This window comes from Pseudoduganella umbonata, assembly GCF_014192225.1.
Lineage (GTDB): Bacteria > Pseudomonadota > Gammaproteobacteria > Burkholderiales > Burkholderiaceae_D > Rugamonas > Rugamonas umbonata.
Genome location: NZ_JACHXS010000002.1, coordinates 344,868 through 402,538 on the forward strand (window position 1 = coordinate 344,868; position 57,671 = coordinate 402,538).

Consider the following 57,671-nt stretch of genomic DNA (forward strand, 5'->3'; position numbering starts at 1 on the left):
AAGATCGGCACGTTCGATGCCGGCCGCCGGCGAAATCCAGTGGACCGCCGCGTGCACGATGGCTGCCCTGATCGTGTCTTTGCGTCTGCAGATGCCTTCGTACTTGCTCATCGATAGCACTCGGTTGTTGACCGTTGGCACATCGACGGCACAACGATCTTACGCTTGACCGATTGCTTTACTGTTGTTCGTGAATCGTTTATTTCACAGGCGATACATATTTGATATGCATGAACTTCGTACCACGAACGTTTCCAGTGTCAACAATTCTCCGCAATCGAGCCGCACGGCCAGCGCAAGTACGAAGATTCGCCATCCGCGCCATCTCATATCCGGTACCTTTCCACCCTCCTTTTCAGGCAGCATGAATTTGGAAGCAGCCTGGTCATAATCGTTCCCGAGCGCCAGGCGTGGTCCGGGGCATTCAGCACCAGCAGCCGAATGACCCGCAAGACAGACCTTGCCCAGTTACCCGTTGCCCGGATCCGATGCCAGGCAGACCTGCTGCGTCGGTACTGCGGGATCGAACGGGCGTAACGACCACGTGAGGCTGGCGGTCGTCCATTGCATACGCTTCAACGCCGCGTGTCGTGGACCGCTCACCCAACCATCAGGAGATCCCGAATGACGAAAACCAGGACGGCCGGTCGAGTACCGGTCGCGAGGAACAGGCGGGGCAGGGCGATGGCCCTGATCGCGCTCTGTTTCGCCGGCAGCACCTACGCGCACGACGCGCATCAGCACAGCCACGGAAGCCAAGGCGACCGGCAGGATTTGCCTGCTGCGTTCATCGCCAGCAGTGACAGACCGTTTGCGCATTTGATGGACGAGGCGATGGCGATCATGGAACGCGACATGCAGGCGGCGCCGATGAATGGCCAGCCGGAACACGACTTCGTCACCATGATGCTGCCCCATCACCAGGGAGCGATCGACATGGCCAAGGCGGTGCTGCTCAAGACGCGCGACCCGGCACTGCGCAATCTCGCGCTCGGTATCGTCGCCGAGCAGCAGAACGAAATCAATGTGATGCGGGCCTGGCTGGCGCGTCACCCCGACGACAAGGAAAAACGATGAAGATCCCGCGCTCGCTTATCCTGGCAGGCCTTCTTGGCGCGAACCAGCTTGCACTGGCGCTTCCGTCTGCGACCGACAGGGTCTATACCGCGGACCAGAACAGCAATACGGTGTCGGTGTTCGATCCGTCGACCAACCAGCTGCTCGGCCAGATTGTTCTCGGCAATCCGCGCCCGGATGTGCTGTCGCCGCTGTATCGCGGCGAAATCAATGTGCACGGCATGGGCTTTTCCCCGGACCACAAGACGCTGGCGGTCATCTCGAACGGCTCGAATTCGGTCACGTTCATCGATACCGCGACCAACAAGGTGAAAGGTAAAACCTATGTCGGACGATCGCCTCACGAAGGATTCTTTACCGCCGACGGCAAGGAAGTGTGGGTCGTGGTCCGTGGCGAGGATTACATTTCCGTCATCGATCCTGCCACCTTCCGGGAGACACGCCGCATTCCGACGTCGGTCGGGCCGGGCATGGTGCAATTCATGCCGGACGGGAAGCTCGCTTTTGCGGTGTCCAGTTTCACGCCCCAGGTGGACGTGATCGACGTCAAGGCGCACAAGGTCGTCAAGTCCATCCCGGTGGCCAGTCCATTTTCTCCGTTCCTGCAGTTCACGCCGGATTTCAAGGAAGTCTGGATGACGCACAAGGATGTCGGCAAGGTCACCCGTATCGATACGCGCACGCTGGCGGTGACCGGTGTCATCGACACCGGCTTCATCACGAACCACCTGGCGTTCGCCCAGGTGAATGGCAAGCCCCTGGCGTACGTCACCGTCGGTGGAGAGAATGCCGTCAAGGTGTACTCGACAGGACCGGCCGCCACGCTGGTGGCCACGATTCCGACGGGCGCTTTGCCGCACGGGATCTGGGCATCCGACGACGGCACCCGGCTGTACGTGGGACTGGAAAACGGCGATGGCGTCGAAGTGATCGACACGGCGTCGAATCGCGTGATTGCCCGCATGGGCGGAGGGCAGGCGCCGCAAGCCCTGGTCTACCTGTCGGACGTCGCCCTGCCGGGCAGTGCCGACAACCTGGCGAAACGGGTCAACCAGGATTCCACGCCACTGAGCCTGAAGGCGCCGAAGGGGCAGGGGCGCGGGCTGGTCGTGGCGCGCCAGCTTGGTGTGCTCGACGCACTGGAGGTGTCGCTGTTCAAACTGAAACCGGATACCCGGTACAGCGTGTATCTGGGCACGACACAGGCCGGTGCCCTGCGTACGGATGCAAAAGGTGCGGCGAACGGCACGATGATCGGACCGTTGCGGACATTTGCCCAGGTCGAGGCGGCACAGGCCGCTCCCGCCACGGCACGCATCCTGGTCATGGAGGGAGACAAGGGCCCGGATGAAGCCACGGCGGTCCTGGTGAACTGAGCAACGGCATGTGCAACGGCGAAGCGCCGCGATGGCGCTTTGCTATCTGGTCGTCATGCACCCAGCGAGTTGGCCCACGCCGCGGCATGGCCGTCGGCCAGGGCAGGCGCTTGCAGGAATTCAAGGGTGACCCCGTCCTGGCCACGGACATACACGATCCGCAGGCCATCCCGCGAACCGCCCCGAACCGTCTGTGGTTCGCCAAGCCGCAACCAGCCGGCTGCCTCCACCTTCGCGAGCACGCTGTCGAGATTGTCCACCATGTATGCCAGGTGCACCGAGCCGACATCGCAGGAGCGCGGCTTCAGCACCTGGCGGCCGGACGGCGCGTGATACTCCAGAAGCTCGATCAGGGAGCCGTCCGGCCCCTCGACCATCGCCAGGGTCAGGTCGGCGCCGTCAACGCCAACGACCTGCTCGAGGAAATCCGAGGTCTCGTAATGCGTCTGCGCGACGAAACGAAAACCCAGTACGTCCACCCAGAAGTGCAATGCTTCCGTGAGCGACGGAACCGTGATCCCGACGTGATCCGCGCGACGGAACGCTGCCATGGGCGGCGTCGGTCCGGATCGGCCAGGCGGCATCACTGCACCGCTCCGTGCCTGGCCCAGAACGCCGTCAATTGCTCGCGGATGAAGTCGGTCTTTTCCTCGAACACCCAGTGGCCGCACTCGTCGATGACGCCGCCTTCCGCCGACTCGGCGATGGCTTTCGCGCTCAGGTAGCAATGATCGCCGAACGAGGCACGGCCGGCCCACGCCAGCATCGGCACCTTCAGCTTCTGCCTGGCCAGTTCGGCGGTCTGCTCCGCCATCTGCGGTATGTAGCCGTAATGATTCAGGCTGGCGCGCAGGTTGCCGGGCTGGCGCATCTGCATGGCATATCCCTGCACGTCCTCCTCGGGAATCGCGGCCGGGTTGTAGGCGAAGTCGCGGAAGAAGTGCCGCAGGTACTGCTCTTCCTTTCCTTCGACCAGGAAGCGGGTGACATCCATGTTCATGTGCATGCCCAGGTGCCAGTAGGCGACCCGTGGATCGACATAGCCCGGGTAGTCGAGGCCGAAAAACGGTGTCTCGATCGTGGCAAGCGACAGCGCCCGGCCCTGCGCCAGGTAGGCCAGTGCGACGGAGGGCGGGCCGCCGAGATCATGGCTGAGGATGTGGAAACGGTCGACGCCCTCGACGGCCAGCAGGTCGAGCATGTCCCGGGCGATGGTGCGGGGTTCGTACCCGTCGTACGGCTTGTCGCTGTCGGCGAACCCGCGCAGGTCCGGGGCGATGAAGCTATATCGATCGAGCAGGCCTTCCATTACCGGCAGGAACTCGCGGTGATTCTGCGGCCACCCATGCATGCATAATATCGCCGGGCCTTTACCGGCCGTGACATAGTGCAGTGAAATGCCATTCACGGTTGCGCGTTTGTGATGTAGTTCGATCATGACGTTCCTTGGTGGACGATAGAAGTAGGAATGAATGGCAGAGCGGTCTGATGTGCCTGCTATTTCCAACTTACTGCGTCCCGATGATCGAAACAATGCGCCTGGCGTTCCTTTTAGTTATGCCCTGGCGGAATGAATGCGGCTGTCCATTCCGGGCTCTGCCAAAGGAGATAATCCCCATTCCACCTTGGGGCGGAGAATATCCACTGCGCTGTCGATAAATAGCCTGTCCAGGCCGGCATGCCTGAACGATGCTGCGAAAGTCACCTGCTGCGCTGGCGCAAGTCGATTATCCCGCGCTCGACTGCAAGCATTACCGCATGGGTCCTGTCATTTGCATCCATCTTTGCAAGGATGCTCTTCATATGGACCTTGACGGTCGACTCGGAAATGCCCAGTTGAATCCCGATCAGCTTGTTTGTCTTGCCAAATGCCGCCAGTTCGAGCACTTGAACTTCGCGTTGTGACAGCGCATCGGCGTGCATATGATCGGCCATCGCAACCGCGACCAGGGGAGCGATACAGCGCCCTCCGCCATGGACTGTGCGAATGGCATTGGCAAGGTCTTCGCTGACTTTACTCTTCAGCATGTAGCCGGCAGCGCCTGCCTTGATCGCGCGCATGGCATGAACATCGCCTTCGAACGTGGTCAGCACGATGACGCGGGTAGCGGGGCAGTCACGCCGGATCAGGGCAGTCGCTTCGATGCCGTTCATCTCCGGCATCTGGATGTCCATGATGACGACATCGGGCTTCAGCAGGTGGCAACGGGCCAATGCCTCTCTCCCGGTGTTGGCTTCAGCCACGATGCTGATGCCTTCTTCGCCCTCGAGGATAGACGTGAGTCCCTGCCTGAACAACGGGTGGTCGTCGACAACCAGGACCGAAATTAAGTTTGTTGACATCTCGCCTGTCGGAATAAATAGAAAGTTCGATCTGAACCATTATACGGTGCAATAGATAGCGCTCCCACTTTGCATGCCTCTATTTGGGTATTTTGAACCTGCTGCTGATAGTGATTCGAAATTATTGACTCGAAGATACGATTGAAGCTCTGGATCGAGTTATCAAAGGGGTAAACGGATGAGTATTTTCACTATCGAAGGCAGCGTCGAGGCCAGCCAAGGCGCGGGGGACAGGGACCCTGCCGGATCGAACGGCTGGCCAGACGCTCGAAGCATATCCAGCGAAATGATGAATTTCCTTTTTGAAGAGCGCACCTGTTCGGCACGCGACCTGCAGCGCATGCTGCGGGATCGTCATCCCAACCGCTCGCAAATGCTGGCCGACATGTTTGCGATGGGATGCCTGCTGCATTTCCAGGGAGAGCGGTCCGCGGCATCCATGCTGATCGGGCAGGTTTTCGAATCAGTCAGGGGGGACGGCGAACCCGAGTACCTTTCGGCGCTGTTGAACGGTATTTCCGGGAATGAATTGCGGCTGGCTTGCGAGATCGCACCGAGCACGGAACTCAGGGAGCTGTGCGACCGGGCGCGGCAGGGGCCCGCCAGGGAAGCTGCGTGCGCCCGTTAATTTTGGCCGGCCTGGCTGCGCTGGGCCTGCGAGACGATGAGATCCCATGGCGCCGGAGACGGGAAGATCTCCAGCAGGAACTCGACGAAGGCCTTGACATTCGGGCTGCCCCGGCGGCTTTCCGGCCACATGGCGGTGACGACGAAACGCTCCACGGCCAGTTCGGGCAGGATCGGAACGAGGAGCTGGCGTTCGACGTAATGCGCCGCCGCGTAGGTCGGTGCGATGCCGATACCGCCCCCTGCGGCCAGCGCAGCCAGGACGCCATCGGTCGCGTCGATGATGATGCCGGATTCGGGCGTCATCTCGACAATCCGCCCACCGATGTGGAAGGGCCAGCGCAACGTCTGTCCGGTACTTTGATAACGGAAGTTGACACATTCGTGCGTGAGCAGGTCTTCGATCACTTTCGGCGTGCCGCGCCGTGCCAGGTAGCCCGGCGCAGCGAAAGCACACAGGCGATGCGGCGTCAGCGGCCTGGAGACCAGGCGGGAATCGCCGAGTTCTCCCACTCTCAGCGCAACGTCGATACCTTCCTCGATCAGGTCGGTGTAGCGATCGCCCATGCGCAGGTCGATGGTGACCTTCGGGTAGCGCTCGCGAAACCGCGGTAATGCTGGTGCCAGTATGTGCGTACCGATCGGCAGCGGCGCGGTCACACGCATCAACCCGGCAGGTTCGGCACGGGCTGTCGCCGCGGCCTGCTCGATCTGTTCCACCTCCTGCAGGAGGCGGGTGGTCCGTTCCTGCAAATCACGGCCCTCGGGCGTCAGCGCCAACGACCGGGTCGTGCGCGTGAAGAGCCTGACCTTCAAATGCTCCTCGAGCCGCTGCACGCTTTTGCTGACGGCGGACGGCGAAACGCCCAGCGATCTGGCTGCTGCCGTATAGCTGCCCAGCGATGCTGTGCGGGCGAATGCAATGAGCCCCGTAAGGCTTTCCAATCCGATTTGTGCCGTCATGGAATTATTAAATCAATTTCCACACGGATTGTCAACGTATTCGCATGAGCGGAAGATCGCTTCATCGGCACCGCTGCGGTGCTACCAACCAAAGGAACAGATTATGAACACCCCAGTTGCTGCGCAAACGTCCTTCTCCAACCTGCAGGCAGGTTCCCTGACCGGCAAGGTTGTCGTCGTCTTCGGCGGTACGTCCGGCATCGGCCTGGCCGCTGCCGTCCAGGCCAAGGCGGCCGGCGCGAAAGTCATTGTCATCGGTAACGATCGCACCCGCGCCCAGCAGGCTGCGCAAGCGCATGGCTTCGAATGGCGAACCGCCGACGTCACGCAAAGTGACGCCGTACACGAAGCATTGAAGGAGATTCCAAAGGTCGATCACCTGGTGCTCCTGGCTGGCACCTTCGTGGCGGCGAAGGTACTGGACGGCGATGTCGATTACATGCGCCGCGCCTTCGAAGAGCGTGTCTGGGCGTCGGTGCATGCGATTCGCGCGCTGAACGGGCGCATGTCCAGCGATGGCTCGATCACCTTCATCTCGGGCGTCCTGGCCGACCGTCCGAATGCGCAGGGTACCGCCGTGCTGGCTGCGGCGTCGGCTGCCATGGAAGCGCTTGCGCGCGGACTGGCGCTGGAACTCGCGCCGATCCGCGTCAATACGCTGTCGCCGGGCCACGTCGAAACACCGCTGCTGCATAAAGTACTGGGCGATGCGCGCGATACGGTGCTTCCCGCAATGCGCGCCTCCACGCCGCTGAAGCGCCTCGGCACGGCAGAGGAAGCCGGTGCCGCGACGGTGTTCCTGATGGCGAATGGCTGGATGAACGGCACCACGCTGCATATCGACGGCGGCGTCAGCCTCATCTAAGGAGAACATCATGTCGACCGTTCTTGAACAGGTTTCCAGCATGAACCCTCCAGTTATCCCATCGCTGTTCGATCCGATCCGCATGGGTTCGTTGCTGCTGCCGAACCGCATCTTCATGGCACCGATGACGCGGGCACGCGGGACGCGCGAACACGTTCCTACCGACATGATGGCCCGCTACTACGCGGCCAGGGCGGGCGCCGGCGTCATCTTCAGCGAAGCCATCGGCATTTCGCAGGAAGGCCTGGGCTGGCCCTACGCCACCGGTATCTGGTCGGTGGAACAGGCGGCTGGCTGGCGCCGGGTCACCGAGGCCGTACACGCGGCTGGTGGCCAGATCATCGCCCAGCTGTGGCACATGGGCCGGGTGGTGCATCCCTCTTTCCTGGGCGGTGCCCAGCCGGTGTCCGCGTCCGCGACGGCCGCGCCGGGACTCGCCCATACGTACCAGGGCCGGCTTGACTATGAAGCCGCCCGGCCATTGCAGGTCGCGGAAATCCCCCGCTTGCTGGAAGACTTCCGCCACGCCACGCGCAGCGCGCTGGCAGCGGGGTTCGACGGCGTGCAGATCCATGCCGCCAACGGCTACCTGATCGACCAGTTCCTGCGCGATAACAGCAACTTCCGCGACGACGACTACGGCGGTTCGATCGAGAACCGCATCCGCCTGCTGCGCGAAGTGACTGCCGCCGTCGTGGACGTGGCGGGGCGGGGCAAGACAGGCGTGCGGCTGTCGCCGAACACGCATGACCAGGGCGTGATCGACAGTGCGCCAGGGCTGCTGTTCCCTGCTGCGGCGGCAGCGCTGTCGGACATCGGTATCGCGCACCTGGAATTGCGTGAACCACCGACGGATGGCGACTTCGGCAAAGCCGAGGGAGCGCCCGTTGCACCGCTGATCCGGCAAGCCTTCCAGGGAACGCTGATCCTGAACTCGGATTATCCGTTTCATCGGGCGGAAACGGTGCTGCAAGCCGGCGGTGCGGATGCGATCACGTTCGGCCGGCCCTTCATCGCCAACCCCGACCTGCCGCGCCGCTTCGCGGAAGGTATTGCGCTGGCCAAGGACGACAGGGAGACCTGGTTCACCCAGGGCAAGGAAGGCTACGTTACCTATCCCCCTGCCGCACGCTGAGACCCGGCGGCCGTGGAGGCCGCCGGATAGCGTCGCTTCACATAACGGGCGGCCTTGATGCCGGTCGGGCAGACAGCCGTCGCGAGGGCGCTGTTCGGTGAAGCACCCCTTCCGGGTAGGGACCTTAACACTACTATCGTGTGATTCTGGCCCGCTGGCCTACCCCTACACTCCCGCAAAGTCCCCAGTGCAGGCAGGCTGCAGCCCGGCCTGCCGGCGGGACTTCATGCGATTGCGCGAGTTCGCCGCCGGTGGACGAGTTCTACGTTACGTAATGTCACCAAGAGGTCAAATCATGAATAGCCAACAACGGGGCAGGCCGGGCCTGAAAAAGATGCTGGGTGCGCTGGCAGCGGCCGGCATGTGCGCGGCAGCCGTTTCAGGATGCACGGACGCGAACAGCAAGACCGAGCCGCCTGCCGCGAGTGCAGGTCCGCCCGTGTCGGCGGCCGTTGTCGTCGAGCGGCCGGTCGCGGAAACCCAGGAGTTCTCGGGACGCCTGGAGGCGATCGAGGTGGTGCAGATCCGGCCGCGCGTCAGCGGCTACATTACCGCGGTCAACTTCACGCCGGGCGCGGAAGTGAAGAAGGGCACCCTGCTGTTCGTGATCGATCCGCGCCCTTACCAGGCGGAAGCCGACCGTGCGCAGGCCGCGGCGAACTCCGCCCGTGCGCGCGCCGACCTGGCCCGCATCGAGCTGCAACGCGCGGAGCGGCTGCTGGCGGACAAGGCGATCGCGCAGCGCGAGTTCGACGAACGGGCCGCCGGTCAAAAGGAGCTCGAAGCGAACGCCCGCGCGGCGCAGGCGCAGCTCGACGCTGCCAGGCTGAACCTGTCCTACACGCGGGTGACCGCACCGATCGACGGGCGCATTTCGAAAGCGGAAATCACGCTGGGCAACCTGGTCGATGCCACTGCGGTGCTGACGTCGGTCGTGTCCCTCGACCGCATGTATGCCAGTTTCGACGGCGATGAACAGACCTACCTGCGCGTCGGCTCGCGTGCGCAACGGGGACAGCCGACGGTCGTCAAGGTAGGACTGAACAACGAGGACGGCTACCCGCACGAAGGCGTACTCGAATTCGTCGACAACCAGCTCGACACGCAGACCGGCAGCGTGCGCATGCGTGCAACGCTGAACAACGCGGACCGGGTGCTGGCTCCTGGGCTGTTTGCCCGCATCCAGGTCGGCAGCGGTGTCGCGCAGAACGCGATCCTCATCAGGGACAAGGCCGTCGGTACGGACCAGAGCCGCAAGTTCGTCGTCGTCGTCGGCCCGGACAACAAGACTGCCGTTCGCCAGGTCACGCTGGGCCCTCTGGCAGACGGCATGCGCGTGGTGCGCAGCGGCCTGAAGCCCGGCGAGAAAATTATCGTCGACGGCCTCCAGCGGGTAACTCCTGGCGCTGCTGTTTCGGCGCAGCTCGTGCCCATGGACGAAGCCGCAGCCCGCGCCGCGAAACTAGCCGGCGCGAGCCGGGATATGCCGCTGGCCTCCGCAAACGGAAACGAGGAATAACGATGAATATCTCGCGCTTCTTTGTCGACAAGCCGATCTTTGCGGCGGTCCTGTCGATCATGGTGTTCGTCGCAGGCCTGATCGCGATCTTCGCTTTGCCCATCTCGGAATACCCCGATGTCGTGCCGCCTTCGGTCGTCGTCCGTGCCCAGTATCCGGGTGCGAACCCGAAAATCATCGCCGAGACCGTGGCGGCGCCGCTCGAGGAGCAGATCAACGGCGTCGAGAACATGCTGTACATGTCGTCGCAGAACACCAGCGACGGCGCACTGCAGCTGACCGTGACGTTTGCCATCGGCACCAATGTCGACCAGGCCGAGACGGCGGTACAGAACCGCGTCCAGCGCGCCTTGCCGCGCCTGCCCGAGGAAGTGCGCCAGATCGGCGTGACGACGGTCAAGAGCTCGCCGAACCTGACGATGGTGGTGCACCTGAAGTCGCCGGACGGCCGCTATGACGATCTGTACCTGCGCAATTACGCCGTGCTGAACATCAAGGATCAGCTCGCGCGGCTGCACGGCATGGGCGAGGTGCAGCTGTTCGGTTCCGGCGACTATGCGATGCGCGTGTGGCTCGACCCGCAAAAGGTCGCCACGCGCGGGCTGACGGCAGGCGACGTGGTCGATGCGATCCGCGAGCAGAACGTGCAGGTCGCGGCCGGGGTGATCGGCCAGGGCCCGTCGAAGGATGCGGACTTCCAGCTCACCGTCAATACACAGGGGCGCCTGTCGACCGTCGAGGAGTTCGGCAATATCGTCGTCAAGACCAACCCGGACGGCGCGACCACGCTGCTGAAGGATGTCGCGCGGCTCGAGATGGGCTCCAACTCGTACGCATTGCGCTCGCTGCTGAACAATAAATCGGCGGTCGCGATCCCCATCTTCGAAGCGCCGAACGCGAACGCGCTGCAGCTCTCGTCGGATGTCCGCGCAACCATGACGACGCTGTCGAAGAACTTCCCGCAGGGCGTCGAGTACGACATCGTCTATGACCCGACACAGTTCGTGCGCGAGTCGATCAGTTCGGTCGTCCATACGCTGGGCGAAGCCGTGATCCTGGTCGCCATCGTCGTCATCGTGTTCCTGCAGACCTGGCGCGCCTCGATCATTCCGCTGCTGGCGGTGCCCGTTTCCATCGTCGGTACGTTTGCCGTCATGCTGATGTTCGGCTTTTCCATCAATACGCTGTCGCTGTTCGGACTGGTGCTGGCGATCGGCATCGTGGTCGACGATGCCATCGTGGTGGTGGAAAACGTCGAGCGCTACATCGAGCAGGGCATGACGCCCCATGACGCGACGATCCAGGCCATGAAGGAAGTGTCCGGGCCGATCATCGCCATTGCACTGGTGCTGTGCGCGGTATTCGTCCCCATCGCTTTCGTATCCGGCCTGACTGGACAGTTCTACCGCCAGTTCGCATTGACCATCGCCATCTCCACGGTGATTTCGGCCTTCTCGTCGCTGACGCTGGCGCCGGCCCTGTCGGCCGCATTGCTGAAGGGGCACGGCGAACCGAAGGATGGGCTGACACGGGGCATGGACAAGGTGCTGGGCGGCTTCTTCCGGATGTTCAACAAGTTCTTCAACCGCTCCGCACAAAAATACGAGGGAGGCGTGCGCGGGGTGTTGCGCCACAAAGGGATCTCGCTGGTGGTCTATGCGCTGCTGGGCGCCGCCGGTCTCTTCATGTTCAAGGCGGTGCCGCCGGGTTTCGTACCCGGCCAGGACAAGCAATACCTGATCGGCTTCGCGCAACTGCCGGATGCCGCCTCGCTGGACCGGACGGACCAGGTCATCCGGCAGATGTCCGATATCGCCAAGGATATCCCCGGCGTGCAGGATTCGATCGCCTTCCCGGGGCTGTCCATCAATGGCTTCACCAACGCGCCCAATGCGGGGATCGTGTTCCTCGGCCTGAAGCCGTTCGACGAGCGCAAGGGCAAGGCTCTCTCCGCCCAGGCGATCGCCGCGGAGATCAACAAGCGGATGGGAGCTGTCCAGGGCGCATTCGTGATGGTGTTGCCGCCACCACCGGTGAACGGGCTCGGTACCACCGGCGGTTTCAAGCTGATGATCGAAGACCGTGGCAACCTCGGGTATGACGAGTTGTTCAAGGCTGTCCAGGCGGTGCAGCAGAAAGCCTGGCAGGAACCGCGGCTGCAGGGGGTGTTCTCCGGCTACCAGATCAACGTGCCGCAGCTCTACGCGGATGTCGACAGGGTGAAGGCGAAGCAGCTCGGCGTGCCGCTGCAAACGATCTACCAGACCTTGCAGATCAACCTCGGATCGCTGTATGTGAACGACTTCAACCAGTTCGGCCGCACCTACCAGGTGCGTGTACAGGCGGACGCGCAGTTCCGCTCGCACGTGGAACAGATGACGCAACTGAAGGTCCGCAACGACAAGGGCGAGATGATTCCCCTGTCGTCGCTGATGCGCGTGAAGGACACCTATGGTCCGGATCGCGTGCAGCGCTACAACAACTACGTCGCTGCGGACTTGAACGGCGGTGCCGCACCTGGCATATCGTCCGGGCAGGCGCAGGAAATCATGGAGGGGATCCTCCGCGACACGCTGCCGCAAGGGATTACCTACGAGTGGACGGACCTGACGTACCAGGACATCCTGGCCGGTAATACGATGATTTATGTCTTCCCGCTGTGCGTGCTGCTGGTGTTCCTGGTCCTCGCTGCGCAGTACGAGAGCTGGACGCTGCCGCTGGCCGTGATCCTGATCGTGCCGATGTCGATCCTGTGCGCACTGATCGGCGTGAAGCTGACCGGCGGCGACAACAATGTCTTTACGCAGATCGCCCTGTTCGTGCTGGTCGGGCTGGCGTCGAAGAACGCCATCCTGATCGTGGAGTTCGCCCGCGAACTGGAGGAGCAGGGCCGGTCGATCGTCGATGCCGCACTGGAAGCGTGCCGCCTGCGCCTGCGGCCCATCCTGATGACGTCGATCGCCTTCATCATGGGCGTGCTGCCGCTGGTGTTTTCCAGTGGGGCTGGTGCCGAGATGCGTCACGCGATGGGGGTTGCCGTGTTCGCGGGGATGCTCGGCGTTACGCTGTTCGGCCTGTTCCTGACGCCGGTGTTCTACGTCTTGCTGCGCACCTTCGCGAAACGGTTCGAGAAAAAGGTACTTGCGCCGGAAGTGTCGCTCGTCAAAATGGAAGGAACCCACGGATGAACAAGCTCATTGCCAGGGGGCGCACCCCCGCTCTTTCGCTGATTGCCGCGCTGGTACTGACCGCCTGCGCCGCGCCTGAATTCAGGCAACCCGCGGTCGAGGTGCCGGCGGCCTTCAAGGAGACCGCTGGCGACGTGAAGGTGGCCGCCGACGGCACGCGCTGGAAGGAAGGGCAGCCGGCCGAACAGCAGCCGCGCGGCGAATGGTGGCTGGCGTTCAACGACCCGGCCCTGGACGAACTGATGGCCGAGGCGATCCGCAGCAACGCCAACCTCACCGTCGCCGCCGCGCGCGTGAAACAGGCACGCGCCATCGCCGGCATCGCCGAAGCGGACCGCATTCCGCAGGTCGGCGTCGGCGTCGGTGCCGGCCGCTCGCAGCAGTCCCCGCAGGAAGCGGGCCTGCCGCAAGGCACGCGGATGGCGCCGGGCACTAGCTACAACGCCCGGCTGACGGCCAGTTATGAAGTGGACCTGTTCGGCCGCGTGTCGTCGAACGTGGCGGCGGCACGCAACGACGCGGCGACGGTGGAAGCGAATTACCGCTCCGTGCTGCTGTCGCTGCAGGCCGACGTGGCCCAGACCTGGTTCCGCCTGCGGGCCACGGACGCCGAACTGGCGACCGTGGCGCAGACGGTCCGCCTGCGCGAGGAAAACGTCAAGGTCAACCAGCGGCGCTTCGACCTGGGAGACATCGGCGAGTTCGACCTGTCGCGCGCGAAGACGGAACTGGCGACGGCGCGCGCCGAGGCGATCGGCCTGCAGCGGCAGCGCACGAATGCCGAGCACGCGCTGGCGGTGCTGCTGGGAAAACCGGCAGCATCCTTCGGCGCCAACGAGAACCCGCTGGCCGAGGATGATGCACTGCCCGTGATCCCGGCCGGCCTGCCGTCGTCGCTGCTGGAGCGCCGGCCCGACATCGCTGCCGCCCAGCGCGCGATGGAGGCGTCGAACGCCCGCATCGGCGTGGCCCGTTCGGCGATGTTCCCAGCGCTGACGATCAGCGCCGACGGTGGCGGCGTGGGACCGGCGTTCTCCGACGTGTTCCGCTGGAGCAGCCGCTCCTGGCTGCTGGGCGCGCTGCTGTCGATGCCCGTCATCGACGGCGGCCGCAACCGCGCCAACATCACGCGCAGCGAAGCGGTGCTGGAAGAATCGGTGGGCACGTACCGGCAAGCCGTCCTGAGCGCATTCGCCGAAGTCGAGGACAACCTGGCCGGCTTGCGCATCCTGTCCGGCCAGGCCGCGCAGATCGACGACGCGGTGGTCTCCGCCCGCCGGTCGGCCGACCTGGCGCAGAGGCTGTATGACGCCGGCCGCTCCAGCTACCTGGAACTGCTGGACGCGCAGCGCAACCTGGCCACCGTCGAACGCACCGCCGTGCAGCTGCGCGGCGACCGGGCCGTCACCACCGTCGCGCTGATCCGCGCTTTGGGCGGCGGCTGGGACCCTGTCGCCAGCACCGAACGCAGCGCTTCGGTCGCAGGCGGCGGTGAAGCGGCACGCCTTGTTGGACAATAGCCGAGGCCGCCCCGTCGGGCGGCACCTGGCAGATCCGGCCACGGTCGACCGCTCCTTGCACCGTTGATTTGTTCCATGCCGGCATAACTGAATCAACTTAATGATGAGCCATCAAACCTGCCGGCGTCGTTTAGACTACGCCACGCGGCAGGGCTGCAACAGGCGTTGCGTTCGATCGATCCTGTCCGGAAGGCCGGGCTTCGCGGCCCGCAACCGAGTCCACAGCCGGCTCTCCGCACGCGGCCACGAGCCCCGCCAGGTGACCTCGGCTACGGCATGACAATCCAGCTGTCGAATCGCTGCGCCTGATTGTTGACAATTCCCTGGCAGTGCCTGCGATCGGCTACGGCTCGGTGATGCCGGTCTCGATCTTCCGGGTCTCGATCTTCCGGGTCTCGATCTTCCGGGTCTCGATCTTCCGGGTCTCGATCTTCCCGGTCTCGATCTTCCGTTAACGCGACCGGACTGCTATCGTACGGCAGCCCTGGTCAACGGAGCCTGGCGCAGTCCGATCGACTTCTTTACCCATGGGATGAGACAAGCACGAATGTGCATTCAACAGCTGCTTGCCACCGGTTCATGGCCGAACCGGCTCGTGCGTTGCCTGGGCGCCGCGCTGGCCGGGCTGATCTTCAGCCAGGGCGCCCTGGCGGTGGGCCCCGCCCTGGAACACTATAACCACACTGTCTGGACCGCCAAGGAAGGCGTGCCGGGACCCATCGAGGTGATGGCGCAGACGCCCGATGGCTGGCTCTGGATAGGCACGCCGAATGGCCTGTATCGCTTCGACGGCGTGCGCTTCCATCCGCTGGCCACGACCAATGGCGAACGCCTGCTGAGCAACCGGCTGGATTTGCTGACGGCCGAGCCGAATGGCGACCTGTATATCGGCTATGAGGATCATGGCCTGAGCGTGCTGCATGCCGACGGGCGGCTGGAACACCTGGCGCCGGCGACCAGGAACAGCCCGGTCGCCGGCAGCAACGCGCTGGTGCGCGACATCGACGGCGCGCTCTGGGTCGGCACGGTGAGGGGGCTGATGCGCCTGGAGCAGGGACGCTGGTCCCGGATCGGTGCTGCACATGGCTACCCCGACGAGTTCACACCCCTCGTGACACTGGACGGCAATGGCCGATTGTGGGCCGCCACGCTCACCCGGCTGTTCCGCTACGACCGCGAGGCACGCCGCTTCGTCCCGGTCGACCTGCCCCCACCGAACCCTGGCGAGCCAACCGAGCGGTTCCTGGCATTGGCGATGTCGCCCGACGGCAGGCTGTGGAGTGCCGAAGACGGCCGCTTCATCCCTGTACCGGCGGCGCCACCGGCGAACGGGCGGCCGGCGGATGCCAACTCACGCGACGCGAGCTACTACGGCTTGTTCGACCGGGACGGCCATTTATGGTCGCTGCGCTGCCCGGTCGGGGTCTGCCTGGCCGCCGGGGCCGGAGCCGGCCGCGCCGAACGGATCGATGTGGCAGCCGTCACGACCAGCCGCCTCGACCAGCCGTGGCAACTCAACTCGGTCGCTCCCAACCTCATCCTGGAAGATCGCGAGGGCAACATCTGGATCAGCTCCGCGAATGGCCTGGAGCGCTTTCGCAAGAATGCGCTGACGCCGGTAGCGCTGCCGCCGACCAATGGCAACTACCATCTCGCCCCCGACACCGACGGCAGTGTCTGGGTCGTGGCACCGCGGAACAAGCGCGGCTGGCACTATGATCCGGCCAGCCGTCGCCTGACGGAATTGCCCGGCAATTATCGCGGCGCCGCCCGCAGCGCCGACGGCTCCGTGGTACTGCTGAAAGAAGATGGCATCCGCCGCCGCCGCGCCGGTGTCGAAGACCAGATCGCCTTGCCCACGCTGCCGCCCGGCGCGTGGCTGCGTACCGATGGCGACCGTCTGTGGCTCGGCGGCAGGAATACGCCCGTGCGCATCTGGGACGGGCACAACTGGGACACCCTGGAGTATCCGAAACCTGACGAATTCACCTTCAGCGCCGCGGGAGCGCACGGCCAGATGTGGCGCGGACTGGTCGACGGCCGCTTGCTGCTGTACGAACGCGGACGCCGCACCAGGGAATTCGACCAGGCAGCACTGGGCGGAATCGGCCAGGCAACCTGCCTGGCGGCACTGCCGGCGATGGTGGTTTGTGGCGAAGCCGGCGTGTCAGCCTGGGACGGACGGCGCTTCCGCCGGCTGCAGGCATCGCGTCCGGAAGTGCTGCGCAATGTCACCGGCGTGATGGCCACGGCCGATGGCACGCGCTGGCTGAATGGCAGCGTCGGCCTGCTGCGGGTCGCGCCGGCCGACTGGCGCCGGTCGGTCGAGAGCGGGGCGCTGCTGCGCTTCACCTTGCTGGACGCGCTCGACGGCTACCCGGGCTCGGCGGCCCACCAGCCGTCGATGACGATGGTGGGCAAGCACCTGTGGGTGGCCGCCAGTGGCGGTATCGTGGAAATCGACCCGTCAACGCGAGACCGCAACCTGATCGCGCCACACGTAGCGCTGTTGGGGTTGAGGGGCGATGGCGCCGCCTATCCGCTGCTTGCGCCAAGGATCCGTCCCGGCACCACCCGCCTGCGCTTCGACTTCACGGCGCCGGTACTGCGCAAGCCCGAGCGTGTGGTGTTCAGCTATCGGCTCGACGGCGTCGACGATGCGTGGCAGACGGGCCCGGAGCGCAGCGCCACCTACACCGGACTGCCCCCGGGTGCCTACGTTTTCCGGGTACGCGCCATGAACGAGGACGGCGTCTGGAGCCAGGGTGAACGGACGCTTGCGTTCGAAGTGGCGCCGACCCTGGTGCAAACCATCTATTTCAAGCTGACTTGCGGACTCGCTGCGCTGTTGTTGCTGTGGCTGGGACATCGCCTGCGGCTGCGCTACCTGACCCGCAGCCTCAACCGGCATTACCAGGTCCAGCTGGAAGAGCGGGCACGCATCGCCCGGGAACTGCACGACAGTCTCCTGCAAAGTTTCCAGAGCGCTGTACTGTTCATGAACGCGGCCCTGCGCGGTCTCGGTCCGGAGTCGCCGCTACACGAGCGCCTGAAAAGGGGCGTGCGCGAAGCCGATGCGGCCATCGTCGAGGGACGCGGCAAGGTAGCGGCCCTGCGTGCGGTCGGGGCAGGCCAGCCCAGCCTGCCCGACTACCTGCGCGAGGTGGGCGAGCGCGAAGCGGCGCCGGAGCAGCACTTCGCGTTGCAGGTGAAGGGACTGGCGTGCCCGCTGCAGCCTGTCGTCGAACAGGAGCTGTCGGCGATCGGTCGCGAAGCCTTGCGCAATGCTTTCCGGCACGCCGGAGCGAGCCGGCATGAAGTGCTGATCGAGTACGGTGCGCGCAGCCTCGTGCTGAGCGTGCGCGACAACGGCCGTGGCATCGATGCCGGTGCGAGGGACAAGCCGGACCACTGGGGCCTGTGTGGCATCGAGGAGCGTGCCAGGATGATTCATGCCGAAGCATCGCTGCACACCGCTCCGGGCAGCGGGACGCTGTGGCGGATCGAGATCAAGGCCGGCCTGGCTTATGCCGAGGGTGGCCGGCGCCGGCGCCGGCGCTGGTGGCTGATGCCGTTCTAAGGTGCGCGTGCCGGCGGGTCGTCGTCCCGCGTATCCGCCGGACGGCGCCAAACCCGGGCGCGTATGGCGCTATGCGTACGTTGGTAGCGGCAAGGCTGGAATAGCGCGCGCAGCCGGGGCCACAGGCGTAATTCATCGGGCTGGGCGTACACGCGGCGAGCCGGCAGCCGCACGGAGACCTGGGTACCTGCCGGGTGCCGCCGCTGCAGCTCGATGGTTCCGCCCATGGCCGCTGCACGTTCCTGCATGCCCGCCAGGCCCCAGTGCCCCTTCCTGCCCGAGTTGCGCAGGACGTCTTCGGGAATGCCGATGCCATTGTCCCTGACGACCATGCAGAAATGTCGAGGTCCGTGGACGATGTCGATGTCGACATGGCCGGCCTGCGCATGCCGATAGGCGTTGAACAGCGCCTCGCGTCCGATGCCATGGATTTCATGGCGGGCCGTTGCATTGATGGGCTTTGCGGCACCGGTAACGGTGAGCTTGAATCCGGGGCCGAGATCTTCCGCCAGCGATCGACCGAATTCGTCGAGGCTTTGCACGAGATCGTCCTGCTGTGCCAGGGGACTGCGCAGGTCGAGCAGCTCGTCCCGGCCGTGCGCCATGACCTTCCCGGCCTGCTCGAGAATCGGTGTGATGAGACGGCGTGTTTCGCTGTCGGCCGGCAGCCGTTTTGCCACACCCTGGAAGCGGAGGATCAGTCCCTGCATACTCTGCAGCAGCGTATCGTGCAGTGTGCGCGCTATACGTTCCCGTTCCGCCAGCCTTTCCTGCATCCTTTCGCGATAACGCTCCGCCTGGCGGCGGCTGCGCCAGTGGTAGATGCCCAGGAGGCCACCCAGGAGGGCCGCGACGCAACAGGCCCGGAACCACATTGTCTGGATCAACCGCGGCTCGATGTGGAACGACAGCGAGGTTCCCTCCCTGTTCCATATGCCATCATTATTCGAAGCGACGACGCGGAAGCGATAAGCGCCGGGGCCCAGGTTCGTGTAGTAAGCCGAGCGCCTGCCATCGCTCTCGCGCCAGCCTGCATCGACGCCTTCGAGCCGGTACTGGAAGCGCATCCGTTCCGGCTCCTGATAGGACAGTGCCGAGAAGTCCAGTGAAAGCATGTCGGTCCCGGCCGGCAACCGGATGCCATTGACCAGGGCATGATTGTCCGCGCCCGACTTGAAGCCAGTGATGACCACCGGCGGAACCAGTGGATTGCGCATCAGTTTCCCAGGATCGAACGCGTACACGCCACCGGTGGTCGAGAACCACAACGTACCGTCCTCGCTGCGGGCGGCAGACGGTACCGGGAGGATCGGACTTGTCGAGCCGACCACGCCGTCCCGATGGTCCAGGCGGTGGAAATGCACCTTGTAGGCAGGATCGCGCAGCGCATGCACGAGTTCCGCCGGTGCGATGCTGGAGATGCCATCGCCACCGTTGATCCATAGTGTCCCGTCGCGCGAGAACACCAGGCCGGTGATGCCGGCAAAAGGCTCGCCAGCCCATCCTTTCAGGGCAAGGAACCGCTTGCCGTCGAAGTAGGACAGCCCGTTTTCGCCACCCACCCACGCCCCGTCCTGCATCGGCAGGATATGCATGACGGTCCCGATGTCCAGGCCGTCCGCCTGGCTGTACTGCCTGAGCTGGCCGTCCCGCAGGACCGCGAGCCGGTTGTTGACGGAACCGAACCAGACGCGGCCTTGCGAGTCCGTCGCGATGGCCGATGCCGCGAATGACGCAAGCTCGGGAACGCCGCCGCCCGGCGACCATTGGCCGGCGCGCCAGGTATAGAGTCCGGCCCGTCCCATGCTGACCCACAAGCTGCCGGCCTTGTCCTGCGAGAGCGCATACACGCAGGTGGCCTTGATGCCTGGCAGCGGTGGTATGGGCCGGAGACCGGTCGCGCCGGCGGTCCAGAGCTGGCCGCCGTTACCGCCTGCCCAGACGGTCCCGTCGGGGGCGCGATGCAATGCCGTGATCGTGTCGGCAAACGCAGGCCTGGCTGTGAAAGGACGCGCTGCGCTGCCGGAGCTCTCGAGATATGAGTAGTCGATCCAGGCACTGCTGCCGGGACCTGCCGCGATCGGACGCGCGCCGTAGTGCTTGTAGCTCGGGAGCGCTATTGCCTTCAGGCGCGGCAACCTGAATCTGTCCAGCCCATTCTCGGTGGCGAGCCAGACGTTGTGTTCACGATCCTCGAACAATACCGCCGGGGTCCTGCCGCTCAGGCCCTGGTCCGTGCGGAATTGCCAGGCCGGCACATGGGACAGCGTATCGGCGCTACTGGCAAGCCGGTCGATCCCTTCTTCGCTGGTGGCCCAGCCGAAGCCCGCATGATCGAAGATCAGCTCGTGGAAAACCCTGGGGGCGGGCCATGCCAGCGCCGGGCCGCGATCCGGCCCCGATACCATATGAATCCCGGGCCGTTCATCGTCTGTCGTCCAGATGCTGCCGTCGGGGTGCTCCGCCAGGTTGCCGGCGCTTTGCGCTTTCATTCGCAGATCGAAGGCCATCGCGCCGTTTTGCAGCGCATAGACACCTGTCAGCGTGCGGAGCCACAGCACGCCACGGCGGTCGAGCAGGATCGCATGAATCCGCCCTTCCGGAGCCCGGAGTCCGGGGGCTGGTCGATGCCACCGGCCGTCGCGACCCAGGTAGTGCAGGCCGCCCCCCGTGGCAAGCCACAAGCGGCCGGAAGCATCCAGCGTCGCGCCGAAGATCGTGCTGGCCGGCGTGTCGGGACTGTCCAGCCGGAAGTGCTGCATCCGGCCCTGTCGCAGCAGGCTGACGCCGCCATACTTGTAGCCGACCCATAGCGTACCGTCCCGCAGTACGCCAATGCCGGAAATGCCGGAAGAGAGCGGGGCTTCGTGGCCGGCCGCGCGCAGGAAGCGAACGCCGTCGAACTTGTACAAACCGGATGAGCTGCCGATCCATAGCCAGCCATCCGGCGTTTGCGCGATCTGGCTGATGCCGGTGGGCGCACCCTCGCGCGCCGTCCAGCTGGTGTGCAGCAAGTCGTTGGCGGACGAGGTATAGGCATGTGCCTTGCCGGCGACAGGGGCGGGCGTGGCGGCGGCCGACGAGCATATTGCCAGCGCGGCGACGATGAATGCCCAGGCCCGGGAACCACTCATGCGCGACCAGCGTGCGTCATCACGGCTGCACTGAACTGCCGTCCACCAACGGCGGCCCTTCGCCAAGCAGTGCCCTGGCCGTGGCGAGGGGGAATCCGCCTTCCGGTTTCATGCCGTGTCTTTCCGGGATGCGAGTTGATCGGCGATCGGCAGCGTGCGGATCCGCTTGCCGGTGAGCCGGAAGATGGCGTTGCAGACAGCCGGCGCGATGCCCGGAGCACCGCCTTCGCCCATCCCTTCGAACGGCGCACCGCTCTCGATGATCTCGGTGGTGAACGCCGGGCTTTCGGCCAGCCGGACAACGCGGTAGTCGTGGAAATTGCTTTCCTGGACCCGGCCCTCGGCGATCGAGATTTTCCCGAACAGCGCGGCCGACAGGCCCCAGATGGCGGCACCTTCCATTTGCGCCCTTGCCGTATCGGGATTGATCAACTTGCCCGGGTCGGCAACGGTGCAGATGCGATGGACGACGACCTGCCCATCCTCGATGGAAACTTCCGCGCTCTGGCCGACCAGGCAGTCGAGATGCTTGTGGCTGATGGCCAGCCCGATGGCGCGCTTGCCGGGCAGCGGCTTGCCCCACCCGCTGATCGCCGCAAGCCGGTCCAGCACGGCCAGTGCACGGGGATCCGACGCCAGCAGCCGGCGGCGGAACCGATAGGGGTCGGCTCCCGTTTTCGCTGCCAGCTCGTCGATAAAGCTTTCGATCGCGAAGACGGTCTGGGAGGCGCCGACCGACCGCCACATCCCGGTCGGAACGGGCGTTTCGCTGCGCACCCAGCGTCCATCCTGGTGCGGAAAGCCATACAGCGAAAAAATATTGTCGGTGACCACAGAGTCGAACTCGCCCATGAAATCGGGGAACGTGCGCGGCAGGATGGTCGGCGTCGCCTGCTTGTGCCGGAAAGCGACGACCTCCTTGCCATTCACTCCGGCGGACATTTCCGACACCCCGGCGGGTCGATAGAAATCGTGCTGGGTATCTTCTTCGCGGCTCCAGACCAGCTTTACAGGGCGGCCGGGAAACTCTTTCGCCAACAGGACAGCCTGTGCGACGAAATCGGCTTCCTGGCGCCGCCCGAAGCCGCCGCCGCCCAGGACCGGATGGATGGTCACCGCCCCAGGAGCAAGCCCGAGCAGCGATGCGGCAACGTCGCGCGCCTTGTCCGGCCGCTGCGAGCCGACCCATACCTCGCAGGAGTTCCCGTGTACCCGCGCAACGCAGGACATCGGCTCCATCGTCGCGTGGGCGAGGAAGGGTACTTCATAACGGGCGGAGATTTTTTCCCTGGCTGTCTTGATGGTTTCCGCCGGCGTGCCGACCGCTTTCACGAGTACACCGTCGCTGCCGTCCAGGTCGCGCCAGAACTGGGCGCTGATCGATTTGTCGTTCACTTGCGCGTGTTTGCCGGCACGCCATTCCGCTGCCAGCATGTCGCGGGCACGATGCGCCGTCCACCAGCGGTCCGCAACGATCGCCACCGCATCGGGCAGATCGTAGACACCCTTGATCCCCTTTTGCTTCAGCACGTCGGCGCGCGCGTCGCGCACCAGTGTCCCGCCGAATACGGGGCAGGCCACGACGGTGGCGTAGAGCATGTCCGGCAAGCGGATATCGATCGCGAACTGCGCGGTACCGTTCACCTTGGCCGGGATATCGAGGCGTTGCACCGGTGTCTTGACCAGCACCTTGCCTTTGCGCGCGACCTTGCTGATGTCGGTCGGTACCGGTTCTGCCGCCGCGCGGGAAGCGAGTTCACCGTAGCCAAGCGACCTGCCGCTTTTTGGGTGCAGGACCTTGCCGGTCTCGGTGACGCACTCGTCCGCCGGCACCTTCCACTGCCGTGCAGCGGCGGCAATCAGCATGGTTCGCGCCGTCGCGCCGGCATCGCGGTACAGGTCATGGAAACCCGATACGCCGGTGCTGGCACCGGTCAGCTGGGTGCGCAGGATCGGGCTGTTGAACTGGGGCGCCACGGCCGCAAGCTCGAATCGCACAAGCTGCCAGTCCGCATCGAGTGCATCGGCAACCACCATCGGCAGTGCGGTCGACGTGCCCTGGCCGATTTCAGCCACCGGCGAAATGACGGTGACCGTGCCGTCAGGTGCGATCCTGAGGTAGTTCAGCGTCAGAACGGACTTGTCTTGTCCTGCGGCGGCGGTGCCGTCGGCGAAAGCCAGCACATAGGCGCCGGCGCTGAGCATGGCCGCGGCCTTGATGAACGAGCGCCTGCTGAAATCCCGGGCGGTCATGTTGGCACCTTCCTGATGTCGATCGTGCGGGCTTCCTGCAGCGCAGCCTTGACCCGCGGGTAAGTACCGCAGCGGCAGATGTTCGTCATCGCCGCATCGATCTGCTGGCCGGTCGGCTTGGGATTCCCGGCCAGCAGCGAGGCTGCGGCCATCAGCATCCCGGATTGGCAGTAGCCGCATTGGGGCACCTGGTGCTTGATCCACAGCGCCTGGAGGGCATGCGGTTTTTCCTGCACGGCCAGGCCTTCGATCGTGGTGATTTTCTTGCCGACTGCGGCTTCCACGGGCAGGACACAGCAGCGGGTCGCCACCCCATCCAGATGGACAGTGCAGGCGCCGCATAGCGCCAGGCCGCAGCCGTACTTGGTGCCCGTCAGGCCCAGCTCGTCCCGGAGAACCCACAGGAGCGGTGTATCGCCCTCCGTGTCGACCGCCATCTTGCGGCCATTGACTTCTAGCGTAATCACAAAATTCCCCTTCGCTGTAACGACTGCGCGTACGGTCCGAACATCGGCTTCGGCGAAGCCCGGGCAGACCGCCCTGATCATGACGAACGTTACAAGTCATCAACATCAGCAACAAGACCGGCGAGGGTTGATTCAGATGTGCCATTGCGGCACGAATGCACGCGCCGGCGGCAGGCAAAAAAAAAGGCGCTGACACCCGAGCACGTGGGGTGAACTGAACCATTCGCTGCCATCGCTGTCTCATATCCTATTGACGATGGAGGCGGCGATGCATGGCGGCGTGTTCAACAGCTTGCTCGAACGATTGCGCGGGCAACTCGACGGGTTCTCCGGCGCCCAACTGACAACACTGCGTGCCCTGCTCGAGTCGGCGTCCTCACTGGCGACCTGTCTTGAACTGATCGAGAAGTTCGGCCGGCCCTGCGATCGTTGTCCGCATTGCGCGGCGACCCGTATCCATAGGCACGGCAGCACTGGCGGCCTGCAACGCTACCGCTGCGTGACGTGCCACCGTACCTTTAATGCGTTGACCGGCACACCCTTCGCTTTCCTGCGCCTGCGCGGCAAATGGCTGCTGTTCCTGCAGGCGGTGCTGGATTCGCGCACGGTCCGGGGCGCTGCCGATACCACGGGCATTCACCGCAACACCAGCTTTCGCTGGCGTCATCGTTTCATGGGCAGCGCACGGCACGACCGGCCACCCCGGCTGCAAGGCATTGTCGAGGCGGACGAGACCTATCTGCTCGAATCGCAAAAAGGCAGCCGGCACCTGGACCGGCCCGCGCGCCGGCGTGGCGGCAAGGCCAGGCGGCGCGGCATCTCCAAGGAACTCGACTGCATTCTCGTGGCACGCGACCGTGATGGCAAAACCCGGGATTTCGTCTGCGGCCGCGGCCCGGTCACGGCGCGGCAGCTGGCGCACCACCTGACCCCAATACTGGCCGCTGATGTCTTGCTGGTGTCGGACAGCGCTGCCGCTTACACCACATTCGCGCGCCGTGCCGGCATCCTGCATGAAGCTGTCAATCTGAGGGCAGGCGTGCGCACCCGCGGCGCCATCCACCTGCAACATGTGAATGGCTATCACAGCCGTTTTCATGGCTGGCTGTCGCGCTTCAATGGCGTGGCGAGCAAATACCTGCCGAACTACCTGGGCTGGCGCCATGGCCTCGACGGGTGCCGTTGGCTGGCTCCGGCAGACTGCCTGATCGCCGCGCTGCGCGGCAATGTCGCTCTTTCTTGATGACCTGGCGAAACTTCCACAGGTTCGGGTGACAGCGCCAAAAAAAACCGGGCCGAAGCCCGGTCGAATTCAGCAGGAGACATCATTTCTGCTCGAGGATCCATTTCACGATCGTGTGTGCATCGGCCTCGCTGACCTGGGGGCTGGGCGGCATTGCCAGCGGCCCCCAGACGCCCGAGCCGCCCTTGATCACCTTCGTGACGAGCCTGGCTTCGGCATCCTTCTGGCCGGCGTACTTGGCGGCCACGTCCTTATAGGAAGGCCCAACCAGCTTGCTTGCCACGGCATGGCAGGCCATGCAGTTCTTTGCTTTCGCCAGGTCGGCGTTCGCCATGGCGGGAAGGGCGGCCACTGCAGCCGCCAGCAATATGCCGGCTGTGATCAGGCGTTTCATCGGGTTCTCCAGAATTGATCTCTGTCCAGATTCTAGCTGCTGCGAACGCCTGCGATTCATGCGCCGGCGGCACAACTGAAACGACAGCGGACCTTATGGGCACCCCAACGACTCGCCGACAACTCAGCGCTTCGGCAAGCCAAGCCCGTTCGTCTCCAGGCCATGCTGCTATCCAAGCCATGGACGCTATCCCAAGGCATGGATGCTATCCCTGCACCGGGGCCAGTCATCCTATTGATGCCTCGCGGGAAAAACTATAAGGAAGCCGGGCGGCATTGTCGCGTGCGAGGGCACCGGTTACCTTTTGCTGGCCTGTTCCGCTTGTGAATCGGGAGGCGCCCCAGGGTGCCGCCGGGACGAAGAAGTCCAGAGCACATTGCAAAACTACCTGATCGAGAACCATGACAACCACCACGCACATTCTCACCGCTTCGCTGCTTGCCGGCGCCCAGATGGCGCATGCCGCCGAACCCTCGCCGGTCCCCGAGCACCGGGTCGCCGAATTTCTGAAGGTATTGAACAGCGGCGGCGGCAAGCCGATCGAGCAGCTGCCGCCAAAGGAAGCGCGCCAGGTGCTGGTTGGCGCGCAGGCGTCGGTACCGACCGATCTGTCGTCGGTGGAGGTGACGAACAGGACCATCACCCAGGACGGCCAGAAGGTCGACCTGACGATCATGCGTCCGCGCGGCGCGAAGGCCGATGTGCCGGTGTTCATGTTCTTCCACGGCGGTGGCTGGGTGCTGGGCGATTTCCCAACCCACTCCCGGCTGGTCCGCGACCTGGTGAACCACTCCGGCGCGGCCGCGGTGTTCGTCAACTACACCCCGTCTCCCGAGGCCGGGTATGGGGTCGCCATCAACCAGGCGTATGCGGCCACGAAATGGGTTGCGGCACATGGCAAGGAGATCAAGGTGGACGGCACCCGGCTGGCGGTGGCCGGCAATAGCGTCGGTGGCAACATGGCGACCGTGGTGAGCCTGATGGCCAAGGAGAAGGGACTGCCGAAGATCAGCTTGCAGCTCCTGCTGTGGCCAGTGACCGATGCCAGTTTCGATACCGGATCCTACCAGCAGTTCGCGAACGGCTATTTCCTCAGCAAGGGCATGATGGAGTGGTTCTGGGACAACTACACGAAGGATCCCGCAAAGCGTGCGGAAATCACCGCTTCGCCGCTGCGGGCGACCACGGCTCAATTGCAGGGCCTGCCGCCGGCACTGATCCAGACCGCCGAAATGGACGTGCTGCGCGACGAGGGCGAGGCGTACGGCCGCAAGCTCGATGCCGCCGGCGTCGATGTGACGATCACACGTTATAACGGCTTGATCCACGACTACGGGCTGCTCAATGCGCTGGCGACGGTGCCGGCGGTGGAAGCGGCGATGCGCCAGGCCGGGGCCGAGCTGGCGAAGCACTTGAAATAAGCCGAAAGCCAGTGTGCGCTGGTGCCTGCCGTGGAAACGGAGGTGCCGGCGCCATTGCCGCTGCCTGCCAACCAAAGGAACCCTACCATGCAGATCCCGCCCGCGACGCCCGTGCAGGTCGCCGAACGCTTCTTCTCGCACTGGAACAACAACCGCATCGACGAAGCGCTGTCGATGCTTGCCGACGACGTCCTGTATGACAATGTGCCGTTCCCCGATATCGTCGGCCGGGACGCGGTCGGGGCCTTTCATCGCGGCTTCGGTGTCGGCACGGAATTCCTGCTGGACTGGCAGGTCACCCACATTGCCGCGGCCGGAAATGTCGTCCTGAACGAACGTATCGACATCTTCCGGCACCGGGACGGAGGCGCCATCACACTGCCCGTGATGGGTACGATCACCGTGGAGAACGGACAGATCACGTTGTGGCGCGACTACTTCGACCCGGCGGACTTCGACCGTCAGCTGGCCAAGGTCCGCGGCGCGGCTGCGGGCTAGCGGGGCGGCCGCGGCACAGGGATCAATCCGACAGGAAGCGCTGCGCCAGGTTCTGCTGGCGGAACTGCTCCGTCACGAAGTCGACAAAGGCGCGGGTCTTGGCCGGCATCAGCTTCTGGCTGGTGAAGTACAGCGAGATCGCGCCAGGCTCGTCGTACCAGCCGGGCAGTATCCGGACCAGCTCGCCGCTTTCCAGATGATGCAGCACATGGGGCATGGCCATCAGGCCGATCCCCATGTGCATCAGCACGCTTTGAACCAGCGCGTCGGGGTCATTGACGGCAATCACGGCGCGCTGCTCGCAGGCCTGCGTCTCGCCGCCACGGTTGCGCAGCACGCGGCGGGCGATACGGCCGCTGGAAACCGAACGCATGACGACGCCTTCATGGTCGATGAGATCGGCTGGCCGTTCGGGAGGCTTCCGGCCGCGCATGAAGTGCGGCGTGGCCACCGCCACGATGTGCAGCCGTGCCAGCTCGCGTGCGACCACGCCCGGCGGCAGGTCGAAACCGCCGCCCACCGCGGCGTCGAAACCGTCGCGTATCAGGTCGACCTGGCGGTTGTCGAAATACCAGTCCGGCAGCACGGCAGGGTAGCGCTCCACGAAGGCCGGCATCATCGGCAGCAGGAAATCGGTGCCGAAGCGGTGCGCCGCGCTCAGTTTCAGCACGCCGGCCGGCTGGCCGGCCTTGGCCGTCACCTCGGCAATCGCGTCCTGGATGCTGTCCAGTCCTCCGGACACGGCGTGCAGGAAGCGTTGCCCCGCTTCGGTCAGCGTCAGGCCGCGCGTGCTGCGCTGGAACAGTCGCACGCCCAGGTTGCGTTCGAGTTGCGCGACATTGCGGCTGACCGCCGCTGGCGTCAGGCCAAGCCGGCGCGCCGCGGCGGAAAAGCTCGCGGACTCGGCGCTTCGCACGAACGATTCGAGATTCGACAGGGTTTCCATCGCTGCTCTTTCAATGATTACTTGAAGCTGATTATAGACAGCTGCTAGTACCGGTTGAAATCCAATACGCCGATACTTCTTTCACCAACTACCCCAACCGAAAGGAAACATCATGAATACCTCCCGCAACCTGCAAGGCAAGATCGCTCTCGTGACTGGCGGAAGCCGCTCGATCGGCGCCGCCATCGCCAGGCGCCTGGCTGCCGATGGCGCCACGGTGGCCATCACCTACAATGCGTCGCCGGACAAGGCCAATGAGGTCGTGGCAACGATCGAGGCGGCCGGTGGCTCGGCGATCGCCGTGGCGGCCGATGCCGGCAATCCGCGCGCGGTGCGCGCCGCGGTGAACAACGTGGCCGAGCGCTTCGGCCGCATCGATATCCTCGTCAACAATGCCGGCATCAGTGTGCTGGGCGCACCGACCGACATCGCCTTCGAAGACTTCGAACGCATCCTCGCCGTCAACGTCACCGGTGTCTTCGTCGCGACGCAGGAAGCGCTGCGCCACATGGGCGAGGGCGGCCGCATCATCCACATCGGCAGTTCGATGGTGCAGTACGCCGCGTTCCCGACCGCGTCGGCCTATACGCTCACCAAGGGAGCCGTGACCGGCTTTACGAAAGGACTCGTGCGCGACCTGGGGCCGAAAGGCATCACCGTCAACACGGTGCATCCCGGCCCGACCAACAGCGACATGAACCCGGCCGATGGCGCCGTGGCTGATTTCGTCAGGCCCGGTATTGCCGCTGGCCGGTATGGCGAAGGAAGCGACATCGCCGCCGCGGTCAGCTATCTGGCATCGAGCGAAGCATCGTTCGTCAGCGGTGCCGAGCTGCTGGTCGACGGCGGCTTCACGGCCTGATTCACCGACTACGAGGAGAACATCATGAAGATCGGAATCATCGGCGCCGGTGCGATCGGCACGGCCATTGCACGTACCCTTGCGAATACCGGTATCGACGCCGTCATCGCCAATCGCCGCGGCCCGGCTTCGCTGGCCGTGCTCGAAGCGGAACTCGGTGCGCACATCCGCGCAGCGACGGTGGAGGAAGCAGCCCGCGCGGACATCGTGTTCCTGGCCGTGAACTGGTCGAAAATCCCGGAAGCCGTACGCGGCCTGGGACCATGGGAGGGGCGCATCGTCATCGACGCCAACAATCCGATCGAAGCGCCGACCTTCCGGCCCTTCGAGCTGGACGGGCGCGCATCCAGCGAGGTGGTGGCCGGGATGCTGCCGGGCGCGCACGTGGTCAAGGCTTTCAATCACCTGCAGCCGGCATTGCTGGCGAGCGACCCCGGTGCGCAAGGAGGGCGGCGCGTGCTGTTCGTGGCGGGCGATGCGGCGGAAGCAAAGGCCGAGGTCCTGCGGCTGATCGACCGGTTGGGCTTCTTCGGCATCGATCTCGGCTCGCTGGCCGGCGGCGGGCGGCTGTCGCAGTTTCCCGGCGGGCCGCTGCCATCGCTGAACCTGGTGAAATTCGGCTAGGTATGGACGCGCTGGCGCTGCGGCACGCGGCGCGGCGATATTCTGTACGGGAGACTGGCGACAGGCTTGGAACAAGCCATTGATCTGGCGGGGAAAACGGCGAGAAGCGTTTATTGCCGATAAGTGTTGTGGTGCCGGGAACCGGAATCGAACCGGTACGCCTTGCGGCGCGGGATTTTGAGTCCCGTGCGTCTACCTATTCCGCCATCCCGGCAACGCGCCGTGCATTATCACTGATTTGCCCAGCAGGAGCAACCCTGCCCGCCGTCGTGTCGGCGGCAAGTGATGATGACTCGGCCCGGCGCTCGCGTGCGGTAAGTAGTCTTCTCCATGCCGGCGGACACTTTCGATAGGTATCATGTCGAGACCGGAAGTTTTTACATGGCGTTTCCCCAGTCCGCATCGACCAGCACAGAGTCCAGAACATGTCCGCACCGCTACAGCCTCACCCGCCCGGTACAGCCGGCGACGCACTGCCCCTGCTGAATCCGCATCCACGCGTCAGCATAGTGCCGATCTTCGACGGCCACCAGTGCGTCGTCATCGACGACTTCATGCTCGAGCCCGAGGCGCTGGTCGATTTCGCGGCAAGCAACCACGCGTTTTTCGCGAAGCAGCCGGGCAATTATTATCCCGGCCCGGAACTGCCGCTGGGCGGCGCGCTCGCGGCACGCATCCACGACAGCTTCCTGCTGCATGCCCGCGCGCCGCTCAAGGTACGGCGGGTCGTCGGCATGCTGAGCCGGCTGTCGCTGGTGACCCAGCGCCCGGACCAGGTGCTGCCGGGCCAGCGCCTGCCGCACCGCGACACCGCCGGCCTGCCCCCAGGGGAGGAAAGGGCGGCCATGGTCCTGTATCTTTTCAAGGATGAGCGTCATGGCGGCACCAGCTTTTTCAAGCCAAGGATGCCGATGGCGGAGATCACGGCGATGCTCCAGGAATTGCGGCGCCAGGAGCGCGCCGGCGAGGTGGAGACTGCGGATGTGCCGGCCACTTTTGCGATCGGTTCGACCCGCTGGTTCGAGAAGGTACTGACGATACCGCCGCGCTACAACCGGGCGATTTTCTACAATGGCGGGCTCTTCCACTCGGGCGACCTGCACGCCCCCGACCTGATGGTGAACGATCCGCGCACGGGACGCCTGACGGCCAATGCCTTCTTCCACGTACGCATGGCCACGACCTGATCATGCGCTCATCGGACAGCTTATCCGGACGATTTCCCGTCATTTTCAAGCATTGCGCGCTCCATCAGGGCGCCGTGCACTTCATCCCCGCTTTTCTGCGTTTCATCGCTTCCCGCTGCCCTCCCGGAGTTTCCTTTGTTACCTTGCATACGTCGCCGCACATTACATAAGAGGCGGTGACCACCTGGCAAACCACTTCGGAGATTCAAATGAACACATCGTTTATCGGCGCAGCAGCAGTCGTCCTCAGCATCCTGGCCCCGTTCTCGGCACAGGCACAGGCCCCGGCCCAGGCGGACCAGCCCACCATTGCCGTCACGGCGCCGCGCCAGTCATACACGCTGGGTGCCGGCGAGTTCAACGACTTCGCCAACGCCTACAAGCTGAGCAACGGCCAGGTGGCCCAGTTCACCCAGCGCGGCAACCATTACTACGTGCAGCTGAAAGACACATACCGCCAGCTGCAGCGCGATGAACGCAGCGGCCAGAAACCTGCCGTCACCCGCCTGCGTGCAGTCGGCCCCGGCGCTTTCGTCACCGACAGCGGTGCCGAGCTGAGCTTCCGCGACCAGGGTGACGAAGTGACGATCAGCGGCTTCGAGCGGTTGCCGGATGCCCGCGTCGCCGCCAACGAGGTAAATGTGCGGATGATCGCGAGTCGCTGATGCGATGAGCACCCAACGGCAAAAGGCCCGCGTCAGCGGGCCTTGTCGTTTCTGGAGCCGGTGCGCGGTACAGCGCATTCAGCGGCCTGGAACCCGCCGTCGATCGCCGATCCGGCACCTGCCGCTCAGGCGCGAGGACCTGCTGTGACCGGCGCACCGTGACACGGCAAATACGCCGAATTACTGACTGATATCGTCCCTTTGGGCGCTTATATAGACAAGTTGCGGCCCTGTCTGATCGCCACGCGGCCGCGTTGCGTTCCATCCGGGATGGCGTGCATTTCATCCCCCCTTTTCTACGCTTCATCGCTTACCGCTGCTCTCGCGCGGTTGCCTTTGTTACCTTAGATACGTCGCCGCACATTACACAAGAGGCGGTGACGACCTGGCAAACCACTTCGGAGATTCACATGAACAAATCGTTTATCGGTGCAGCAGCAGTCGTCCTCAGCATTCTGGCCCCATTCTCGGCACAGGCGCAAACCCAGGCCCAGGCAGACCAGGCCAGCGTTGCGGTCACGGCGCCGCGCCAGTCGTACACGCTGGGTGCCGGCGAGTTCAACGACTTCGCCAATGCCTACAAGCTGAGCAACGGCCAGGTGGCCCAGTTCACCCAGCGCGGCAACCACTACTACGTGCAGCTGAAAGGCTCGTACCGCGACCTGCAGCGCGACGAAGGCAGCGTCCAGAAACCGCTCGCCGCGCGCCTGCGTGCAGTCGGCCCCGGCGCTTTCGTCACCGACAGCGGTGCCGAGCTGAGCTTCCGCGACGAGGGTGACGAAGTGACGATCAACGGCTTCGAGCGGCTGCCGGCTGCCCGCGTGGCCGCCAACCAGGTGAATGTACAGATGATCGCGCGTCGCTGATGCGATGACATCAAACGACAAAAGGCCCGCATGAGCGGGCCTTGTCTTGTCTGGAACCGGTATCCGGAACCGGTGCTTACGCTGCCAGGCGCAGCGGTACCGGATCGAGGCGTTCGTGCAGCAGTTCGAACACGTCGTCCTTGGTCAGCACATAGCGTTCCATCAGCACGTCCTTCAGCGATTCCATCACGGCGCGGTAATCGCCGATCGACTTCAGCGTTTCGCTGTACAGCTCGTCCGCCTTCGCTTCCACCTGCACCAGCGTGTGCTCGCCGCTCATCTCGTTCTTGAACTGGCTGTAGTCCAGCTTCGAACGGGAGTACATCGACAGGCTGTTGACCATCGTGTGCAGCATCGAGGTCGCCTTCTGGATATCGTTCTGGCTGCCGACCGAGATGCCGCGGGCGCCGTAGAAGAGTTCTTCCGCCGCGACGCCGCCATACAGCTGCATCACGTCGCGTTCCAGTTCTTCCAGCGTGCGCAGCGACATGTCGTCACCGGCGGACAGCACATAGCCCAGCGCGTTCAGCTTCGAGACCGATTCCGTGCTGATCTTCAGCAGGTGCGATTTTTCCTTCACTTCGTCCAGCGACATGCCGGCGCGCAGGTAGGGATCGATCTGCATGAAGAAGTGGCCCAGCTCGTGCAGGGCGATACGCTCGCGCTGGCGGGTTTTCTCGGCGGTCGTGGCGCGGTCGGTCAGGCCGATCGTGGCGCGTTCGAAGGCGCGGAACATCAGGTCGGTGTTGATCACCACCTTGTCCTGGATCGACAGCAGGGAGGCGCGGTCGACCACGGTTTCCAGCAGCGCCGGCGACAGGTTCTGGGTGATCTCGGCAACCTGGTCCAGGTTCATGTCGTTCCAGTCCACCAGGCCGTCTTCCTTGCGCTTCAGGAAGGAGTTCAGCAGCTCCTTGCGCTCCATCTTGTTCGGCAGGCGGAAGTTGATCTTCACCGAGAAGCGGCGCAGCATCGCTTCGTCCATCTGCGAATTGTTGTCGTCGAAGTTCGACGCCACCACCCAGATCACGCCCTTGCCCTCGTCGCTCTTCACGCCGTCCAGCAGGCCCAGCAGGGTATTGGCGGTGTCGTCTTCCCATTTCTTCTCGCCGCGGCCGCGCGGCATGAACAGCGCCTGTGCTTCGTCGAGGAAGATGATGCAATTGCCGCGCGCGGCCGCCTTGCGGTACAGCGCGTTCAGCGATTTCGAACCGCCGCCGATATAGCCCGATTCCAGTGCCGAGCCGGAAGCCGAGATCAGCGGGTAGCCCAGACGCTTGGCCAGGTAGCCGGCCAGCTTGGTTTTACCCGTGCCGGCGGGGCCCGTCAGCATCACGTTGAACGGCTTGTCGATGTTGTGCTGCTTGTAGACCGCGCGGTTGCGGATCATGTCTTCCAGGTGCAGCACTTCCTGCTTGATGTCTTCCATGCCGATCAGGTCGTCCATCGAACCCTTCAGCTTGTCCGGGGTGATCACGGACGCGGAGGCGCCGCCCATGCCGGGAATGCCGAACTTCAGCACGAACAGCAGCAGCGTCACGAGGAAGATGTCGAATGCATGGCGCTGCACGAATGCCGTCACGGCGGCCATCGTGCCACCGTCGTCCTGCAGCACGGCCTTGTGGGTGGCCAGGTAGTCCTCTTTGGCGATCGCGTACGGCAGGCCGTTACGCAGCAGCACTTCACGTTCCAGGCTCAGGTGGGAGGTGCTGGGCACCTTTACCACGTGCAGTTGGGCCGAATCCTTGAACTTGTAGATGTAGCGCGGCGAATCCGACAGCGGGCGGGCGATCAGCAGGTAATCGAGCCGCGCACGCTGGCCGACGAGGGCCGTGATTTCCGAAATGTTCTGCGACCGGACGACCGGGCTGGCGTCCTGCGCGACCTCGGCGCGGATGACGGCGAAAACCACGGCTGCGACAACCAGCCCGACCAGGGCGAGGCGCACCCAGGTGTTCTTGAGCGCAAGCTGAAGTTTATAGAAATTGAACATGTGGCAGACTCAACAATTACAGACACGGATGAAGGTCGTTCGCCCGGGCACGATGTGCGGTTGTGGGGCGCATCGGCACAAGCTGGAAATCCGGCACGCGAATATGGCACTGCCGGAGTGGCGTTGGGCGGGCATGGGCGCTGCCTGACTGGCAGCTTGTATCTGATGACCTGTGAGCGGTCTTTAATGCCGAGCGGCAACGTAGCGTATATGTGGACTATACCGGGCTACACAAGCTTTGTCTTTAGTTTCCTGAAGAAAAAATCCTGAGGCACAACAGCTTTTGCAACTGTTAATTTCAGTCTGTCTAGCCTGATTTGCAAAGCTTATTGCACTGCATCGTAGCGGCGGTCGATACGGTCCAGCGAGCCGTCGCGGCGCATCGTGTCGAGCACCGCATTCATCCGTTCCACCAGCGGCTCCGGCACGCTGCGATGGCACGCCAGGTACAGGCCGACGCGGTTGAAGACCAGCACCGGCACGAGCTGGCCATTGCGTCCCAGCCGCCGGGTGGTCTTCAGTTCCGGCCGCGCGGCCACGGCCCACAGGTCGATCCGGTTCATCAGCAGCTTTTCCGCGTTGACGTCATCGTTCTGCACCGCCTCCACGTTGAAGCCGCGGCTGCGCAGGTAGTCGTCGCGCGCATCGCCGCCGTAGGTGCCGATGCGCAGCGGCCGCGCATCCTCCAGCGTGCGCAGCTGCAGCGGCCGGTCGGCACGCGCCATCAGCACCCAGTCCGACTGCACGATCGGTCCCACCCACTTGAAGCCGGCTTCGCGTTCGGCGGTGCGGGTGGTGGAATACACGCAGGTCAGCGGATCGCGCTGCGCCTTCATATAGGCGCGCTTCCACGGCAGCAGGTCGATGGTGTGCGGCACGCCGGCGCGCTCGAGCATCTCGCGCACCTTGTCGGTCTGGCGCCCGGTGGGTTTGCCGTCGACGAGCATGCTGGTAGGCGGCGTGTGCTCGCCGGTAATGACGAGGTGCGGCCAGGCAGCCGGTGCATCGGCAACCGGTTTGGTCCCCAGTTTGGTCGCCGGTGCCGCGGCGGCAGGCCGGCTGGCGCCGAGCGTCAAGGCTGCCAGCACGGTCGATGCCGCCAGTGCGGCCAGCGCAGGCAGGGCAACAGCGCCCAGCCTGGAAACCATGCCGGTCACGGTGCGGTGCGGCGGAACAGGCGGAAACGCTCGCTGCGTTCGCTGACGCGGCGGCCTTCCCACAGCAGCGTCCAGTTGCCGGGCGGGTCGCTTCGCACGCCGCGCGTGTAGTCCTGCCACAGCAGCAGGCGGCACTGGGCGTGGTCCATGCTGTTGAACGGCAGCTTGCCGAAATAGGCGAACGAGGCGCGCTGGGCCGGGCCGGCGTTGCTGGTCACGCAATCGGTATCCGGCGGCAGCACGGCCGCGGCCTGGCGCGCCACCGTGGCATAGCTCTTGTTGTAATTGGTGAGCGGTAAAAACAGCGTCATCCACAGGATCCAGATCAGGATCACGCCGCCCGAGGACAGCACCACGGCGCGCCACAGCACCGACGGCCGGCGCGAGACGCGCCAGTGCACCAGCAGGAACCAGCCCAGCGTGGCCGCGGCGGCCACGACCAGTGCCAGCCAGTTCACTTCCGGCACATAGCCGGGCACCAGCCGCAGCACGTTATGGGCGGGCTTCGGCGGCCAGCCCGTCAGCTGGGCATACCAGAACAGCCACAGCATGGCCGCGCACAGGGTCAGCACCATCACCGAGAACCAGTCGATGGCGTTGATCGCGCCGCGCTGCACCGTCAGCAAACCGAACGCGGCCATGATCGCCAGCGGCGGTACCAGCATCAGCAGCTGGGCATGCTCCGGCGCCGGGTGCATCAGCAGCATCACGATCGAGACGGCGACGAAGGTGGTCGGCACCACGATGTGCAGCAGGTTGTTCTGCCGGCGCCATGCATAGGCGGCCCACAGTGCGAACGGCCAGGCAGGCCAGAAGAACCATACGCCGTCGCGGACGAAGATCTGCAGCGGGCGCAGGCTCGGCAGCGCCAGCTGGGCCATGTTCCAGGTATTCCAGGCGGCCACCGGTGCCTGGCCGTAGGGCTGCGCGATCAGTGTCGGTACCAGCCACGGCAGCGTGACGGCAGCGGCCACGCCGAGCGAGGCCAGCAGGTGCGGCAGCGCTTTGCCGGCCGGGACCGCCAGGAAGCGGGTGCAGATGAACAGCGCCACCAGCACGAACGCGGGCGGTACCCAGCCGCGCGTCAGCGTCATCAGGCCCAATGCCAGGCCGATCAGCGCGGCATTGCGCCAGCACGGCTTTTCCATGTAGCGCACCGAGCGGTACAGCGTGAGGGCGAGCAGTGCCGTCAGCAGCGGCTCGGCCGTGGTTTCGTGGCCATGCTGCAGGAAGCCCAGGCAGCCGAGGTAGATCAGCAGCGCGGCATCGGCCAGCGTGCGGCCGAAGTCGTCCGGCTCGGGCTGGCCGCCGAAGGCCAGCTTCAGCGGCTGCGCTTCGGGGCGCCGGCCCAGGTTGAAGGTGGCATACCACAGCGACAGCACACCCAGCAGGAAGACGCCGATGGTGGCGATGCGCGCCGCCAGCACGTCGCCGAGGAAGCCGCCGAACAGCTTGATGCACAGCGCGCCCAGCCAGAACATCAGCGGGCCTTCCTCGGGCATCGACATGCCGGCGATGTTCGGCCACAGCCAGTCCTGCCAGGTGCCGTGCGCCATCGTCCACATGATGCCGAAGCTGGCGGCATCGTCGTTCTTCCACGGTTCGCGTCCGATTACGCCCGGCAGGATGTACAGCATGGCCAGGGCGAATAGCGCCCAGCGGGGCAAGGCAAGGACGGCGGAGGCGGGAAGGCGGACTGGCTTCATTAATCGGTCGTGCTGACGTTGGAAACAGGAGTATCGGTGATAACAATAAAAAAAGGCAGCCGCAGCTGCCTTTTTTCGTTCGCGGGGCGATTAGCCTTGCGAAACGGCGGTCTTCGAACCGACTTTGCCGAACTTCTGGCGGAATTTTTCCACGCGACCGGCGGTGTCGACGATCTTGTGCTGGCCCGTGAAGAACGGGTGCGATTCCGACGAGACTTCGATCTTGACCAGCGGGTATTCCTTGCCGTCCAGGGTGATCTTGTCGCGGGTGTTGATCGTGGAACGGGTCACGAACTTGAAGTCGCAGGACAGGTCGTGGAACACAACTTCGCGGTAATCCGGATGAATTTCGTTTTTCATGATGCTTCTCTATAAAGTTTGGTAGCCAAACAGCACTTCGGCGGTCCAACAGCTTCTCGACCCGATTACTGATCACTTGCCAGGGTTAAAAACAGCCGAAAATTATACACCAATCGATCCAACAAAATGGGGACGGACCCTGTTTTCCAGGAAATTTCCTGAAAAACAGGGTCCGTCCCCAATTTTGCGGCAACTTTTTGTTAGCCGCCGCGGCGCATCATGTCGAAGAACTCGGTATTGGTCTTCGTGGCGCGCATCTTGTCGAGGATGAACTCCATCGCTTCGATCTCGTCCATCGAGTACAGCAGCTTGCGCAGGATCCAGATCTTCTGCAGCTCGTTCGGCTTGATCAGCAGTTCCTCGCGGCGCGTGCCGGATTTGTTCAGGTTGATCGCCGGGTAGACGCGCTTCTCGGCGAGGCGGCGCTCCAGGTGCACTTCCATGTTGCCGGTGCCCTTGAATTCTTCGTAGATCACGTCATCCATGCGCGAGCCGGTTTCGATCAGGGCGGTGGCGATGATCGTCAGCGAGCCGCCTTCCTCGATGTTGCGGGCGGCGCCGAAGAAGCGTTTCGGACGCTGCAGCGCGTTGGCGTCCACACCGCCGGTCAGCACCTTGCCCGATGCCGGGATCACGGTGTTGTAGGCGCGGGCCAGGCGGGTGATCGAGTCCAGCAGGATGACCACATCCTTCTTCATCTCGACCAGGCGCTTGGCCTTTTCCATGACCATCTCGGCAACCTGCACGTGGCGGGTGGCCGGTTCGTCGAACGTGGAGGCGACGACTTCGCCGCGCACCGAGCGCTGCATTTCCGTCACTTCTTCCGGGCGTTCGTCGATCAGCAGCACGATCAGCGTCACGTCCGGGTGGTTGGCCGTGATGGCGTGCGCGATATGCTGCAGCATCACGGATTTGCCGGATTTCGGCGACGCCACCAGCAGGCCGCGCTGGCCCTTGCCGATCGGCGCGATCAGGTCGACGATGCGGCCGGTGATGTTCTCGGCGCCGTTCATTTCGCGCTCGAGGCGCAGCGGCTCGTTCGGGTGCAGCGGCGTCAGGTTCTCAAACAGGATGCGGTGCTTCGAGGCTTCCGGCGATTCGCCGTTGACCTTGTCCACCTTGACCAGTGCGAAGTAGCGTTCGCCATCCTTCGGCGTGCGCACTTCGCCTTCGATCGAGTCACCGGTATGCAGGTTGAAGCGCCGGATTTGCGACGGCGAAATATAGATGTCGTCGGTCGACGCCATGTAGCTGGCGTCCGGCGAGCGCAGGAAGCCGAAGCCGTCCGGCAGCACTTCCAGGGCGCCATCGCCGAAGATCTGCTCGCCAGCCTTGGCGCGCTTCTTCAGGATCGCGAACATCAGCTCCTGCTTGCGCAGGCGGGCCGCATTGTCGATATCCAGACTGATGGCCATTTCCAGCAACGCCGAAACGTGCAAGGCCTTTAATTCAGATAGATGCATAGGTGTTTGAGTGTCCCGTGACGGGAAAGTAAGGTAGGGGAGGGAACTGCGTGGGCTATTAATATATCGGGGGGCTGGTGCCTCGGTCCCGGCCAGGCAGGTGGTGCTGCGGGCGCAACACCACCTATATTACTCAAATATTGCTGTCGATGAAAGAGGTCAGCTGGCCTTTCGCCATTGCGCCTACTTTCTGGGCAGCCGGCACGCCGTTCTTGAACAGGATCAGCGTGGGGATGCCGCGAATGCCGAACTTGCCCGGCACGGTCTGGTTTGCATCGACGTCCAGCTTGGCGATCGTCAGCTTGCCGTCATATTCCTTGGCGACTTCTTCCAGGATCGGGGCAATGCTCTTGCAAGGACCGCACCATTCGGCCCAGAAGTCCACCAGCACTGGCCGGTCGGATTTCAGCACGTCGGCTTCGAACGACGCGTCGGTAATGTGTTTGATGTTTTCGCTCATGTTGTTTTCCCCTTTCGGGATCAGATTAAGTTCGCCTGGCGCGCCCGGTGCCGCCAGCCCGTTACCGGGGAGATGGAGCCGTCTCGCAACAATTCAATGTCAAGCCCATGGCAAGTCGGATGGTCCGGTGCATCACTACTGAATCACAGCCGAATTACAGCCGAGTTCAGCCGAATTACAGTGAATCACAGCGCAGCCAACGAGACTTGCAAGAGGGAATCAAGCGGGGATGGATCAAATAATAACCTATTTTCTGTCGCCGTGTAGCCGGTCGGACCTGCCGTCGGCCACGGCCAGCAGGTCGGCCAGCGCGTCGCGCGACAGCGGCTTGCTGCACGCGCCCACGATCGTCAATCCCTGCGCCATCGCCAGCAATTCGGCGGCGCGCAGGATGCCGCTGTCCATGCCCGACAGCAGTATCACGCCGCCCGTGAAACCCTGCTCGGCCACGGCGCGCAGGAACTCGATGCCGTCCATCTCCGGCAGCGACAGGTCGCAGATCATCAGGTCCGGCCGGAATGCCGGCAGCGCCTTCAGCGCGCTGCGGGCGTCGCTGGCGGCGTGGATGTGGGAGTAGCCCAGGCCGCCGATCAGGTCGGTCAGCAGTTCCAGCATGAAGACGTCATCGTCCAGCAGCAGGATGCGCAGCGTGTAGTGCATGTTCAATGATCGCCGATCGTCGTGTGATTCATGATGTATTCCCTGATTTGACCCAGCAGCGGGCGGAATTGCCCGATCAGTGCCCAGGCCCCCCGTTCGGCCGCCGGGCCGGCCGACGGCAGCGCTTCCATGCGCTCGCACAGGTCGCCCATGCCGATCGCTCCCACCGTGCGGGCGGCCGCTTTCAGCCGATGGCCCAGTTCGCGGATACGGCCAATATCGCCGGCGGCCAGCGCCTCGTCCAGTTCCGCCAGTCCCGCCTCGGCCGACTGCAGGAACTTCAAGGCGAAATTGCGGATCTTGTCCGGCTGGTAGCCCAGCACCTGGGCCAGTACGGACAGGTCGACGACCGCCGGATCGCCTGCCAGCGCTCCGTGCGGCCGTCGCGAGACGGCAACCTCGCCATCCTTGCCACCGGGGCCGCCGTCGCCATCGTCGCCACCCTCGCTGCCGGCACCCTGCGCGGACCGCTCCGGCAGCCACGCCGCGACCGTGCGCACCAGCAGCGCCGGCTGGATCGGCTTGGCGATGAAGTCGTCCATGCCGGCCGCCAGGCAGCGTTCGCGCTCGTCGCTGGTGGCGGTGGCCGTCATCGCCAGCACGCGCAGGCCGGCCAGGCGCGTGTCGGCGCGGATCCGGCGGGTCGCCTCCAGGCCATCCATCACCGGCATCTGCACATCCATCAGCACGCAGTCGAAGCGCGATTGTGCCAGTTCCGCCAGCGCTTCGGCGCCATTGCCGGCCAGCCGTACCGCGGCACCCGCTTCCTCCAGCATCTCCTGGCCGATCTGCTGGTTGAAGGCGTTGTCCTCCACCAGCAAGATGTGGAAACCCTTCAGCGAAGCCGGTTCGGCGGCCGGCACCGGCGGCAGCGCGTCGGCGGACGCATCGGCCATTACCCCGCCGATGCCCAGCTGCGCGGTAAGCCAGAAAGTGCTGCCGGCGCCGGGCGTGCTCGTGACGCCGACTTCGCCCCCCATCAGCTGCGCCAGCTCCTTGCAGATGGCCAGGCCCAGACCGGTACCGCCATACGCGCGCGTGGTCGAAGGGTCGGCCTGCTGGAACGACTGGAACAGCCGGCCCATTTCCTGTTCCGTCATGCCGATGCCTTCGTCGCTGACTTCGAAGCGCAGCAGGCAATGCGTGTCGCTACCGGCCAGGCGCCGCACGCGCAGGCAGATCGTGCCACGCTCGCTGAACTTGATCGCGTTGTTGGCGTAGTTGATCAGCACCTGGCCCAGCCGCAACGGATCGCCGCGCAGCATCGGCGGCACGTCGGCATCGATGGCGATGTCGAGGCGCAGTTCCTTCGCGGTCGCCTTCGGCGCCACCACGGTGGTCAGCGTTTCGATGACCTGGTCCAGCGTGAACTCCACTTGCTCGATGTCCAGCTTGCCGGCCTCGATCTTGGAAATATCGAGGATGTCGTCGATGATGCCCAGCAGATGTTCGCCGGCAAAACGGATCTTTTCCAGGTAATCGCGCTGGCGCGGATCGAGATCGGTCTTCAGCGCCAGGTGCGCCATGCCGATCACGCCGTTCATCGGCGTGCGGATCTCATGGCTCATGTTGGCCAGGAACTGGCCCTTGGCCTGGCTGGCTTCCTCGGCGACCTGCTTGGCCTGGTCCAGCTGCTCGGTGCGCTGCGCCACGCGTTCCTCGAGGTGTTCGTTCAGCTCGCGCAACGCCTGTTCCTGCCGCTTGGCTTCGGTGATGTCGATCGACATGCAGATCAGGTACACCGGCTCGCCATGCTCGTCGAACACGGGTTTCTTGAACGTGCGCAGAATGAGGTGCTGGCGCAGCGCCGGATTGAACAGCGTTTCCTCGTAGTCGATCTGCTCGCCGCGCGAGAACGCCTCGCGGTCGCGCCGGGTGAACGCGGCCATCTCCTTCGGCGCGTGCAGATGCGCGTAGGTGCCGTTGTGCAGGTCGGCCATGGTGTAGCCGAACTGCCGCTCGCAGGCCGGATTCATCAGCAGCAGGCGGCTATCCGGACCTTTCAGGAACAGGCCGATCGGCATCATCTGGATGATTTCCTGCAGCCGCTGTTCGCCCTGCCGCAGCGCGTCGGCGCTGTTCTTGCGCTCGGTGATATCGGTCAGGCTGGCCACGACCATCGTCGCGGCACCCAGCTCGTCGCGCATCGGCTCCGCGTTCACCGACAGCCAGCAGGTACTGCCGTTGTCGGCCGTGACGCCCATCACCACGTCGCGCACCGAGCGGCCGCTGGCCAGCGCGCGCAGCACCGGGTGCTGGTCGGCGGCGAACGGCCGGCCATCCTCGTGCATGCCGGGCCACAGCCGCGCGCCGCTGGCGGCCGCGGTCCCCAGCATGCCGCTTGCCGCGGTATTGCATTCGAGGATCACGCCTTCGCTGTTCAGCACCACCAGGCCATTGGTGACGGCATTGAATACCGAGGCCATGCGCTGGCTCGAATTGCGCAGCGCCACCTCGGCCAGGCGCCGGTCCGTGATGTCGGTGATCATCGCCAGCGTGCCGGTGTACACGCCGTCGTCGGCGTGGATCTGCGTCGTCGATACCAGCCCCCACATCGACGAGCCATCCTTGCGGTAGAAGCGCGCATCGCCCTGTTCCGCCTCGCCGGGGCGGCGGCGCTGGTGTTGCCGCATCAGCTGGGCCACGCTTTCCTCGTCGAGGAAGGAGTTCATCGGGCGGCCCAGCATCTCGTCCGGCTCGTAGCCCAGCATCCGCGCCAGCGTGGGGTTGACGAACGACGTGCGGTTGCCCGCATCCAGCATCCAGATGCCTTCGGTGGCGGTCTGCACGATCAGCCGGTAGCGCTCGGAGCTGGCGTGCAGCGCCTGTTCCGTGCGCTGGCGCTGGGTCATGTCGCGCACCGAGACCACCGACAGGCCCTGGCCCGCCATCTCGATCGGCGCCAGGTGCACCATGGCGGGGAAATGGGCGCCATCGGCGCGCCTTGCCGTCAGCACGCGGCCTGGCAGGTTCGGGCGCGAGAACAGTTCGCGCGCCAGGCCCGGCGCGCTGCGCATCACCTCCGGCAACAGCAGCTCCATCGACAGCCCGGCCATGTCGGCCGGCTGGTAGCCGAAGCAGGCCGCGGCGGCGCGGTTCACCTGTTTCACGCGGCCGGCGCGGTCCGCCACCAGGATGCCGCCCGGCATGGCCTCCAGCACCGCGGACAGCCGCTCCCGCTCGGCCACCGCGCGATCGCTGACGGGGCCCAGTGTGCCGCTCGCCAGCACGGGAAGTGCGCCTTTGCGCTCGGTCACGCGGCCGCGCACCGCGATCCAGCGGAAGCTGCCGTCGCGGCAGCGCATCCGGCATTCGTGCACCAGCAGCGTATCGTCGACGGGATCGAGGCCGATGTGCGACATGTCGTGCATCAGCTGCAGGCGGTCGTCCGGATGCACGTGCTGCAGCCAGGCGTCGCGGTCGCGCGGCGCGAAGCCCTCCGCGCCGTAGCCGAGCAGTTCGCCGGCGCGGGCCGACAGCCGCACTTCGTCGCTTTGCGGATACCACTCCCAGATGGCTTCGCAGGCCGCGTCCAGCGCGCGCTCGGCCGCCGGCGCCGGCGCGGCGGCCGGCATGGCCGGCATGGGCAGGGCCTGGACGCGCGGGCCGCGCAGCCGCCAGAGTGCCGCGCCGCCCAGCAGCACGGCCAGCGTGCCGGCGCCGATCCACGGCCAGGCCGGGCGTGGGGCCGGCTCGCGGTAGAGGAAACCGTCGAGCGGCACGCTGCGCGGCAGCATGCCAAGGGTGATGTAGGTATTGGCGATCGCCTGCCAGCGCACCGGATTGCTGTAGCCGGGTTCGACCAGCGCCTGCTCCAGCAGTTTCGCGGTCTCGCGTGCCTCGTGCATCAGGTGCTCGCGCGAATGGCCCTGCGGGTAGCGGGCGCGGATCAGGTCGACGATTTCCTCGGGATGCGCCATGGCGTAGCGCCAGCCCCGCAGCGTGGCGGCGCGCATCGCGCGGGCCCGCTCCGGATGGTTGCGCAGTTCGTCCTCGGTGGTGAACAGGTTGTCGCCGTAGAAGTCGATGCCGGCCGCACGCGGCGACAGCAGCTCGAAGCGCGCCCCGACACGGCCCAGCGTGTACGACACGTCCGTGCTGTAGCCCGACATCGCATCGACCTTGCCTTCCAGCAGATCGTCGAAGCGCTGGCTGTGCGCCAGCAGCTTCAGGTCGGAAAGCTTTACCCCCTGGCGCAGCAGGTAGGCCTGCAATTCGTCGTTGCCGGGCGCCAGCATCACGCGTGCGCCGGGCCACGGGAACGGGCTGCCGTCCGGCGTGCGGCGCACGACCAGCGCGGCAGCCGAATGCTGGAAGATCGACGCCAGCACCACCACCGGTTTGCCGGCCGCGCGGTGCAGCAGCAGGCTGCTGTTGCCGATGCCGTACTGGGCCTGGCCGGCGAGCACGGAGCGCACCGGCGTGTCGCTTGGCTGCCCCTCGAGCAGCGTCACTTCCAGCCCGGCGTCGCGATAAAAGCCCTTGTACTGGGCGGCGTAATAGCCGGCGAACTGGAACTGGTGACGCCATTTCAGCTGGACGGTGACCCGCTCCAGCCCGAATGCCGGGCCGCATGCGCACAACAGCAATGCCGCCAGTGTCAGCAGGCGGCGGCGTGCGGGGCGTACGGGATGGAGCGGCAACGGCTTCCTTTCGTGAAGTCGGCCTGTGCGGCCGGTTCGGCATTCGGGGAGAAACGGGAATATGGGAATATACAACGAGCGGCGGGCTCAGGCATGCGCGCCGGTCGCGACGCTGCCGGCGAACTGGTAACGGTGGCCGGGATGCCACATGGTGACGAGCGACGCCACCTTGCCCCCCGAGCGCGTGCGCCGGCGCAGCACCAGGCAGGGCTGGCGCGCCTCCATCGACAGCATGTCGGCAATGTCGCGTGGCGCCGCCAGCGCCTCCAGGCTGTACGTGGCGGCCTGCAGCGGGGCCGTCGCCAGCAGGTATTCGCTGGGCGTCACACGGGTGAAATCCTGCAGCAGGTAATCGGGCGCTACCTGCGGGTTGACCCAGCGGTCTTCCACCTGGATCGGCACGCCGTTCTCGTAATGGACGATGATCGAATGAAACAGGATGTGGCCGGCGGCCAGTTCGAACCCCTTGGCCAGCAATTCGTGGGCGGGTCCCTGGTCGAGCCGCTGCAGCGTGCTGCGGTGCGTGTGGCCGCGCGCGCGGATCTCGTCCGCGATGCTCCTGATTTCCAGCAGCGTGGCCTGGACCTTCTGCGGCGCCACGTAGGTGCCCGAGCCCTGCCGGCGCGTCAGGATGGACTCGGCCGTCAGCTCGCGCACGGCGCGGTTGACGGTCATCCGCGAGACGCCGAACTGCTTGACGAGCGCCTGCTCGGACGGGATCACGTCGCCTTCCTTCCAGTGCCCTGCGGCGATCTGCGCCATCAGGAAATCCTTGATCCGCTGGAAAATGGGCGTGTCCGCTGCATCGTGCCGTGCTTCCAAGTTCCCGCTCCTTCGCTGCCCCATGGTCGCGGCATTCTAGGGCCTTAATGAATTCAAAAGCAAGGGCCGGGGTGTTGGCCCGCCCGCCGCTGCCTATCATGGCGGCATACGCATACAATACATGCCAGGAGCCTTTCATGGACCACCCCACCTTCGATCCCGCCCCCGCCTCCGATAACGACGAGTTCAGTACCGACGAATTCGATACCGACGAAATCCGCTGGGCCGCCGTGCAGCGCCGCGATCCGGCCGCCGACGGCCGGTTCGTCTATTCCGTGCGCACCACCGGCGTGTATTGCCGGCCGACGTGCGGTGCCCGGCCGGCGCTACGCGCGAACGTGTCATTCCACGCCGGCACGCGGGAGGCCGAACTGGCCGGCTTCCGGCCCTGCCTGCGCTGCAAGCCCGACGGGCCGCCGCTGGCCGAGCGCCATGCCGCCCTGGTGGCCGAGGCATGCCGGCTGATCGACGCGGCGGAAGAGGAACCCGACCTGGCCACGCTGGCCGCCGCCAGCGGCATCAGCCGCTTCCACCTGCACCGCGTGTTCAAGGCGCAGACGGGCATCACGCCGAAAGCATACGCCGCCGCGCGGCGCAAGGAACGCGTGCAGGAACAGCTGGCGGGCCCGGCGCAACAGCCGTCGGTCACGCAGGCGATCTATGCGGCCGGCTACAACTCCAGCGGCCGTTTCTATGCCACCGCGCGCGAATCGCTGGGCATGACGCCCACCGCGTTCCGCCGCGGCGGCAGCGGCGCCACGATCCGCTTCGCCATCGCCCAGTGTTCGCTGGGCGCCATCCTCGTCGCCAGCACCGGCGTCGGTATCTGCGCAATCCTGATGGGCGACGATCCGGAGGCACTGGCCCGCGACCTGCAGGACCGCTTCCCGAATGCCGAACTGATGGGCGCCGAACCCGACTACGAAGCCGTGGTGGCGCAGGTGATCGGCCTGGTCGAGGCGCCGGAAACGGGCCTCGACCTGCCGCTGGACGTGCGCGGCACCGCATTCCAGCAGCGCGTGTGGCAGGCCTTGCGCACGATCCCGGCCGGCCGCAAGGTCAGCTATACGGAGCTGGCGGCCATGGTGGGCGCGCCGAAGAGCGTGCGTGCCGTCGCCGGTGCCTGTGCCGCCAATGCGCTTGCGGTGGCGATTCCCTGCCACCGCGTGGTGCGCAACGATGGCGCGCTGTCCGGCTACCGCTGGGGCGTCGAGCGCAAGCAGGCGTTGCTGGAGCGGGAGGACAGGAAGGAGCCGCTAGGGCAGGAACCTGCGCGCGAGGGCGCGAAGTGAACGTCGACTGGCAACGCGTCGAGGACGAACTGAACGCCTTCGGCTGCGCGCGGATGCCGGGCCTGCTGGCGCCGGACGACTGCGCATCGCTGGCGGCCGCCTACGACGAAGCCAGCCTGTTCCGCAGCCGCATCGTGATGGCGCGGCATGGCTTCGGCCGCGGCGAGTACCAGTATTTCAGCTACCCGCTGCCGGATCCCGTGCAGGCGCTGCGCACGGCGCTGTACGGCCCGCTGGCGGCGATCGCGAACCGCTGGCATGCGGCGCTCGGCATCGACGAACGCTATCCGCCCCGCCACGCGGACTACCTGGCACGCTGCCATGCCGCCGGGCAGGTCCGCCCCACGCCGCTGCTGCTGCGCTATGGCGAAGGCGACTACAACTGCCTGCACCAGGACCTGTATGGCGAACACGTCTTCCCGCTGCAGGCCGCCTTCCTGCTGTCGCGGCCCGGCATCGACTTCACCGGCGGCGAATTCGTGCTGACCGAGCAGCGGCCGCGCATGCAGTCGCGCGCCGAGGTGGTGCCGCTGGAGCAGGGCGACGGCGTGATCTTCCCGGTGCACCACCGCCCCGTGAACGGCACGCGCGGCGTGTACCGCGTCACCATGCGGCACGGTGTGTCGCGCCTGCGCAGCGGGCAGCGGCATACGCTGGGGATCATCTTCCACGACGCGGCCTGAGCGCGCCGCGCGCTCAGGACATCGCCGCGATCCGGTCCAGCTCCGCCACCGCATCGGCCGGCAGCACCAGCGCCGCGGCGGCGAGATTCTGCCGCAGGTGCGTGACCGACGAGGTGCCGGGAATCACCAGGATGTTCGGCGACCGTTGCAGCAGCCACGCGATCGCCACCGCCATCGGCGTGGTATCGAGCCGCGCCGCCACGGCCGACAGCGTGTCCGACTGCAGCGGCGAAAAGCCGCCCAGCGGGAAGAACGGCACGTAGGCGATGCCTTCGGCGGCCAGCGCGTCGATCAGCGCATCGTCGCCGCGGTGGACCAGGTTGTACTGGTTCTGCACGCACGCGATCGGCACCATGCGGCGTGCTTCCTGCACCTGCGCCGCCGTCACGTTAGAGAGGCCGATGTGGCGCACCAGGCCCTGCTCGCGCAGGCCGGCCAGCACGGCCAGCGGTGCTTCCAGCGAACCTTCCGCCGGGCCGTGCACATCGAACATGGCGCGCAGGTTGACGACATCGAGCGAGTCCAGCCCCAGGTTGCGCAGGTTGTCGTGCACCGCCGCCGTCAGTTCTTCCTTCGAGAACGCCGGCAGCCAGTTGCCCCCGGCGTCGCGCCGCGCGCCGATCTTCGTCACGATGCTCAGGTTGGCGGGGTAGGGATGCAGCGCTTCGCGGATCAGGCGGTTGGTGATGTGCGGCCCGTAGAAATCCGACGTGTCGATGTGATCGACGCCGCCCTCCACCGCGGCGCGCAGTACCGCGCGCGCGGCTTCCGGGTCCTTCGGCGGGCCGAATACGCCCGGTCCCGCCAGCTGCATGGCGCCGTAGCCAAGCCGGTTGACGGTGCGGTCGCCCAGTTGCCAGGTCGTGTGATGGGTAGTCGACATGCCGTTCTCCTTCATGAGTAGTAATGGACAAAGGATAAAAGCGCATCGGCTGCGCGACAATCCAGTAAAGTGTGCATGGGTTGTGCGAAAAATCGAACAATGATGGGGGAGGCAGCGATGAAAGTCGATCTTGGCGATCTGGACGCCTTCGTGGCGGTGGCGCGGGCCGGCGGGTTCCGCGATGCCGCGCGCGCCGCCGGCGTCAGCGCGTCCGGCATCAGCGAGGCGGTCCGGCGGCTGGAAGCGCGGCTCGGCGTGCGGCTGCTGAACCGCAGCACGCGCAGCGTGGTGCCCACCGAGGCGGGCCGCAGCCTGCTCGACCGGCTGGCCCCGGCGCTGAACGAGGTGCAAAGCGCGCTCGACGTGGTCAACGCCTTCCGCGACCGGCCCACCGGCACCTTGCGGCTGAATGTGCCGCTGGCCGCGTCGCGGCTGGTGCTGCCGTCGCTCGTGCCGCGCTTCCTCGCCGCGTATCCGGACATCGTGCTCGATGTCGCTGTCGAGGACAGCTTCGTCGACATGCTGGCCGCCGGCTTCGATGCCGGCATCCGCTATGAAGAACGGCTCGAGCAGGACATGATCGCCGTGCCCATCGGGCCGCGCGTGCAGCGTTTCGCCGCCGCCGCGTCCCCGGCGTATCTCGACCGTGCGGGGCGGCCCGCGCATCCGCGCGAACTGCTGCGGCATGCCTGCCTGGCCGGTTACTTTGCCGGTGGCACCGCCATGCCCTGGGAATTCACGCGCGACGGAGAAACCGTGCGGGTCGACCCGCAGGGACCGCTGCGGGTGCGGCTGGGTGCCGGAGCCGACCTCGCGGTGAACGCGGCGGTGGCCGGCGCCGGCATCGTCTACCTGTTCGAGGACTGGCTGCGGCCGTATATCGCGCGTGGCGAACTCGAGCCCGTGCTTGCGCCCTGGTGGCTCAGTTTTTCCGGTCCTTTCCTGTATTACCCGGGCCGCCGCCTGGTGCCCGCGCCGCTGCGGGCGTTCATCGATTTCATCCGCGGGGCATGACGACGCCATGGCAAAGGCGCTGTTCGCGTTGGCTCGACAGTTCCTGTCGGTACGGAACTTTTTACCCGTTCTGTTGTCCGTTCTTTTGTCTCAATGTGCCGGACTCATCCGCTAAATTTTTCACAGCAACGCCGAGCCACTGCCTTGGCGTTGGCAATACGGCCGCATCGAGCACCCGTTGCCAGCCTGCGTAGTTGGCCAGGTAGCGGCTCGCGACACCATTGAAGCGCCGCAGCCAGGTCTTGAAGCGGCTGTGCCATCCGTTCACGTTCTGGATATGGATCGCGCCGCGCGCCCGGATGCCCGCCTTCACGTTCACGGTTTCGTGCGTGATCCCTGCGCGCTGCGCGAAGGCCCGGTACGACCTGGCGGCATCGGTGACGAGTAACACGTCCGGCGCCAGCACCGGTCGCAGGTGCTGCGCCAGCTGGCTGGCACTGACCGGGCCGCGGCCGGTGACGAAGTCGCAGGTTTGCCGATTGCGGTCGCGGGCGACAAGGATGCAGTCGAACTGCTTGCTGATGCCGCGCCGGCTGGCTTTACCGCCGCGCTTGCGGGGCGGGCGGTCCATGTGGCGCGAGCCCTTTTGCGATTCGAGATGATAAGGCGTAGTAGGGGTTTCGGCGAGCACCACTCGCCGCCTACGCAGCGGTGCTCGCATGCAAGCGAGCACTCCTCCTTCGTCATATCGACGACGCCCGATAACTGCGGCCGCGGTTCCCGGCGCACGCCGGCAATGAACCGGTGGCGCCACCGGAAGCTGGTGGACCTGGCGACCGCGACCCGCTCCGCCGCGGCGCGCACGGTGGTCGAGTCGATCAGGCATTGCAGGTATGGCAGCCATTTGTCGCGCAGCCGCAGGCGGGCCAGCGGCGTGCCGGTCAGGGCGTTGAAGCTGCGCCGGCACACCACGCAGCGATAACGTTGCAAACCATTGGCATGGCCGCAGCGGTGGCACCGTGGATTGCCGCACACCGGACATGCAGGTCTGCCGGCGGCTTCCTCGATCAGGCGCAGGCACTGGCCCGGTTGCACGAAAGTGGCGAGCGCGCCTTGCAGCAAGGCGATCTCATCCTCGGAAAGCTGGAGTTTCGCAAGCGCCGCGATGACGGCGCCGAGCTCTGCTGCACCCATACGGCCTCCTGATATACATGAAGTATCTCAACAGGAGATCAGACAGCAGTTCCGGGGAGAAGTTCCCTCAGCTAAAGCGAACAGCGCCATGGCAAAAAACCATTTGACTGAACTTGTATAGACAACCTATGCTGTAACGATCCGCCACCACCCGCCATCAGGAGACGCCATGAGCGACCCGCGCTTCGATCCCACCCGCGATATCCGCGCCCCGCGCGGTCCCGACAGGACGTGCAAGACCTGGGGCGCCGAAGCGGCGTACCGGATGATCCAGAACAACCTGGACAAGGAAGTGGCCGAGAACCCGCAGGCGCTGGTCGTCTACGGCGGCATCGGCCGCGCCGCCCGCGACTGGGCGTGTTTCGATGCGATCCTGGCCGCCCTGGAAGCGCTGGGCGAAGAGGAAACGCTGCTGATCCAGTCCGGCAAGCCGGTCGGCGTGTTCCGCACCCATGCGGATGCGCCGCGCGTGCTGATCGCCAATTCGAACCTGGTGCCGAAGTGGGCGAACTGGGAACACTTCAACGAGCTCGATCGCAAGGGCCTGTTCATGTATGGCCAGATGACGGCCGGCAGCTGGATCTACATCGGCACGCAGGGCATCGTGCAGGGCACGTACGAAACGTTCGCGGAAGCGGGCCGCCAGCATTTCGGCGGCGACCTGAAGGGCCGCTGGATCCTCACCGCCGGCCTGGGCGGCATGGGCGGCGCGCAGCCGCTGGCGGCCACCATGGCCGGCGCCGTCTCGCTGACCGTCGAGTGCCAGCAGGCCAGCATCGATTTCCGCCTGCGCACGCGCTACCTCGACAAACAGGCTGCTTCCATCGACGAAGCACTGGAGATGGTGCGCCGGCACAAGGACAACGGCGAGGCCGTCTCGATCGGCCTGCTCGGCAATGCCGCCGACGTGCTGCCGGAGCTGGTGCGGCGCGCCAGGGAGGGCGGCCTGGTGCCGGACCTGGTCACCGACCAGACCTCCGCGCACGACCTGATCAACGGCTACCTGCCGCAGGGCTGGAGCGTGGCCGACTGGCAGGCCGCCCGTGCCGAGCCGGCCAAACACGCCGCGCTGCAAGCGGCGGCCGCCGCATCGTGCGCCGTGCACGTGGCGGCGATGCTCGATTTCCAGGCACTGGGCGCGCAGGTGGTCGACTACGGCAACAACATCCGGCAGGTCGCATTCGACGCCGGCGTGGAAAATGCATTCGGCTTCCCCGGCTTCGTGCCGGCCTACATCCGGCCGCAGTTCTGCGAGGGGCGCGGACCGTTCCGCTGGGTGGCGCTGTCGGGCGACCCGGAAGACATCTACAAGACCGATGCGAAGATCAAGGAACTGTTCCCGCACCACGCCAACGTGCACCGCTGGCTGGACATGGCGCGCGACCGCATCGCCTTCCAGGGCCTGCCGGCGCGGATCTGCTGGCTGGGCCTCGGCGAGCGCCACCTCGCCGGCCTGGCCTTCAACGAAATGGTGAAGAACGGCGAGCTGAAGGCGCCCATCGTGATCGGCCGCGACCACCTCGATACCGGTTCCGTCGCCAGCCCGAACCGCGAAACGGAAAGCATGAAGGACGGCAGCGATGCCGTGTCCGACTGGCCGCTGCTGAACGCGCTGCTGAATACGGCGGGCGGCGCCACGTGGGTGTCGCTGCACCACGGCGGCGGCGTGGGCATGGGATACTCGCAGCATGCCGGCGTCGTCATCGTTGCCGACGGCACCGACGCCGCCGCGGCCCGGCTGGCGCGTGTGCTCGTCAACGACAGCGGTTCCGGCGTGATGCGCCATGCCGATGCCGGCTACGACTCCGCAATCGCCTGCGCGCAACGCAATGGCCTCAACCTGCCCATGGTGAAGTAAATGACGCTGACCCTGAATCCCGGCAAGCTGACGCTGGCCGACCTGCGCGCCGCCTGGACGGCGCATGGCCCCATCGCACTGGCGTGCGAAGCCTACGCGCAGATCGACGCCGCCGCCCGGGCGGTCCAGGCCATCGTGCGAAAAGGCGACGCCGCCTACGGCATCAACACGGGCTTCGGCCTGCTGGCGAAGACCCGCATCCCGGACGACCAGCTGGAGCAGCTGCAGCGCAACCTGATCCTGTCGCACTCGGTGGGCACCGGCGAGCTGATGCCCGACCACGTGGTGCGCCTGCTGATGCTGACGAAGATCGGCAGCCTGGCGCGCGGCTATTCCGGCATCCGCGCCGCCGTCATCGATACCCTGATTGCCCTGTACAACGCGGGCATCGTGCCGGCCATCCCCGTCAAGGGGTCGGTCGGCGCCTCCGGCGACCTGGCGCCGCTGGCGCACATGACGCTGGCGCTGCTGGGCGTGGGCCCGGTGCGCGTGAAGGGCGAACTGATGCAGGCCAGCGAAGCGCTCGCCGCGGCCGGCATCGCGCCCGTGACCCTGGCGCCGAAGGAAGGGCTGGCGCTGATCAACGGCACCCAGGCCTCCACCGCGCTGGCCCTGCACGGCCTGTTCATGGCCGAGCGGCTGCTGGAAGCGGGCATCGTCACCGGGTCGCTGTCGCTCGATGCCGCCAAGGGCAGCGATGCGCCGTTCGACGCCCGCGTACATGAAGTACGCGGCCAGCCCGGCCAGATCGCCGCCGCGGCGATCTACCGCCAACTGGTGGCCGGCAGCGCGATCCGCGCCTCGCACCTGCTGGGCGACGAACGCGTGCAGGACCCGTACTGCCTGCGCTGCCAGCCGCAGGTGATGGGCGCCTGCATGGACCTGATCGCCAACGCCACCCGCACCCTGCTGATCGAAGCGAACGCCGTCACCGACAATCCGCTGCTGTTCCTGGGCAGCGGCGATGCGGCCGGCGACGTCGCCATCGTCTCGGGCGGCAACTTCCATGCCGAGCCGGTGGCCTTCGCGGCCGATACGCTGGCGCTGGCCATCGCGGAAATCGGCAGCATCGCCGAGCGCCGCATCGCGCTGCTGATCGATGCCACGCTGTCCGGCCTGCCGCCTTTCCTGGTGCGCGAACCGGGTGTCAACTCCGGCTTCATGATCGCGCACGTGACGGCCGCCGCGCTGGCCTCGGAAAACAAGTCGCTGGCGCACCCGGCCAGCGTGGACAGCCTGCCCACCTCCGCCAACCAGGAAGACCACGTGAGCATGGCCACGTTCGCGGCGCGCCGGCTCGACGAGATGGCGCACAATACGGCGGCCATCGTCGGCATCGAGCTGCTGGCGGCCGCCCAGGGCATCGACTTCCACCGGCCGCTGACGACGTCGCCGCACCTGGAACACGTTCACGCCCAGTTGCGGCGGCACGTACCGTTCTACGATGCCGACCGTTACTTCGCACCCGATATCGAGGCGGCGAAACGGCTGGTGCTGGATGGCGCCCTGTCGGCCGACTGCCGCCCGCTGTTCACACCGCTTCACCCGTGACACCCAAAACCGGTGACAGACACCGGTTTTTTTGCAACGAACATTGCCTGGAAATTGGAGCCTGTCACCGGTTTTGCACCGCTGCACACGCAAGGAGGCTGGAGTGGATTTTCATTTTGAAGCGGGCACGCTGCCGCTGCTGGTCTCGATGCCCCACGTGGGCACCGCCATTCCAGACGATATCGCCGCCGCGATGACACCGGCCGCGCTGCCGAAAGCGGATACCGACTGGCACCTGCGCGAGCTGTACGGCTTTGCCCGCGATATCGGCGCATCGACCCTGGCGGCGCACTGGTCGCGCTACGTGATCGACCTGAACCGGCCCGCGGACAACACCAACCTGTATCCGGGCCAGGACACGACCGGCCTGTGCCCGCTCGATACGTTTGGCCGCGAACCGCTGTACCAGCCGGGCCGGGCGCCGGACGACGCGGAAGTGCGGCGCCGCCTGGCCCTGTACTGGCAGCCGTATCACGAGCGGCTGCGCGCCGAGCTCGGCCGGCTGCTGGACCGGCACGGCCGGGTGGTGCTGTGGGAGGCGCATTCGATCGCCTCGGTCGTCCCGCGCTTCTTTGAGGGCAAGTTGCCCGACCTGAACTTCGGCAGCGCCGACGGCGCCAGCTGCGATCCGGCGCTGATGGACGTCGTGACCGCCGCCGCGCGGGCCGATGGCCGCTACACGATCGCCGTCAACGGCCGCTTCAAGGGCGGCCACATCACGCGCACCCATGGCCGCCCTGGAGTGGGCATCCATGCATTGCAGCTGGAAATGTGCCAGAGCACTTATATGGATGAGACCGCCCCATTCGGCTATCGCCCCGACTTGGCGGCGCAGGTGCAGCCGCTGCTGCGGCGGATGCTGGAGGCGGCCGCCGGCTGGGCAGGCGAGCGGGGCGCGGCGTGACGGCCCTGTTCGCACGTCACGCGCTGCTGCCCGACGGCTGGCGGCGCGATGTGCTGCTGCAATGGGGCGGCGATGGCCGTTTCACGGCGGTAACGCCGGATGCCCCGGCCATGGACGGTAGCGAATCGGCCGGTATCGAAACCGCCGACTATGTGCTGCCCGGCATGATCAACCTGCACTCGCACAGTTTCCAGCGGGCGCTGTCGGGCCTGACGGAAATCGCGGGTGAGGATCGGGCAAAAAGCGCGGACAGCTTCTGGACCTGGCGCGACCTGATGTACCGCTTCGCACTCGGCATCGCGCCGGAGCAGATGGAAGCCATCGCCGCCCAGCTGTTCGCCGAATGCCTGAGGCACGGCTACACCTCGATCTGCGAATTCAATTATGTCCACCGGGCGCCCGATGGCGCGTTGTACCCGGACGTGGCGGAAACCGCACGGCGCGTGATCGCCGCCGCGCGCCACGCAGGCATCGGCATCACCATGCTGCCGGTGTTGTACGCGCATGCCGGTTTCGGCGGTGCGCCGCTGCGCGACGAACAGCGCCGCTTCCGCGCCGGCCCGGCGGACGTGCTGGCAATCGTGGCGGCATTGGAACCGTTGCGCGGCCCGATGGTCGAAGTAGGGGTGGCGCCGCATTCGCTGCGTGCCGCCTCGGTGGCGCAGATCCGCGACCTGCTGGCGGGCCTGTCGCCGGAGCGGCCGGTGCACATCCATATTGCCGAGCAGGGGGGCGAAGTGCAGCAGTGTATCGACCATAGCGGGCGCCGCCCCGTGCAATTCCTGTACGATAATCTGCCGGTCGACGAGCGCTGGTGCCTCGTGCATGCCACCCATGTGGCGGATGACGAAGTGGCGGCCATTGCCGCCAGCGGCGCGGTGGCCGGGCTGTGCCCGACGACCGAAGCGAACCTGGGCGACGGCCTGTTTCCGCTGGCCCCGTTCCTGGAGCGGGGCGGCCGGTTCGGCATCGGCAGCGACAGCCACGTGTCCACCAGCCCGGTGGAAGAACTGCGCTGGCTCGAATACGGCCAGCGGCTGGCGGGGCAGCGGCGCAATGTCGCCGTCACGACGGATGAGCGCCGCGTCGGCGATCATCTCTGGCGCGCCGCGCTGGCGGGTGGCGCGCAGGCCGCGGGAAGGCGGGTGGGCGCGCTGGCGCCCGGTTACGCCGCCGACCTGCTGGTACTGGACGAGGCGCACCCGAACGTGTCCGCGCCGCCCGAGCTGCTGAACGGCTTCGTTTTCAGCGGCAACGACAACCTGGTGAAGGATGTGCTGGCCGGCGGGCAGTGGGTCGTTCGCGGCCGGCAGCATGTGGCGCAGGCGGCCATCGCCGGGCGCTTCAAGGAAACGTTGGCCAACCTGCGCGAGCTGCGACCATGACGACGCTGATACAGTACGCAAGCCTGCATCCCACGCCCTGGAAGAACGGCGGCGGATGCACGACCGAAATCCTCGCATCGCCGCCCGGCGCCACGCTGGACGACTTCGACTTCCGCATCAGCCTGGCGACCATTGTCCACAGCGGTCCGTTCTCCACGTTCCCCGGCGTCGACCGCACGCTGTCGCTGGTCGATGGCGGCAGCGTGGTGCTGGACGTGGGCAACGAGCGCAGGGTGGCGCTCAGCGAACGCGAACCGGTGGTGGCCTTCCCCGGCGAAGTGCCGGTCTCCGCCACCGTCGATGGCGTTCCCACCGTGGACTTCAACGTGATGACGCGGCGCGGGCGCTGCTCGCACCAGGTGGAACGCCGCGTGTTCCGCGACTATTCCGAGCTGGAACGGCGCAGTGCGCTGACCGTGCTGTTCATGGCCGACGGCGATTCCATGACTGTGCACAGCGCGCGCGAGCGCATGTCGATGGTGCGCTACGATGCCGTGGTGCTCGACCGCGAGCAGCACTGGATACTGGAAGCGCCGCAGGCCACCGTCTACATTGTTGATATCATTCCCGATGACGAGAGCAGCGAGGAATGAGCAAGGGATGAGCGGATGGGACCTGTTGATCACGAATGTCCACCTGGCCACGCTGGCCGGCGGCGAGGGGCATGGTGAAGGTGAAAGCCATGGCGACGGCTATGGCGATGGATATGGCATCGTCCGCGACGGCGCGATCGCCGTTCGGGATGGCCGCATCGCCTGGCTCGGTCCCCGCGCCGAGGCGGCGGCACACGGCAGCGCGGCGGACGAGCGCGATGGCCACGGCTGCTGGCTCACGCCGGGCCTGGTCGACTGCCACACGCACATCGTCCACGCCGGCAATCGCAGCGACGAATTCGAGGCGCGCCTGAACGGCGCCACCTATGAAGACATCGCACGCGCCGGCGGCGGCAT

Annotated in this window: 46 protein-coding genes, 1 tRNA gene and 1 pseudogene (2 of these 48 cut by a window edge); 26 read left to right on the forward strand and 22 right to left on the reverse strand. The window is 65.6% G+C overall.

The features are described from left to right. A protein-coding gene (locus FHS02_RS06575; protein ID WP_137314801.1) for a hypothetical protein crosses the window boundary here: on the reverse strand, nt 1-111 show its 5' portion. 132 nt of this gene lie to the left of the window's left edge; 111 of the gene's 243 nt are visible here — the first part of the coding sequence; it begins with the start codon at nt 109-111; the stop codon falls past the left edge of the window. Nucleotides 112-624: 513 nt separating this feature from the next. Here FHS02_RS06575 and FHS02_RS06580 point away from each other — a divergent pair. Together FHS02_RS06580 and FHS02_RS06585 are read left to right on the forward strand one after the other, a co-directional pair. After that, entirely contained in the window at nt 625-1,077 is a 453-nt protein-coding gene (locus FHS02_RS06580; protein ID WP_229422242.1) for a DUF305 domain-containing protein, read from the forward strand. Continuing rightward, nucleotides 1,074-2,453: a YVTN family beta-propeller repeat protein gene (locus FHS02_RS06585; protein WP_137314800.1), complete on the forward strand. Its 1,380-nt coding sequence runs from the start codon at nt 1,074-1,076 to the stop codon at nt 2,451-2,453. Before FHS02_RS06580 ends, FHS02_RS06585 begins: the two co-directional genes overlap by 4 nt. A 53-nt stretch (nt 2,454-2,506) precedes the next feature. Here FHS02_RS06585 and FHS02_RS06590 read toward each other — a convergent pair whose 3' ends face one another. The 3 genes from FHS02_RS06590 to FHS02_RS06600 form a co-directional block, all read right to left on the reverse strand. After that, entirely contained in the window at nt 2,507-3,004 is a 498-nt protein-coding gene (locus FHS02_RS06590) for a VOC family protein (RefSeq protein WP_175424844.1), read from the reverse strand. Nucleotides 3,005-3,036: 32 nt separating this feature from the next. Further along, nucleotides 3,037-3,891 (reverse strand): alpha/beta fold hydrolase, encoded by an 855-nt coding sequence (locus FHS02_RS06595; RefSeq protein ID WP_137314798.1) that lies wholly within the window; start codon nt 3,889-3,891, stop codon nt 3,037-3,039. Nucleotides 3,892-4,154: 263 nt separating this feature from the next. Continuing rightward, on the reverse strand, nt 4,155-4,796 hold the full coding sequence (locus FHS02_RS06600; protein ID WP_137314797.1) for a response regulator transcription factor: 642 nt from the start codon (nt 4,794-4,796) through the stop codon (nt 4,155-4,157). Nucleotides 4,797-4,974: 178 nt separating this feature from the next. On the opposite strand from FHS02_RS06600, the gene FHS02_RS06605 reads away from it, so the two are divergent. Continuing rightward, the gene (locus FHS02_RS06605) at nt 4,975-5,424 is read left to right on the forward strand and encodes a hypothetical protein (protein ID WP_137314796.1); all 450 of its coding nucleotides are present in this window, start codon (nt 4,975-4,977) and stop codon (nt 5,422-5,424) included. On the opposite strand, the gene FHS02_RS06610 is transcribed toward FHS02_RS06605, so the two are convergent. Continuing rightward, complete coding sequence (locus tag FHS02_RS06610) at nt 5,421-6,386, reverse strand: LysR family transcriptional regulator (RefSeq protein WP_137314795.1); 966 nt, start codon at nt 6,384-6,386, stop codon at nt 5,421-5,423. The two genes, FHS02_RS06605 and FHS02_RS06610, sit on opposite strands and share 4 nt — an antisense overlap. A 103-nt stretch (nt 6,387-6,489) precedes the next feature. On the opposite strand from FHS02_RS06610, the gene FHS02_RS06615 reads away from it, so the two are divergent. The 6 genes from FHS02_RS06615 (at nt 6,490) to FHS02_RS06640 (ending at nt 18,193) form a co-directional block, all read left to right on the forward strand. Then, entirely contained in the window at nt 6,490-7,251 is a 762-nt protein-coding gene (locus tag FHS02_RS06615) for an SDR family oxidoreductase (protein WP_137314794.1), read from the forward strand. Between the two features lie 10 nt (nt 7,252-7,261). Continuing rightward, nucleotides 7,262-8,386 carry an alkene reductase gene (locus FHS02_RS06620; RefSeq protein WP_229422241.1) on the forward strand — a complete coding sequence of 375 codons (1,125 nt, stop codon included), beginning with the start codon at nt 7,262-7,264 and terminating at the stop codon, nt 8,384-8,386. A 295-nt stretch (nt 8,387-8,681) separates the two neighbouring features. Further along, on the forward strand, nt 8,682-9,905 hold the full coding sequence (locus tag FHS02_RS06625) for an efflux RND transporter periplasmic adaptor subunit (RefSeq protein WP_137314793.1): 1,224 nt from the start codon (nt 8,682-8,684) through the stop codon (nt 9,903-9,905). 2 nt (nt 9,906-9,907) lie between these two features. Then, the gene (locus tag FHS02_RS06630) at nt 9,908-13,093 is read left to right on the forward strand and encodes an efflux RND transporter permease subunit (RefSeq protein WP_137314792.1); all 3,186 of its coding nucleotides are present in this window, start codon (nt 9,908-9,910) and stop codon (nt 13,091-13,093) included. After that, complete coding sequence (locus FHS02_RS06635) at nt 13,090-14,613, forward strand: efflux transporter outer membrane subunit (RefSeq protein WP_137314791.1); 1,524 nt, start codon at nt 13,090-13,092, stop codon at nt 14,611-14,613. The genes FHS02_RS06630 and FHS02_RS06635 overlap by 4 nt, the downstream gene beginning before the upstream one ends. Nucleotides 14,614-15,160: 547 nt before the next feature. Further along, nucleotides 15,161-18,193: a sensor histidine kinase gene (locus tag FHS02_RS06640; protein WP_175424842.1), complete on the forward strand. Its 3,033-nt coding sequence runs from the start codon at nt 15,161-15,163 to the stop codon at nt 18,191-18,193. Here FHS02_RS06640 and FHS02_RS06645 read toward each other — a convergent pair. The 3 genes from FHS02_RS06645 to FHS02_RS31415 form a co-directional block, all read right to left on the reverse strand. Then, on the reverse strand, nt 18,190-21,327 hold the full coding sequence (locus FHS02_RS06645) for a sensor histidine kinase (RefSeq protein ID WP_137314789.1): 3,138 nt from the start codon (nt 21,325-21,327) through the stop codon (nt 18,190-18,192). The genes FHS02_RS06640 and FHS02_RS06645 overlap by 4 nt on opposite strands. Before the next feature lie 108 nt (nt 21,328-21,435). Beyond that, on the reverse strand, nt 21,436-23,580 hold the full coding sequence (locus tag FHS02_RS06650) for a xanthine dehydrogenase family protein molybdopterin-binding subunit (RefSeq protein WP_308700780.1): 2,145 nt from the start codon (nt 23,578-23,580) through the stop codon (nt 21,436-21,438). Next, nucleotides 23,577-24,044 (reverse strand): (2Fe-2S)-binding protein, encoded by a 468-nt coding sequence (locus FHS02_RS31415; RefSeq protein WP_137317527.1) that lies wholly within the window; start codon nt 24,042-24,044, stop codon nt 23,577-23,579. The genes FHS02_RS06650 and FHS02_RS31415 overlap by 4 nt, the downstream gene beginning before the upstream one ends. A gap of 271 nt (nt 24,045-24,315) precedes the next feature. Here FHS02_RS31415 and FHS02_RS06655 point away from each other — a divergent pair, with 271 nt between their 5' ends. After that, nucleotides 24,316-25,290: an IS1595 family transposase gene (locus FHS02_RS06655; protein ID WP_137314787.1), complete on the forward strand. Its 975-nt coding sequence runs from the start codon at nt 24,316-24,318 to the stop codon at nt 25,288-25,290. An 82-nt stretch (nt 25,291-25,372) separates the two neighbouring features. On the opposite strand, the gene FHS02_RS06660 is transcribed toward FHS02_RS06655, so the two are convergent. Beyond that, nucleotides 25,373-25,684: a c-type cytochrome gene (locus FHS02_RS06660; RefSeq protein ID WP_137314786.1), complete on the reverse strand. Its 312-nt coding sequence runs from the start codon at nt 25,682-25,684 to the stop codon at nt 25,373-25,375. Between the two features lie 401 nt (nt 25,685-26,085). Between FHS02_RS06660 and FHS02_RS06665 the strand changes: the two genes are divergently transcribed. Together FHS02_RS06665 and FHS02_RS06670 are read left to right on the forward strand one after the other, a co-directional pair. Beyond that, nucleotides 26,086-27,105 (forward strand): alpha/beta hydrolase, encoded by a 1,020-nt coding sequence (locus FHS02_RS06665; RefSeq protein ID WP_137314785.1) that lies wholly within the window; start codon nt 26,086-26,088, stop codon nt 27,103-27,105. Between the two features lie 87 nt (nt 27,106-27,192). Beyond that, nucleotides 27,193-27,603: a limonene-1,2-epoxide hydrolase family protein gene (locus FHS02_RS06670; protein ID WP_137314784.1), complete on the forward strand. Its 411-nt coding sequence runs from the start codon at nt 27,193-27,195 to the stop codon at nt 27,601-27,603. A 22-nt stretch (nt 27,604-27,625) separates the two neighbouring features. Here FHS02_RS06670 and FHS02_RS06675 read toward each other — a convergent pair whose 3' ends face one another. Then, nucleotides 27,626-28,549 (reverse strand): LysR family transcriptional regulator, encoded by a 924-nt coding sequence (locus FHS02_RS06675; protein ID WP_137314783.1) that lies wholly within the window; start codon nt 28,547-28,549, stop codon nt 27,626-27,628. 112 nt (nt 28,550-28,661) lie between these two features. On the opposite strand from FHS02_RS06675, the gene FHS02_RS06680 reads away from it, so the two are divergent. Both FHS02_RS06680 and FHS02_RS06685 read left to right on the forward strand, forming a co-directional pair. Further along, the gene (locus tag FHS02_RS06680; RefSeq protein ID WP_137314782.1) at nt 28,662-29,411 is read left to right on the forward strand and encodes a 3-oxoacyl-ACP reductase family protein; all 750 of its coding nucleotides are present in this window, start codon (nt 28,662-28,664) and stop codon (nt 29,409-29,411) included. A gap of 24 nt (nt 29,412-29,435) precedes the next feature. After that, the gene (locus FHS02_RS06685) at nt 29,436-30,035 is read left to right on the forward strand and encodes an NADPH-dependent F420 reductase (RefSeq protein WP_137314781.1); all 600 of its coding nucleotides are present in this window, start codon (nt 29,436-29,438) and stop codon (nt 30,033-30,035) included. 129 nt (nt 30,036-30,164) lie between these two features. Here the strand turns inward: FHS02_RS06685 and FHS02_RS06690 are convergent. Further along, nucleotides 30,165-30,249 (reverse strand) — tRNA-Leu (locus tag FHS02_RS06690). Between the two features lie 211 nt (nt 30,250-30,460). Here FHS02_RS06690 and FHS02_RS06695 point away from each other — a divergent pair. The 3 genes from FHS02_RS06695 (at nt 30,461) to FHS02_RS06705 (ending at nt 32,753) form a co-directional block, all read left to right on the forward strand. Next, complete coding sequence (locus tag FHS02_RS06695; RefSeq protein ID WP_137314780.1) at nt 30,461-31,222, forward strand: DUF6445 family protein; 762 nt, start codon at nt 30,461-30,463, stop codon at nt 31,220-31,222. 209 nt (nt 31,223-31,431) lie between these two features. Continuing rightward, nucleotides 31,432-31,887 (forward strand): hypothetical protein, encoded by a 456-nt coding sequence (locus tag FHS02_RS06700; RefSeq protein ID WP_137314779.1) that lies wholly within the window; start codon nt 31,432-31,434, stop codon nt 31,885-31,887. Nucleotides 31,888-32,297: 410 nt separating this feature from the next. After that, nucleotides 32,298-32,753 (forward strand): hypothetical protein, encoded by a 456-nt coding sequence (locus FHS02_RS06705; RefSeq protein WP_137314778.1) that lies wholly within the window; start codon nt 32,298-32,300, stop codon nt 32,751-32,753. Nucleotides 32,754-32,829: 76 nt separating this feature from the next. Here FHS02_RS06705 and FHS02_RS06710 read toward each other — a convergent pair whose 3' ends face one another. The 9 genes from FHS02_RS06710 to hutC all read right to left on the reverse strand — a co-directional run bounded on the left by FHS02_RS06710 (nt 32,830) and on the right by hutC (nt 46,041). After that, nucleotides 32,830-34,746, reverse strand: a complete 1,917-nt coding sequence (locus tag FHS02_RS06710) for an AAA family ATPase (RefSeq protein WP_137314777.1) — start codon at nt 34,744-34,746, stop codon at nt 32,830-32,832. Nucleotides 34,747-35,072: 326 nt separating this feature from the next. After that, a complete protein-coding gene (locus tag FHS02_RS06715) occupies nt 35,073-35,894 on the reverse strand; it encodes a substrate-binding periplasmic protein (protein WP_137314776.1) in 822 nt (273 codons plus the stop codon). A 5-nt stretch (nt 35,895-35,899) separates the two neighbouring features. Then, a complete protein-coding gene (locus FHS02_RS06720; RefSeq protein ID WP_137314775.1) occupies nt 35,900-37,609 on the reverse strand; it encodes an ArnT family glycosyltransferase in 1,710 nt (569 codons plus the stop codon). Nucleotides 37,610-37,699: 90 nt separating this feature from the next. Next, a complete protein-coding gene (locus FHS02_RS06725) occupies nt 37,700-37,969 on the reverse strand; it encodes a type B 50S ribosomal protein L31 (RefSeq protein ID WP_130187462.1) in 270 nt (89 codons plus the stop codon). 200 nt (nt 37,970-38,169) lie between these two features. After that, on the reverse strand, nt 38,170-39,432 hold the full coding sequence (gene rho, locus FHS02_RS06730) for a transcription termination factor Rho (RefSeq protein WP_137314774.1): 1,263 nt from the start codon (nt 39,430-39,432) through the stop codon (nt 38,170-38,172). A 133-nt stretch (nt 39,433-39,565) separates the two neighbouring features. Beyond that, on the reverse strand, nt 39,566-39,892 hold the full coding sequence (trxA, locus tag FHS02_RS06735; protein WP_107140476.1) for a thioredoxin TrxA: 327 nt from the start codon (nt 39,890-39,892) through the stop codon (nt 39,566-39,568). A 246-nt stretch (nt 39,893-40,138) separates the two neighbouring features. Continuing rightward, a complete protein-coding gene (locus FHS02_RS06740) occupies nt 40,139-40,552 on the reverse strand; it encodes a response regulator (RefSeq protein WP_229422830.1) in 414 nt (137 codons plus the stop codon). A 2-nt stretch (nt 40,553-40,554) separates the two neighbouring features. Further along, nucleotides 40,555-45,195, reverse strand: coding sequence for a PAS domain S-box protein (locus FHS02_RS06745; protein ID WP_175424841.1), 4,641 nt, complete (start codon nt 45,193-45,195; stop codon nt 40,555-40,557). A gap of 87 nt (nt 45,196-45,282) precedes the next feature. After that, nucleotides 45,283-46,041, reverse strand: a complete 759-nt coding sequence (hutC, locus tag FHS02_RS06750; protein WP_137314772.1) for a histidine utilization transcriptional repressor HutC — start codon at nt 46,039-46,041, stop codon at nt 45,283-45,285. Nucleotides 46,042-46,154: 113 nt separating this feature from the next. Between hutC and ada the strand changes: the two genes are divergently transcribed. Next, nucleotides 46,155-47,309 carry a bifunctional DNA-binding transcriptional regulator/O6-methylguanine-DNA methyltransferase Ada gene (ada, locus tag FHS02_RS06755; protein ID WP_137314771.1) on the forward strand — a complete coding sequence of 385 codons (1,155 nt, stop codon included), beginning with the start codon at nt 46,155-46,157 and terminating at the stop codon, nt 47,307-47,309. Between the two features lie 53 nt (nt 47,310-47,362). Next, nucleotides 47,363-47,992, forward strand: coding sequence for a 2OG-Fe(II) oxygenase (locus FHS02_RS06760; RefSeq protein WP_137317525.1), 630 nt, complete (start codon nt 47,363-47,365; stop codon nt 47,990-47,992). A gap of 13 nt (nt 47,993-48,005) precedes the next feature. Here the strand turns inward: FHS02_RS06760 and FHS02_RS06765 are convergent, their stop codons facing one another. After that, the gene (locus FHS02_RS06765; RefSeq protein ID WP_137314770.1) at nt 48,006-48,875 is read right to left on the reverse strand and encodes an aldo/keto reductase family oxidoreductase; all 870 of its coding nucleotides are present in this window, start codon (nt 48,873-48,875) and stop codon (nt 48,006-48,008) included. Between the two features lie 117 nt (nt 48,876-48,992). Here FHS02_RS06765 and FHS02_RS06770 point away from each other — a divergent pair, with 117 nt between their 5' ends. Then, entirely contained in the window at nt 48,993-49,889 is an 897-nt protein-coding gene (locus tag FHS02_RS06770; protein WP_137314769.1) for a LysR family transcriptional regulator, read from the forward strand. Between the two features lie 61 nt (nt 49,890-49,950). Here the strand turns inward: FHS02_RS06770 and FHS02_RS06775 are convergent. After that, a pseudogene (locus FHS02_RS06775) lies at nt 49,951-51,023 on the reverse strand (IS1595 family transposase). Nucleotides 51,024-51,192: 169 nt separating this feature from the next. Here FHS02_RS06775 and hutU point away from each other — a divergent pair. From hutU to hutI, 6 genes are all read left to right on the forward strand, one after another. Continuing rightward, entirely contained in the window at nt 51,193-52,881 is a 1,689-nt protein-coding gene (hutU, locus tag FHS02_RS06780; protein ID WP_137314768.1) for a urocanate hydratase, read from the forward strand. Continuing rightward, nucleotides 52,882-54,432, forward strand: a complete 1,551-nt coding sequence (gene hutH / locus FHS02_RS06785) for a histidine ammonia-lyase (RefSeq protein WP_137314767.1) — start codon at nt 52,882-52,884, stop codon at nt 54,430-54,432. Nucleotides 54,433-54,535: 103 nt separating this feature from the next. Further along, nucleotides 54,536-55,336, forward strand: a complete 801-nt coding sequence (hutG, locus tag FHS02_RS06790) for an N-formylglutamate deformylase (protein WP_137314766.1) — start codon at nt 54,536-54,538, stop codon at nt 55,334-55,336. Beyond that, nucleotides 55,333-56,721, forward strand: a complete 1,389-nt coding sequence (locus FHS02_RS06795) for a formimidoylglutamate deiminase (RefSeq protein ID WP_137314765.1) — start codon at nt 55,333-55,335, stop codon at nt 56,719-56,721. The genes hutG and FHS02_RS06795 overlap by 4 nt, the downstream gene beginning before the upstream one ends. After that, complete coding sequence (locus tag FHS02_RS06800) at nt 56,718-57,314, forward strand: HutD/Ves family protein (RefSeq protein WP_137314764.1); 597 nt, start codon at nt 56,718-56,720, stop codon at nt 57,312-57,314. The genes FHS02_RS06795 and FHS02_RS06800 overlap by 4 nt, the downstream gene beginning before the upstream one ends. A 7-nt stretch (nt 57,315-57,321) precedes the next feature. Continuing rightward, on the forward strand, nt 57,322-57,671 hold the 5' end (the start) of the coding sequence (gene hutI, locus FHS02_RS06805; RefSeq protein WP_137314763.1) for an imidazolonepropionase. 922 nt of this gene lie beyond the right edge of the window; only the first 350 of its 1,272 coding nucleotides appear in the window; the start codon lies at nt 57,322-57,324; its stop codon lies off the right edge, out of view.

Bases quoted from the DNA above. Each gene is read 5' to 3' on its own strand.
- FHS02_RS06580 (WP_229422242.1), top strand. From the start codon at position 625: ATGACGAAAACCAGGACGGCCGGTCGAGTACCGGTCGCGAGGAACAGG.
- FHS02_RS06585 (WP_137314800.1), top strand. From the start codon at position 1,074: ATGAAGATCCCGCGCTCGCTTATCCTGGCAGGCCTTCTTGGCGCGAAC.
- FHS02_RS06590 (WP_175424844.1), bottom strand. From the start codon at position 3,004: ATGGCAGCGTTCCGTCGCGCGGATCACGTCGGGATCACGGTTCCGTCG.
- FHS02_RS06595 (WP_137314798.1), bottom strand. From the start codon at position 3,891: ATGATCGAACTACATCACAAACGCGCAACCGTGAATGGCATTTCACTG.
- FHS02_RS06600 (WP_137314797.1), bottom strand. From the start codon at position 4,796: ATGTCAACAAACTTAATTTCGGTCCTGGTTGTCGACGACCACCCGTTG.
- FHS02_RS06605 (WP_137314796.1), top strand. From the start codon at position 4,975: ATGAGTATTTTCACTATCGAAGGCAGCGTCGAGGCCAGCCAAGGCGCG.
- FHS02_RS06610 (WP_137314795.1), bottom strand. From the start codon at position 6,386: ATGACGGCACAAATCGGATTGGAAAGCCTTACGGGGCTCATTGCATTC.
- FHS02_RS06615 (WP_137314794.1), top strand. From the start codon at position 6,490: ATGAACACCCCAGTTGCTGCGCAAACGTCCTTCTCCAACCTGCAGGCA.
- FHS02_RS06620 (WP_229422241.1), top strand. From the start codon at position 7,262: ATGTCGACCGTTCTTGAACAGGTTTCCAGCATGAACCCTCCAGTTATC.
- FHS02_RS06625 (WP_137314793.1), top strand. From the start codon at position 8,682: ATGAATAGCCAACAACGGGGCAGGCCGGGCCTGAAAAAGATGCTGGGT.
- FHS02_RS06630 (WP_137314792.1), top strand. From the start codon at position 9,908: ATGAATATCTCGCGCTTCTTTGTCGACAAGCCGATCTTTGCGGCGGTC.
- FHS02_RS06635 (WP_137314791.1), top strand. From the start codon at position 13,090: ATGAACAAGCTCATTGCCAGGGGGCGCACCCCCGCTCTTTCGCTGATT.
- FHS02_RS06640 (WP_175424842.1), top strand. From the start codon at position 15,161: ATGTGCATTCAACAGCTGCTTGCCACCGGTTCATGGCCGAACCGGCTC.
- FHS02_RS06645 (WP_137314789.1), bottom strand. From the start codon at position 21,327: ATGAGTGGTTCCCGGGCCTGGGCATTCATCGTCGCCGCGCTGGCAATA.
- FHS02_RS06650 (WP_308700780.1), bottom strand. From the start codon at position 23,580: ATGACCGCCCGGGATTTCAGCAGGCGCTCGTTCATCAAGGCCGCGGCC.
- FHS02_RS06655 (WP_137314787.1), top strand. From the start codon at position 24,316: ATGCATGGCGGCGTGTTCAACAGCTTGCTCGAACGATTGCGCGGGCAA.
- FHS02_RS06660 (WP_137314786.1), bottom strand. From the start codon at position 25,684: ATGAAACGCCTGATCACAGCCGGCATATTGCTGGCGGCTGCAGTGGCC.
- FHS02_RS06665 (WP_137314785.1), top strand. From the start codon at position 26,086: ATGACAACCACCACGCACATTCTCACCGCTTCGCTGCTTGCCGGCGCC.
- FHS02_RS06670 (WP_137314784.1), top strand. From the start codon at position 27,193: ATGCAGATCCCGCCCGCGACGCCCGTGCAGGTCGCCGAACGCTTCTTC.
- FHS02_RS06675 (WP_137314783.1), bottom strand. From the start codon at position 28,549: ATGGAAACCCTGTCGAATCTCGAATCGTTCGTGCGAAGCGCCGAGTCC.
- FHS02_RS06680 (WP_137314782.1), top strand. From the start codon at position 28,662: ATGAATACCTCCCGCAACCTGCAAGGCAAGATCGCTCTCGTGACTGGC.
- FHS02_RS06685 (WP_137314781.1), top strand. From the start codon at position 29,436: ATGAAGATCGGAATCATCGGCGCCGGTGCGATCGGCACGGCCATTGCA.
- FHS02_RS06695 (WP_137314780.1), top strand. From the start codon at position 30,461: ATGTCCGCACCGCTACAGCCTCACCCGCCCGGTACAGCCGGCGACGCA.
- FHS02_RS06700 (WP_137314779.1), top strand. From the start codon at position 31,432: ATGAACACATCGTTTATCGGCGCAGCAGCAGTCGTCCTCAGCATCCTG.
- FHS02_RS06705 (WP_137314778.1), top strand. From the start codon at position 32,298: ATGAACAAATCGTTTATCGGTGCAGCAGCAGTCGTCCTCAGCATTCTG.
- FHS02_RS06710 (WP_137314777.1), bottom strand. From the start codon at position 34,746: ATGTTCAATTTCTATAAACTTCAGCTTGCGCTCAAGAACACCTGGGTG.
- FHS02_RS06715 (WP_137314776.1), bottom strand. From the start codon at position 35,894: ATGGTTTCCAGGCTGGGCGCTGTTGCCCTGCCTGCGCTGGCCGCACTG.
- FHS02_RS06720 (WP_137314775.1), bottom strand. From the start codon at position 37,609: ATGAAGCCAGTCCGCCTTCCCGCCTCCGCCGTCCTTGCCTTGCCCCGC.
- FHS02_RS06725 (WP_130187462.1), bottom strand. From the start codon at position 37,969: ATGAAAAACGAAATTCATCCGGATTACCGCGAAGTTGTGTTCCACGAC.
- rho (WP_137314774.1), bottom strand. From the start codon at position 39,432: ATGCATCTATCTGAATTAAAGGCCTTGCACGTTTCGGCGTTGCTGGAA.
- trxA (WP_107140476.1), bottom strand. From the start codon at position 39,892: ATGAGCGAAAACATCAAACACATTACCGACGCGTCGTTCGAAGCCGAC.
- FHS02_RS06740 (WP_229422830.1), bottom strand. From the start codon at position 40,552: ATGCACTACACGCTGCGCATCCTGCTGCTGGACGATGACGTCTTCATG.
- hutC (WP_137314772.1), bottom strand. From the start codon at position 46,041: ATGGGGCAGCGAAGGAGCGGGAACTTGGAAGCACGGCACGATGCAGCG.
- ada (WP_137314771.1), top strand. From the start codon at position 46,155: ATGGACCACCCCACCTTCGATCCCGCCCCCGCCTCCGATAACGACGAG.
- FHS02_RS06760 (WP_137317525.1), top strand. From the start codon at position 47,363: ATGCCGGGCCTGCTGGCGCCGGACGACTGCGCATCGCTGGCGGCCGCC.
- FHS02_RS06765 (WP_137314770.1), bottom strand. From the start codon at position 48,875: ATGTCGACTACCCATCACACGACCTGGCAACTGGGCGACCGCACCGTC.
- FHS02_RS06770 (WP_137314769.1), top strand. From the start codon at position 48,993: ATGAAAGTCGATCTTGGCGATCTGGACGCCTTCGTGGCGGTGGCGCGG.
- hutU (WP_137314768.1), top strand. From the start codon at position 51,193: ATGAGCGACCCGCGCTTCGATCCCACCCGCGATATCCGCGCCCCGCGC.
- hutH (WP_137314767.1), top strand. From the start codon at position 52,882: ATGACGCTGACCCTGAATCCCGGCAAGCTGACGCTGGCCGACCTGCGC.
- FHS02_RS06800 (WP_137314764.1), top strand. From the start codon at position 56,718: ATGACGACGCTGATACAGTACGCAAGCCTGCATCCCACGCCCTGGAAG.